The following is a 55,991-nucleotide window of genomic DNA, read 5'->3' as shown; positions in this document are numbered from 1 at the left end:
CACCGACAGGCCATCAGCGTAGCTGGGCGGCAGCGTCGTGATCGCGCGCTCGTCGGCGGTCAGCGCGAGGCTGGCGGCGATCGCGCGCGCGTCGGCCTCGACCGCGCGCGCGGAGTGCCGCACCAGCTTGGTCGCGCCGGTCGAGCCGGAGGTCGACAGCAGCAGCGCCAGGTCGAGGTGCGTCGCGGGCGCGTCCGCCGGGTCGCGCAGCCGCTCCACCCCGCGCGCCGCCGACCAGCGCGCCGCCGGGCGGAAGGCGGCGATCAGCCGGTCGGCGCGCTCGCGGTCGGCGGTGGTCTCCCCGCCGGCGGTACCGATCGCTGGCAGCCCGCGCCGCAGCCCGCCGAGATAGGCGATCATCGCGGCGGGACGGTTGTCGAGCGCGAGCAGCACCGGGGTGCCGCGCGGCAGGTCGAACACCGCGTCGGCGGCGCGCGCCAGCGCGGTATAGTCGAGCACGTCGCCGTCCGCGGAGACGAAGGCGAGGCGCCGGACGTGCCGCTCCAGATCCTGCCAGAAGCTCATCGATCCCCCACGCGCGACTTGCAGATGGCCGCGGGCAGGGGGCGGCGTGGCGGGGCGACTCTTTGCTCGTCCGGGATCCGCGCGATGGCGGGGCGGGCTCACGGCAGCACGGTCGCCACCCGCTGCGACTGGGCCGAGCAGGTGCAGCGCTTCCTCGACCCCGCGGTCGCGCACGGCCGCACCTCGATCGAGCACGCGGGCGGACCGCGCCAGACCAGCCTCGGTCGCGCCCAGCTTGTCCGTGATCCGACGGCAACAACCTGTCTCCGGTGAGCCGGCGTTGACGACCTATGGGGGCTGCTCCCTGCGCTCAGCGTCGGCGGCACGGGCACGCGGGCGATGGCGGACCTTCGGTGGCTGTGCGCGCTCTACCAACCCAACATCCGCGCGGTACGCCGGCGCGAGCCTGGCTTCGGACTCAACATTCGCACCATTGGCGCCTCTTCCAAGCCCGGGGTACAGCCGCTACAGGCCCGCCATGGAGCATCCCGACAGCATCCTCATCGTCGATTTCGGCAGCCAGGTGACCCAGTTGATCGCGCGCCGCGTGCGCGAGGCGGGGGTCTACAGCGAGATCGCGCCGTTCCAGTCCGCCGGCGACGCGTTCGCGCGGATGCGCCCCAGGGGCGTGATCCTCTCGGGCGGCCCCGCCTCGGTGGTGGACGAGGGCAGCCCGCGCGCGCCCCAGGCGGTGTTCGACTCGGGCGTGCCGGTGCTCGGCATCTGCTACGGCCAGCAGGTCATGAACGAGCAGCTCGGCGGCAAGGTCGAGAAGGGCAATGCCGGCGAGTTCGGCGAGGCCTATGTCGAGGTCGACGCCGCCTGCGGGCTGTTCGACGGGCTGTGGCAGTCGGGTGAGCGCCACCAGGTGTGGATGAGCCACGGCGACCATGTCGCCGCGCTGGCGCCGGGATTCGCCCCGGTCGCCTCGTCGCGGGGCGCGCCCTTCGCACTCACCGCGGACGAGACGCGCCGTTACTACGGCATGCAGTTCCACCCCGAGGTGGTCCACACGCCGGACGGCGGCAAGCTGATCGCCAATTTCGCGCGCCACGTCTGCGGGCTCGCGGGCGACTGGACGATGGCCGAGTTCCGCGCCACCAAGATCGCGGAGATTCGCGCGCAGGTCGGCAGCGGACGCGTGATCTGCGGCCTGTCGGGCGGGGTCGACTCCGCGGTGGCGGCGGTGCTGATCCACGAGGCGATCGGCGACCAGCTCACCTGCGTCTTCGTCGATCACGGCCTGCTGCGCGCGGGCGAGGCCGACCAGGTCGTCGGGCTTTTCCGCAATCATTACAACATCCCGCTGGTCCATGTGAACGCCGAGCCCCTGTTCCTCGGCGGTCTCGCCGGGGTCACCGATCCCGAGGCCAAGCGCAAATTCATCGGCAAGACCTTCATCGACGTGTTCGAGGACGAGGCGCGCAAGATCGGCGGCGCCGAGTTCCTGGCGCAGGGCACGCTCTATCCCGACGTGATCGAGAGCGTGAGCTTCACCGGCGGTCCGTCGGTGACGATCAAGAGCCACCACAATGTCGGCGGCCTGCCCGAGCGGATGAACATGAAATTGGTCGAGCCGCTGCGCGAATTGTTCAAGGACGAGGTGCGCGAGCTCGGCCGCGAGCTGGGGCTGCCCGACGCCTTCGTCGGCCGCCACCCCTTCCCCGGGCCGGGCCTCGCGATCCGCATCCCCGGCGAGGTCAGCAAGGAGCGCTGCGATATCCTGCGCAAGGCCGATGCGATCTACCTCGAGGAGATCCGCGCGGCGGGGCTGTACGACACGATCTGGCAGGCCTTCGCGGTGCTGCTGCCAGTGCGCTCGGTCGGCGTGATGGGCGACGGGCGAACCTATGACTCGGTGCTGGCACTGCGCGCGGTGACCTCGACCGACGGGATGACGGCGCAGGCGTTCCAGTTCCCGGGCGACTTCCTGCCGCGCGTGGCGACCCGGATCATCAACGAGGTGAAGGGCATCAACCGGGTGACCTACGACTACACCTCCAAGCCCCCGGGCACGATCGAGTGGGAATGACGCGGGAAGAGCGAGCAGCCGGGGGCTGCTCGCCCGCGTCATTCGGCGGCGCGAGCCGCCGCGGCGCGCGGGAAGAGCGAGCAGCCGGGGGCTGCTCGCCCGCGTCATTCGGCGGCGCGAGCCGCCGCGCGATGGGCCGGTCGCTGGGGAGCGACCCGGTCGAGCGGGACCGTGCTCCGGCGAACGCCGGCGCCCAGGGCCACATGCGGCGTGCGCGTGATCCTGGGCTTCTCCGTGCGCAGGAGCACGCGGTCGTCCCGAACGACAGGCATCGGACCTCGGCGGAGAGAAGGCTTACGGCGCGGATCGTGCCCGCTCTCACGTTCCTCGCCGCCGCCGCGCTCACCGTGCCGGCCACGCCCGCCGCTGCCGCGAGCGGTGACCCACCCGAGTGGACCCAGCCGCGCCCGCCGCTGCACCTGATCGGTCCGATCACCTATGTCGGCACGCGCGGGCTCGGCGCCTACCTGATCCGGACCAGCGCCGGCGCGATCCTGGTCGACGCGACCATGGCCGAGAACGTGCCCGCGATCGAGCGCAACATCCGCTCGCTCGGGCTGCGGCTCAGCGACGTCAAGCTCATCCTCGTCAGCCACGCGCATTTCGACCATGTCGGCGGGCTCGAGCGGATGCGGCGCGACACCGGCGCGCGCGTGCTCGCGGGCAGCGGCGACGTCGCCGCGCTGCGCAGCGGCACGCCGCCCGGCGAGACGAGCTACGGTGTCCATCGCTTCCCCGCGGTGGCGCGAGTCACCCCGGTAGCGGACGGCGAGCGCGTCACGCTCGGCGATGTCACGCTGCGCGCGGTGGCGACGCCGGGGCACACGCCCGGCTGCACCAGCTGGGCCTTTCGCGTGGACGATCACGGCCGCGCGCGCGAGGTGGTCTTCGCCGGCAGCATCACCGTCGCGGGCAATCGCCTGGTCGGCAACCGCCGCTATCCAGCGATCGTGCGCGATTATCGCGCCAGCTTCGACCGGATCGAGCGGCTCCGCGCCGACGTGGTGCTGCCGATGCACCCGGAGGCCGCCGACGTGTTCGGTCGCGCGCGCTCGGGCACGCTGGTGGCGCCGCGGCTGCTCGGCGAGATGGCGCGCGCGGCGCGGGTCGATTTCGAGCGCACACTGCGCGAGGAGACGCGCTGAGCGGCGTTGCGCCGGGCGGGCGCATGCGCTTGAGTGCGCGCGGGTCGCACCGGCGTCGCCCGACGATCGGTCGGCGCGGTCGAGAAGGAGAGACATGATGCGAAATCTGACCAAGGCCGGGCTGGCCGCGCTCGCTTTGGCGCTACCGGCGGCGCCGAGCGTGGCACAGCGCGGCGCAACCGCGCCCAACACGCTCAGCGCCCGGGAGCGCGCCGCCGGCTGGACCCTGCTGTTCAACGGCCGCGACCTGACCGGCTGGCGCTCGTTCAAGGGCGGCGCGCCGACCCCGTCCTGGGTGGTGCGCGACGGCGCGCTCGAGCTCACCGCCTCCGGCGGTCACATGAGCGGCGCCGATCTCGCCACCGCGGAGAGCTACGGCCCGTTCGAGCTCACGCTCGACTGGAAGGTGGAGAAGGGCGGCAATAGCGGCGTGATCTATCTCGCGCGCAACGTGCCCGAGACGACGCAGAGCTATGAGACCGGCCTCGAGATGCAGGTGCTCGACGACCAGGGTCATCCGGACGGCAAGATCCCGTCGCACCGCGCCGGCTCGCTCTACGACATCACCGTGCCGCCCGCGGGCGTGTCGCGCCCGGCGGGCAGCTGGAACCACGCGCGGCTGCTGGTCGAGCCCGGCCGCATCCGCCAGTGGCTCAACGGCGTGCCGACCGCGGACGTCTCCTATGGCGACGCGGCGTGGAAGGCGCGCGTCGCCAAATCCAAGTTCGCCAAGATGCCGCTGTACGGCACCTTCACCAGCGGCGTGATCGCGCTGCAGGACCATGGCGAGCCGGTCGCCTTCCGCAACATCAAGTTGCGGCGGATCGGCGCGGCGCGCTAAATTGTCTTCGGGGCAGCGGCGGTCGAGCCGCTGCCCCGAATCAGTCTCCGGAACGATCGCCGTGCGCCACGGCTTGTGAGTGCTATGGCTTTGTTTTACTTTCAGTTCGGCGGTCGTGACCGCGACATGACCGGCGTCGAGTGCCTCGACGTGGCCGAGGCGCGGAATCAGGCGGTGCGCCAGCTCGGCGGCTATCTCTCCGAGAACCCCGGCTATGCCGAGGAGGGCCATTGGCGCGTGACGGTGGAAGACGCGAACCGCCGCGCACTGCTCAACGTCATCGTCGCGACCGTCCCGGTGCGCGGTGCGCCAGACGAGTGACCCGACGTATACTGTTGTACGAACTAATCCTTAAGTACCAGTGACGTAGAGCAAAGCGACGAGGTCGTAGACCCGCGTCGCTCACAGCTCCACGAACGGGGAGGGGCGGCTGTCTTCCCCACCCGCCGCGCGCGAGATCGCCGCGTCGGCCCGACGCGGTCGCATGCGTATGACAAGCTTCTCCTGGTTGGCCCGCCTGGCCCGCGACCGCGGCGCGAACGTCGCCGCGATGATGGCGGTCGCGATGATCCCGCTAGCCGCGCTCGCCGGCTCGGCGCTCGACGTGTCGCGCATGTACGTGGTCAAGTCGCGCTTGCAGCAGGCCTGCGACGCCGGCGTGCTGGCGGGGCGGCGTTTCATGAACAGCGATGGCAACGCGACGCTCGACGCCAACGCCGCGGCGCAGGCCAAGACGTTCTTCACCAACAACTTCGGCAGCGGCTTCTTCGGCGCGACGGGCGCCAGCTTCACTCCCACCAAGACGAGTGACCAGCAGGTCGCGGGCACCGCGTCGGTGCAGGTGCCGATGACGGTCATGAAGATGTTCTCGGTGGCGACGTCCAACCTGACCGTGACGTGCAAGGCACGCTTCGACATCGCAGACACCGACATCGTCTTCGTGCTCGACACCACGGGCTCGATGGCGTGCCGGCCGGAGGACACCGACACGCAGTGCAACAGCTATGTCAGCGGCACCACGGTCCAGTCCTACGCGCGCCCTGGGAGCGACCCGGATGCGACCGCGGGCTATGTCGGCTCGACCGGCTACGCCGTCCCCGAGACGACCGCCGGCAACGGATCGCGGATCAAGGCGCTTCGCCAAGCGGTGAAGGACTTCTCCGCGGTGATCGCCTCATCGGTCGATAGCAGTACGCGGGTTCGCTACGGGTTCGTCACTTACACCTCGACGGTCAACGCCGGCAAGGCGCTCTACCAGGCGTCGCCTTCCTATCTGATCGGCGGCGTCAACGGCGAGACCGTGGCGTATCAGACGCGCTGGCCGTGGAAGGACTATGAGATCAGCTGGACGGGGACGGCCAACGCCAAGACCTCGACGGACTGTGTCACGATCGACGGCACGCGCTCGCCCGCGGTCACTGCCCCGCTCACCTACAACACCAGCAGCGGAACGGCGACGTGGAGTGGCGGGCAGCGTTGGAATAGCAGTGACGGGAAATGCTACGGCAATCTGACGCGCACCGTCGGACCGCAGTACCAATATCAGCAATATAGCTGGAACGTGTCCAAGTTCCTCGCGGGCAACACGGTGACCGACCCGACCAAGGTGAAGGGCGAGACCACCGCCTGGGATGGCTGCGTCGAGGAGCGCGAGACCGAGGCGGGAGCGACGAGCTTCACCTCGGCCTCGTACGACCTCGACCCCGACCTGATCCCGACGACCGACGCGCGGACGCGGTGGCGCCCGATGTGGCCCGACGTGGAATATTTCCGCCAGGCGTCGCCGACGGACACGACCAATGGCGACGATACGACCTACCGTCCGAGCTACAATCTCGCGTCGATGCGCAAGTCAGGCTATTATTCGTGCGGCAAGCCGATCCACCGACTGTCGACGATGAGCACGTCCGACATCTCGGCCTATGTCGACGCCGCTGACTTCAGACCTCTGGGGGGTACGTACCACGACACCGGCATGATCTGGGGCACGCGGCTGTTGTCGAGTGCGGGCGTCTTCGCGTCCGACAACACCGGCCGCACCGGTCAGCCCTTGCCGCGCAAGGTCATCGTCTTCCTGACCGACGGCGACATGTCGCCGAGTGAGGTCATCTACGGCATGTACGGGGTGGAACGGTTCGACCGCCGCGTCAGCAACGGCAATACCGGCAACCTTACCAACTATCACAACGCGCGCTTCCTGTACGAGTGCGGCCGCGCGCGCCAGCTCGGCATCGACGTGTGGACGGTGGCGATCGACACCAGCTCGAGCGACCAGCTGACGCAATGCGCGCGCAACAGCTCGCAGGCGCTGTACACCACCACCGGCAGCGGGCTCTCCACGATCTTCCAGAAGATCGCCAAGCAGGTCGCCATGCTGCGGCTCGACCAGTGAGCGCGCGCGCGGGGCTCGCCCGCGACCGCCGCGGCGTCAGCACGATCGAGTTCGCGCTGCTCGCGCCGGTGCTGTTCATGGTGGTGCTCGGCCTCTTCGACCTGATGTACGGCGTCTATGTCCGATCGGTGCTGGAAGGCGCGGTGGTCAAGGCGGGGCGCGACAGCGCGCTGGAGAACAACGCCGCCGACCAGAGCGCGATCGACAACAAGGTGCGCAACATGCTGGCGTCGCTCGGCGGCGGCATGACGATCACCACCTCGCGCAAGAGCTACGCCAGCTTCTCGCTCGTCAAGCCGGAGGCGTTCAACGACCAGAATCGGAACGGCGTGCGCGACAGCGGCGAGTGTTTCGACGACGTCAACGGCAACGGCGTGTGGGACGCCGATCCCGGCGTCGGCGGCCAGGGCGGCGCCAACGACGTTACCAAGTACACCGTGACGCTGACCTACAATCGCATCTTCCCGATGGCGGCGCTCGTCGGCTGGCCCAGCACGCAGTCGCTGTCGGCGAGCACGTTGCTCAAGAACCAGCCATACAAGACCCAGACGAGCACCGTGGTGAAGTCGATATGCACCTGAGCCTCGCCCCGCTCGCCGCCCGGCTGCGGCGCGACCGCTCGGGCGTGTCGATGATCGAGTTCGCGCTCACCTTGCCCGTGGTGCTCACGCTCGGCTGCTACGGCATCGAGACGAGCAACCTCGCGCTGACCTCGCTCCAGGTCAGCCAGCTCGCGCTCAACCTTGCCGACAACGCCTCGCGCGTCGGCAGCATGCAGAGCGACAACTCGACTCAGCTGCGCGAGGTCGACATCAACGACGTGCTCACCGCGGCGCGGCTGCAGGGCGCCAAGCTGGGGCTCACCACGCGGGGGCGTATCATCGTCTCCTCGCTCGAGGAGAGCGGCGGCAAACAATATATCCACTGGCAGCGCTGCCTGGGTACGCAGAGCGGCGCGGCCTATGACTCGCACTATGGCACCACGCCGACCGATGCCGGCACGCAGACCGGCAGCGGCTATGCGGGGACGGTGGTAACCGGGATGGGAAACCCCGGCGCGCAGGTCACCGCGCCGCCGGGTACTGGGGTGATGTTCGTCGAGGTCAACTACCTCTACAGTCCGATCATCAGCAGCCGCTGGCTCAGTACCGGGGTGCAGCAGATGCGCTACACCGCCTCTTTCATCGTGCGCGACCGCCGCACCTTCGACATGGTCTACAATCCCGCGCCGGCGGCGCAGCGTTACACCTGCGACCGCTACACTGCCTCCTGAGCCGAGGTGACCGCGTAGCGCAGGTGCAGCGCGCCGTGGCCGAGCTGGTCGACGCCGATCAGCTTGAGCTGGACCTTGCCCTTCAGCCCCGCGTCGCCCGCCTCGACGATCGCGCGGCTGGCGCCGCCGTCCAGCGCGGGGGCGAGCACGAGGTCGAACTGCTCCACCAGTCCGGCGGCGAGGAAGCCGCCGTTCACCCCGCCGCCGCCCTCGAGCAATAGGTGGCGCGCACCGAAGCGCTTGCCCAGCACGTCCAGCGCGGCGGCCAGGTCGAGCCCGCCGTCGTGATCGGCGCAGACGATGTACGATACCCCGTCGCCGGCCAGCTCGGCGAGATGCGAGTCGGGGACGGCCGCGCCGAGCAGCACCACGACATGGTCGCCGTGCAGCTCCCCCGCGACGAAGTGGAGCTTGCCGCCGGGGTCGAGCGCGATCGCATAGGGCCCGCGATCGCGCGCGACGTGAAGCGGGCGCGTCGGCGTGGCGGCCTCGGCCGGTGGGTGCGGCTCGCCCTTGGCCATCTCCGCCATGGTCACGCGGCCGACGATCCAGCCGTCCGCGTCATAGCGGTCGTGGAGCGTCTCATAGGCGCCGGTCCAGTCCGCCGCCGAGCCGTCGGGGCTCTCGGTCCAGCGGCTCGAGTGTAGCCGGCCGTCAAGCGACCCCGCCATCAGGCAGGTGAGCCGCGGGCGGGTCATGCCGCGACCTCGCCGCGATAGTCGGCATCGCTGACGGGTTCGAGCCAGGTGACCGCGCTTCCCTGCTTCTTCTCGGCGATGGCGATATGCGTCATCGCGCTATCGGGTGCGGCGCCGTGCCAGTGGCGCTCGTCCGGCGCGACATAGACGATGTCGCCCGGGGCGATCTCCTCGATCGCGCCGCCCGCGCGCTGCACCCGTCCGCGCCCGAAGGTAACGAGCAGCGTCTGGCCGAGCGGGTGCGTGTGCCAGTGGGTGCGCGCGCCGGGTTCGAACGTGACGGTGGCGCCGGCGAGCCCGCCGCTGCCCTCGAACGGCATGTCGAGCCGGACATGACCGGTGAAATAGTCTGCCGGGCCGCGCGAGGATGCCTCGCCGCCACTACGCGTGATCTTCATGATCGTCTCTCCGCGAGGATGGTTCGCGCACAACGCGACTCGCGCGCACCGTCTCCCTCGTGTCGCGACGAGCCGGCCGCGACGGCGCGCTGCGCCGCGCGCGTCAGCGTGCCGCGCCGGCGTCCGCCGCGGCGTTCAGCCCCGCCTGCGCGAGGTAGCGCGGCGCGACCCGCGCGCGCGAGCGCTGCTCATAGGCATAGCCCGCGCCGAGCACCGCCCGGTCGCCGCCGCGGGTGGCGATGAAGGAGAGGCCGACCGGCATGCCGTCGACCAGCCCCATCGGCACGGTGAGATGCGGGTAGCCGGCGATCGCGGGCAGCTGCGACGCCGACGGGCCGCCATATTGATCGCCGTAGACCCGATCGCTCGGCCAGGCAGCGTCGTAGGTCGGCTGGACCAGCAGCGTCGCGCGCGCCTGGCGCAGCATCGCGTCGATCCCCTGTGCGCCGGCGAGCCGCAGCGAGGTCGCGCGCGCGGCGCGATAGGCCGGGTCGTCGAGCCCCTTGGTCTTCTCCGCCCCCTCGAAGAACTCCTGGCCGAAATAGGGCATCTCGACGGCGGTATGGGCGCGGTCGAAGGCGATCACGTCGGCGAGCGTGCGCGTCGCGACGCTCGCGGGCGTGGTGGCGAGATAGGCGTTGAGATCGGCCTTGAGCTCGGTCGAGAGCACCAGCTGCTCGGCCTCGCCGAGCCCGTCGAGCTTGGGCGGCGTGACCTCGACCAACTCGGCGCCGGCGGCGCGCAGCACCGCCAGCGCGGCCTCGTAGCGCGCGGAGAGGGCGGGGCGCAGCTCGGATGGCCGGATCACCGCGACGCGCGCGCCGCTCAGCGCGCTGGTGGAGAGCGCGGCGGCATAGTCGGTCGTGCCGCCGGTCATCGCGCCGAGCAGCAGCGCGGCGTCGCGCACGCTGCGCGCCATCGGGCCGGGCGTGTCCTGGCTGTGGCTGATCGGCACGACGCGCTCGGCGCTCACCAGCCCCAGTGTCGGCTTGAGTCCGACCAGTCCGTTGATCGACGAGGGGCAGGTGACCGAGCCGTCGGTCTCGGTGCCCACCGCCGCGGCGGCGAGACTGGCAGCGATCGCGGCGCCCGAGCCGGACGAGGAGCCACAGGCGGTGCGATCGAGCGCATAGGGATTGCGCACCAGCCCACCGACCGCGCTCCAGCCGCTCATCGAACGGGTCGAGCGGATGTTGGCCCATTCGGACAGGTTGGTCTTCCCGAGGATCACCGCGCCCGCCGCGCGCAGCCGCGCCACCATGGGGGCGTCGCGGCGCGTCACGTTGCCCGCGAGCGCGAGGCTGCCCGCGGTGGTGGCGATCGGGTCGGCGGTCTCGATATTGTCCTTGAGCAGGATCGGCACGCCATGGAGCGGCCCGCGACTATGGCCGGCGGCGCGCTCCGCGTCGAGCGCGCGCGCCTGGGCGAGGGCGTCGGGGTTGAGCGCGATCACGCTGCGCAGCGTCGGGCCCTTGCGGTCGATCTGGGCGATGCGGGTGAGATAGGCGCGGGTGAGCGCGACGCTGCTGGTCTTGCCGGCGGCGAGCTGCGCGCTCAGCTGCTCGAGCGACACCTCCTCCACCTGCGGCGCCGCGGACGCGGGCAGCGCCAGCAGGGTCGCCGCGAGAATCATCGTCGTCATCGTCGCGCGCATCGGCTGCTCCTCATCGTTCGCGGCTATCCTCGCGCGTTCACAGGGACTTGAGCAAGGGTGCGAAACGCCGGTGTAGACTTCCTCCCCGCACCGGCTACGAACCCGCGACGAGCGCGCGTCGGCGCGCCGTCTCTCCCGCCGCAGCGGAGCCGCGCATGAACGACGATCTTCGGGCCCTGATCCGCACTATTCCCGACTTCCCCAAACCCGGCATCCAGTTCCGCGACATCACCACGCTGCTGCTCAACCCCGCCGGCGTGGCCGCCTGCGTCGAGCGGATGGTGGCGGCGACCGTGGGGCCGATCGACCTGGTCGCGGGGATCGAGGCGCGCGGCTTCCTCTTCGCCGCGGCGCTGGCGGTGCCGCTGCGCGCCGGCGTGCTGCTGATCCGCAAGGACGGCAAGCTGCCCGGCGCGACCATCGCGGAGGACTATGCGCTCGAGTACGGCAGCGACCGGATCGCGATCCACGCCGACGCCTGTGCGCCAGGCGCGCGCGTGCTGCTCGTCGACGACCTGATCGCCACCGGCGGCACCGCGCGCGCCGCGGTGCGGCTGCTGCGCAAGGCCGGCGCCGAGGTGCGCCAGGCGCAGTTCGTCATCGATCTCCCCGACCTGGGCGGTGCCGAGCGACTGCGCGCCGAGGATCTCGCGGTCAGCGCGCTGGTGGCGTTCGAGGGACACTGAGCGCCCGCGGAACCGTCGCCGGCCCAGCGCCGTTGGCTCCGCATTGGCGGCGCGTATCAGCCGCTTCCTCCGGGGTATGGAGAGTTCCGATGAGATGGACCCACATCGTCGCCGCTGGCCTGCTCGGCGGGCTGGCGATCATGACTTCTGCCTGCTCGACCGGCTATGGCTACAGCGGGGTCGGCTTCGGTGTCGGCGGCGGTGGCTATTACGACGACCCCTACGGCGGTTACGGCTACGGCGGCTACGGCTATGCGCCGAGCTATTACGGCTGGAACGACGGCTTCTATTACCCGGGGACCGGCGTCTACGTGTACGACCAGTACCGCCGTCCGTATCGCTGGAACGGCAACCAGCAGCGCTACTGGCAGCAGCGCCGCGGCGGCTACGCCGGCCGCGACGTGCGCGACAATTGGCAGGGTTTCCGCCGCGACGTCGGGCGCGAGCGGCGCGACTATCGCGGCGACCTCCGCGCCAACCGCGACGCGTACCGCGATGGCACGATCACGCGCGATCAGTTCCGCGAGGGGCGGCGCGACGCGCGGCAGGAATATCGCGGCGACGGGCGGCGCGAGTATCGCGAGATGCGGCGCGAGAACCGCGCCGAGGGCTATCGCACGCCGCGCTCGGACCGATCCGATCGTGGGCCGGGGCCGCGGCGCGGGGAGCGTCCGCGCTGACGGGTCAGCCGTGCTTCTTCAGGCCGCGCACGCGGTGCCAGACGTAGAACGCGATCGCCGCGACCAGCACCACGCCGATCGCCGCGTCGGCGCGGTGGAAGAACGCCTTCAGCCGCGGGTCGCTGTTCCACTTGTCGCCCAGCGTCATGCCGACCCAGGCGAGCAGCAGGCAGAACGGCCAGGAGCCCAGGAAGGTGTAGAGGTGGAACGGGATCAGCTTCATCCGCGCGACCCCGGCGGGGAAGGCGATGAAGGTCCGCACCACCGGCAGCATGCGCCCGATCAGGATAGCCCAGGCGCCCCAGCGGTTGAAGAAGCGGTCGGCGAGGTCGAGCTCGCCCGGGCCGACCAGCACGTAGCGGCCGAACTTCTCCGCCATGGGCCGCCCGCCGCGCCGGCCGATCTCGTAGGCGACCACCGAGCCGATGTTGCACCCGATCGCCCCCGCGGTCGCGGCGAGGAACAGGTTGAGCTCGCCGGTGGAGACGAGATAGCCCGCGAAGGGCATGATGATCTCGGACGGGAGCGGGATGCACGCGCTCTCGATCGCCATCAGCAGCGCGATGCCCCAATAGCCGCCGGCGGAGATCACGGCGATGGCGAAGCCGGCGAGCGCGGCAAGGATCTTCTCGACCATGGTGCTGCGCTTGCGTCACGCGGGTGGGAAAGGGAAGCCGCAAAGTGGAACCGCGCTGTTCAGCAACGGTTCGACGCGCATGACCGATCTCACGCTCAACGACGGCCGCCTGATGCCCCAGCTCGGGCTCGGCACCTATCAGATCCCGGATTCGCAGGTGGCGTCGGTGGTGCGCGCCGGCCTAGACCTCGGCTTCCGCCTCGTCGACACGGCCGCGCTCTATCACAATGAGCGCGGCGTCGGTGAGGGGCTGGCGCATGACGAGGTGTGGCTCACCACCAAATTGTGGCACGACCAGCACGGCGACGCCGAGGCGGCGCTCGACGCCAGCCTCGCGCTGCTCGGGCGCGACCAGGTCGACCTGTACCTGATCCACTGGCCGCACCCCGCGGGCGAGCGCTACGTCGAGGCCTGGCAGACGTTGGTGTCGCTGCGCGACATGGGCAAGGCGCGCTCGATCGGCGTGTCGAACTTCCTGCCCGAGCATCTCGACGCGATCATCGACGCCACCGGCGTCGTGCCCGCGGTCAACCAGATCGAGCTACACCCAACCTTCCAGCAGCGCGAGGTGCAGGCGTATAATCGTGAGCGCGGCATCGTCACGCAGAGCTGGTCGCCGCTGGGGCAGGGCGAGACGCTGCGCGACGAGCGCGTGGTCGCGATCGCCGAGCGGCTCGACGCCACGCCCGCGCAGGTGCTGATCGCCTGGCATCTCGCCAAAGGGTTGGCTGCGATCCCCAAGGCGGGCAACCCCGAGCATCTCGCGAGCAACTGGCAGGCGATCGAGCTGAGCCTGAGCGACGACGATGTCGCCGCGATCGATGCGATGGACGATCCCGACGGCCGGATGGGGCCGGACCCGCGCGAGCTGTAAAGGTTGAGCTGAGATCCTCCCCGTGCCGGGGAGGACCTGCTCATCGCCTCACCCCGCCGCGGCGTGCGCCATCCGCAGGTCCTCGACGAAGCGCTCATACTCGCTCGCCTTCGCCGCCTCATCGGGGAGCCGCAGCAGGTAGCTCGGGTGCACTGTGATCCAGGCCGCGCCGCCGTCCGGCAGGCGCAGCTCGCGACCGCGCTCGCGGCCGATCGTCATCACCTTGCCGAACAGGCTGCGCGCCGCGGTCGCGCCCAGCGCCACCGTGACCTTCGGGCGCAGCAGCATCTGCTCCTGCTCGATCCACCATCGGCACGCCTCGATCTCGCCCGCGTCGGGCTTGGCGTGGATCCGCCGCTTCCCCCTCGGCTCGAACTTGAAGTGCTTGACCGCGTTGGTGACATAGGTCTCGGCGCGGGTGATCCCCGCCGCCGCGAGCGCGCGGTCGAACACCTGTCCCGCGGGGCCGACGAACGGATGGCCGGCGAGATCCTCCTGGTCGCCGGGCTGCTCGCCGACGAACATCATCGTCGCGTCGACCGGCCCCTCGCCGAACACCGTCTGCGTGGCGGGCCTGTAGAGGTGACAGCGCGTGCACGCCGACGCCTCGTCGCGCAGCGCCTCCCACGCCGCCCGCGCATTGTCGCCGACCGCGCTCTCCCGCGCGCGCGCCTTGTCGATCATCCCGCTCTCCCGTGCCTGCGCGGTCGCCAGCAGCTGCGGCACCAGCGCGGTCTCCGGCATGTTCTTCCAGTATTTCCGCGGCATCTCGCGGAGCATCGTGCCGACTTTCACGCGCGCCGGATTGAAGATGCTGGCGTAATAGGTCTTCCACACTTCCTCGATCGGGTCGCCCTCCGGGGCGTCGCCGCGCTCCGCTGCGGGCCCTTCCTGGAGCGCCGCGCCATCCCAGTGGAGCGATACCTCAGGTGTCAGGATCGACCAGCGCATGCTGGCGAAGCGGTTGACGAAGAAGGCGGCGTTCGCGCGCACGATGTGGTGCTCGGGTTCGAACCAGGCGACGTAGCGCTCGCCGGCGTCGTCGCTGACCGAGCGGAAGCGGACGAAGGCGCGCATCTTGTGGATGTCGCGCCGCACCGACTTGGCGAGCGTCTCGATCCGGCGGACGAGCGGATCGGCATGGTCATCGGTCAGCCGCGGCGTCTCGCGCAGCCGCCAGAGCATCGCGTAGAGCAGCGCGAATCGCTCGGGATCGTGGTGGAGCGCGGCGCTGTTCGCGAGATCGAGGAAGGCGCGCGGTACGCGCGGCGCCGGCGCAGTGGCGTCATGACGCGGGGCGGGAGACGGTTCGGTGGCGGCCGCGGCGAAGAGGTCGGTGGCCGCGGTGCCGACCTGCCACACGACAGCGTCGGGTGCGACATGCTCGGCGAGCAGCCCGCGCGCGGCGTCGCGCCAGCCATCGACGTCATCGGGCGCGGAGAGGGTGACGACGCGCAAGGTCAGCCTATGTTCAAGCCCGAGCCCTTCAGGGGAGGGATCGGGGTGGGGAGCTCCCGCAGACGAAACGCTGGCGGCGACGTGCCACCCCCACCACCTCCCCAGAAGGGAAGGGGAGAGGTATGCGTCCCCGCTAGGCCACGTCGAACCATCATTCCGCCACAGCGCGCCACGGCGGTAAAGCGTTTCACCCGCGAGTCACTCTCACGCGGCGAAAAGCTCGAGCTGCTGCGACTTTACCCTGGGCGCGACGAGCGGCCTGAGCTCGGCGCGGTCGGCGAGCACCACCGGCCGCCAGTCCTCACAGACGATGAACGGCCGCACCCGCGCGATCGACACCGTCAGCCGCGCGACGTCGTCCAGCCGCAGCCGTCGCCAACGCCGCGCCGCCAGGATGCTCTTCACCGCCTTGGTGCCGAGCCCCGGCACGCGCCACAGCAGCTCGCGCGGCGCGCGGTTGACATCGACGGGGAAGCGATCACGGAACTTGAGCGCCCAGGCGAGCTTGGGATCGATATCGAGCGGCAGCATGCCCGTGCCCTCGTCCGCGGCGGCGACGACCTCGTCCGTCGAGAAGCCGTAGAAGCGCATCAGCCAGTCCGACTGGTACAGCCGATGCTCGCGCATCAGCGGCGGCCGCTGCAGCGGCAGCACCGCGGAGGCGTCGGGGATCGGACTGAACGCCGAGTAATAGACCCGCCGCAGCCCGAAGCGATCGTACAGCGTCGATGCCTTGCGGACGATGTCGCCGTCGGTCGCGGCATCGGCGCCGACGATCATCTGGGTCGACTGGCCCGCCGGCGCGAAGCGCGGTGCCGACTTGTAGCGGGTGCGCGCGTCCGCCGTATCGGTGATCGCCGCCTTCATCTCGCCCATCGCCCCCTCGATCCGCGCGCCGTCCTTCTCGGGCGCGAGCCGGCGCAGCCCACCCACGGTGGGGAGCTCGACGTTGATCGACACGCGATCGGCGTAGAGGCCGGCCTGGTGGACCAGCTCGGGATCGGCGTCCGGGATCGTCTTCAGGTGGATATAACCGCGGAAATGATGGTCCTCGCGCAAGGAGCGCGCGACCTCGACCAGCTGCTCCATCGTATAGTTGGACGATTTGATGATACCGGACGAGAGGAACAGTCCCTCGATATAATTGCGCCGATAGAAGGAGAGGGTGAGGTTCACCACCTCCTGCGCGCTGAAGCGGGCGCGGCGCACGTTCGAGCTCTTCCGGTTGATGCAATAATGGCAGTCGAACACGCAGCTGTTGGTCAGCAGGATCTTGAGCAGCGAGATGCAGCGGCCGTCGGGCGCATAAGCGTGGCAGATGCCCATCCCCTCGGTCGAGCCCAGCCCCTTGCCGTCGGCCGAGGTGCGTTTGGACGTGCCCGACGACGCGCACGACGCGTCATACTTCGCCGCGTCGGCGAGGATTTCCAGTTTCTGCCGGACGTCGAGCTGCGCCATATGTTCGATCTATGTTCACTTGCCCGCCTTGTCGAGGGCGAAGCGACCTGCCATGAATCAATCCCGTGCGCAGGATCATCGATCGGCTTGGGCCCGACGGCCCCTATCTCGCGCTGGCGCTGACCTGCCTGCTCGGCTGGGGCTTCAAGGCGCATTGCGGCGCGGCGTGGAGCGGCAGCGAGCAATATGTCACCGGCTGCTACAGCGACGCGGTGCCCTTCTGGGGGCAGCGTGGGCTCGCCACCGGACAGGTGCCCTACTTCCAGGCGCGGATGGAATATCCCGTGCTCACCGGCGGGCTGATCTGGCTCGAGGCGCTGCTCGCGCGCGTGGTGGCGGGAACGCGCGCCGACGCGGCCGACTTCCTCAACGCGGTGACCCTGGGCAACGCCCTGCTCGCCTATGTCGTGCTGGAGCTAATTCGCGGCACCGGCGCGAGCCTGCGGCGGCAATATGCCTGGGCGCTGGCGCCGCCGCTGGTGCTCTACCTCGGCCACAATTGGGACCTGCTCGCCGCCAGCTTCGCGGTCGCGGCGGTGCGTGCGGCGTCGCGCGACCAGGCGCCGCGGGCGGCCGCGCTCGCCGCGCTGGGCGGTGCGGCCAAGCTGTTCCCGGTGCTGCTGCTGCCGCTCCTGGGGCTCGGCGCCCTGTTCGGACGGGGCGACCCGCCCGCCCGCGGGCGGCGCACGGCGCGGCTGGTCGTCGTCGCGCTGGGCTGCTGGGGCGCGGTGAACCTGCCGGTGGCGTGGTTCGCCTACGACCATTGGCGCGAGTTCTACGCTTTCTCGAGCGAGCGCGGCGGCACCGCGGCGAGCGCGTGGGAGCTGCTGGCACAGTTCGGCTGGTGGCGGACCGACGTGGCGACGCGCAACCTGTGGTCGCTGTTGCTTTTCCTCGGCGGCGCAGGGACGATCGTGGCGGTCGGTTGGCGCCAACACGGCGCGCGGCCATGGCTGCTGTTCACCCCGGTGCTCGCCTGGTTCCTGCTGACCAACAAGGTCTACTCGCCGCAGTTCGACCTGTGGCTGTGGCCGCTGCTGGTGCTCACCGGCAGCCGAGCCCGCCCGCTCGCGCTGTTCCTGCTCGGCGACCTCGCGGCGTATTTCGCCGAGTTCTGGTTGTTCGCCGGCTGGGAGGGGGCGAATGTCTCGGCGACGCAGGCCGATGTGCTCGTCGCCGCGAGCGTCCGCGCCGTGGCGCTGCTGTGGCTGATCCACGCCGCGGTACGCGATCCCGCGCCCGGGTGGGTGAGCGGGCAGGGGGCGGGCGGACAAGGGTTGGACGACGCGGGAGTGAGGCCGGGGCGGGTCGGAGCGCGCACCCCGTTCCCCGAAGCCGTCATCCCCGCGGAGGCGGGGATCCAGACGCGCTGACGTCGCGCTTCTCGCACCGGCCTCAGCGTGTCTGGATTCCTGCCTGCGCAGGAATGACGAAGGGGAAGGCGTCGAAGGACAGCGGCGGAGGTGCAGGCCGGGCGCTGGGGCAATCCCACGCGCTCTCCCCGCCGCGCTCATCACCGCGGCACGTCGCCCCGCTCGTGCCGGTCGCGATAGAATTGCTGCACCACCGCCCAGCCCTCGGCCGCGCTCTCGACGTAGCGGAAGATGCCGAGGTCGCGCTCCGATACCACGCCTTCCTCCACCAGCGCGTCGAAGTTGATGACGCGCTCCCAGAACTCGCGCCCGAACAGCAGCACGGGGATCGGCTCGACCTTGCCCGTCTGGATCAGCGTCAGCAGCTCGAACAATTCGTCGAACGTGCCGAACCCGCCCGGGAACGCCGCCAGCGCGCGCGCGTGAAGCAGGAAGTGCATCTTGCGCAGCGCGAAATAGTGGAACTGCGTGCTCAGCGCGGGCGTGACATAGGGGTTGGGCGCCTGCTCGTGCGGCAGCACGATGTTGAGCCCGATCGATTCGGCGTGGACGTCCGCCGCGCCGCGGTTGGCCGCCTCCATGATCGACGGGCCGCCACCCGAGCAGACCACGAAATGGCGCTTGCCCGCCTCGTCGCGCGGGAAGTTGGAGCAGAGCTGCGCCAGCTCTCGCGCCATGTCGTAATATTTGCTCTTGGCGACCAGTCGCTCGGCGACGCGGCGGCTCTTCTCGTCGGTGGCCAGGTCGAGCAAAGCCTGTGCCTTGGCGGGCTCGGGGATGCGCGCAGAGCCGTAGAAGACGAAGGTCGAGCCGATATGCGCTTCCTCGAAGATCAGCTGGGTCTTGAGCAGCTCGAGCTGGAAGCGGACCGGGCGCAGGTCCTCGCGCAGCAGGAACTCCATGTCCTGGAAGGCGAGCTTGTAGGCGGGGCTCTCGGTCTGCGGAGTGGAGACGTTGGTCTTGGCGACCTCGGCATCCTGCGAGGCGCGCGGGAAGACGCGGCTGGGTACGCGGGTATCTGTCATCGCGGATCGATAGGACGGGATGATGACGGTCGCAAGAACATGGGGTGCGTCAGCGGCAGAAGCGCGCCCCGTCGTCCTCGAGATGCAGGTGATCGCGGTGCGCCGCGTTGTAATCGGGCGACAACACCGTGCCGAAGCGGCGGCAGGCCGAGGCGTGGACGGTGCGCAGGAACAGCTGCACCGCCGGGTCGGGCGAGCGCCAGTCGTTCAGGACCGAGATGCGGCGGCCGTCTTTGAGCTCGAACGCGGCGATGTCGATCGCGTTGGCCAGCGCGTGCCCCGAGCGCCGCGCCGGCCCCTTCGTGCCGATGGTGTTGCGGCAGGCGTAGCTGCCCATGCTGACGATGCGCGACAGCTCGGAGCCGAGGATCTGATAGGCCGCGGGCGCGACGCCGTTGCGCGCCCAGGCGGCATAGGTGCGCGCCTCGCCGCAGCGCACCGCGCCGAGGTTGGCGGTAGGCACACCGATGTCGAGCAGCTTGACGGTGCCGATCAGCGCGCAGCCGCCACCATATTGCTTGTCGGGCAGCGGCTGGAAGTCGACCCCGAGCGCGCGCAGGTCGGCGAAGCACTGGCGCGTCTCGCGCAGGCTGGGCCCCTCCACCTCGCCGCGCGCGCTCGGCGGGGCAGGGCGCTCGTTTCGCCCGCAGCCGGCGAGCAGCAGTGCCACGAGAAGGATACAGGAACGGTGGTTACGCCACGGCGTCATCGGCTCCGTGTAGCGTCGAGTGGCGGCGAGCTAAAGACGTCGTTCGTGGCCGAACCTACACCGCTGACCTAGGCGCCTTTCAGACGATCATGCGGCTTGCCACCGATCCCGCGCGCCTGTAGCGCGATCGACGGGCCACGCGGTCCCAACGCCGCGCGTGCTCTCTGTGAGGAGAGTCAGACATGACTGATACGATTGCCGCCGACGCCACCCTCGTGCCCGCGAAGCCCGCCACCCGGCCGGCCCGCCCGCATTTCTCGTCCGGCCCCTGCGCCAAGCCGCCCGGCTATGATCCCGCCAAGCTCGCCACCGACGTTCTCGGACGCTCGCACCGCTCGAAGCTCGGCAAGCAGCGGCTGCAACATAGCATCGACCTGATGCGCGAGCTGCTCGACCTGCCCGACACGCACCGGATCGGCATCGTCCCCGGCTCCGACACCGGCGCGTATGAGATGGCGATGTGGACCATGCTGGGCGCGCGCCCGGTCACCGCGCTCGCCTGGGAGAGCTTCGGCGAGGGCTGGGTGACCGACGCGGTCAAGCAGCTCAAGATCGATCCCAGCGTCATTCGCGCTGACTATGGCCAGTTGCCCGACCTCGCGCAGGTGGACTGGAGCAACGACGTGCTGTTCACCTGGAACGGCACCACGAGCGGCGTGCGCGTGCCGAACGGCGACTGGATCCCCGGCGACCGCGAGGGATTGAGCTTCGCCGACGCCACCAGCGGCGTGTTCGCCTACGACCTGCCGTGGGACAAGATCGACGTCGCCACCTTCTCCTGGCAGAAGGTGCTGGGCGGCGAGGGCGCGCACGGCGTGCTGATCCTCGGCCCGCGCGCGGTCGAGCGGCTGGAGAGCTACACCCCCGCCTGGCCGCTGCCCAAGGTGTTCCGCCTGGTCTCCAAGGGCAAGCTGACCGAAGGCGTGTTCAAGGGCGAGACGATCAACACGCCTTCGATGCTGGCGGTGGAGGACGCGATCTGGTCGCTCGAATGGGCCAGGTCGCTCGGCAAGGGCGGGCTGATCGCGCGGTCGGACGCCAACGCCGCCGCGCTCGACAAGATCGTCGCCGAGCGCGACTGGCTCGGGCACCTCGCCGCGGACCCGGCGTCGCGGTCGAAGACCAGCGTCTGTCTCACGGTCGACGCCGACGAGTCGGTCATCAAGAAGATGGTGTCGCTGCTCGAGGCGGAGCACGCCGCCTATGACGTCGGCGGCTATCGCGACGCGCCCCCGGGCCTGCGCATCTGGTGCGGCGCGACCGTCGACACCGCCGACATCGAGGCGCTCGGCCCGTGGCTCGACTGGGCCTACGCCACCGCGAAGAGCGCGGCAGCCTAACACACTCCTCGTCATCCCCGCGAAGGCGGGGATCCAGACACGCAGGTCGTCGCAGGAGCCGCATCGTCAGCGGCTCTGGACCCCGCTTCCGCGGGGATGACGACCGAAATCGAAAGGCACCTGAATGCCCAAGGTACTCATTTCCGACAAGATGGACCCGCGCGCCGCGCAGATCTTCCGCGAGCGCGGCGTCGAGGTGGACGAGATCACCGGCAAGACCCCGGACGAGCTCAAGGCGATCATCGGCCAGTATGACGGCCTCGCCATCCGCAGCTCGACCAAGGTGACCAAGGACATCCTCGAGCACGCGACCAACCTCAAGGTGGTCGGCCGCGCCGGTATCGGCGTCGACAACGTCGACATTCCCGCCGCTTCGGCCAAGGGCGTGGTGGTGATGAACACACCGTTCGGCAACTCGATCACCACCGCCGAGCACGCCATCGCGCTGATGTTCGCGCTCGCGCGCCAGCTGCCCGAGGCGGACGCCTCGACCCAGGCGGGCAAGTGGGAGAAGAACCGCTTCATGGGCGTCGAGGTCACCGGCAAGACGCTCGGGCTGATCGGCGCGGGCAATATCGGCTCGATCGTCGCCGACCGCGCGCTCGGGCTGAAGATGAAGGTCGTGGCGTTCGACCCGTTCCTCACCGAGGAGCGCGCGGTCGAGCTGGGCGTGACCAAGGTGACGCTCGACGAGCTGCTCGCGCGCGCCGACTTCATCACGCTGCACACGCCGCTGACCGACCAGACGCGCAACATCCTCTCGGCCGAGAATCTCGCCAAGACCAGGAAGGGCGTGCGTATCGTCAACTGCGCGCGCGGCGGACTGATCGACGAGGCGGCGCTCAAGGCGGGGCTCGACTCGGGCCATATCGCGGGCGCCGCGCTCGACGTGTTCGTGGCCGAGCCCGCCAAGGACAGCCCGCTGTTCGGCACGCCCAATTTCGTCTCGACCCCGCATCTCGGCGCCTCGACCACGGAGGCGCAGGTCAACGTCGCCATCCAGGTCGCCGAGCAGATGGCGGACTATCTCGTCTCGGGCGGCGTGACCAACGCGCTCAACGTGCCCAGCCTCTCGGCCGAGGAGGCGCCAAAGCTGCGCCCGTACATGGGGCTGGCGGAGAAGCTCGGCTCGCTCGTCGGCCAGCTCGCCACCGGCGCGATCGACCGCGTGTCGATCCACCGCGAGGGCGCCGCGGCGGACCTCAACCCCAAGCCGCTGACCAGCGCGGTGCTCACCGGCTTCCTGCGCCAGCAGACCGACACGGTGAACATGGTCAACGCGCCGGTGCTGGCGCGCGACCGCGGCATGGAGGTGCGCGAGATCCGCACCGAGCGCGAGGGCGACTATCACACGCTGCTGCGCGTCGCGGTGCGCACCGCCGACGGCGAGCGCTCGGTCGCGGGCACCTTGTTCGGTGACTCGGCGCCGCGGTTGGTCGAGCTGTTCGGGATCAAGGTCGAGGCCGATCTCACCGGCGCGATGCTCTACGTCGTCAACGAGGACGCGCCGGGCTTCATCGGCCGCATCGGCACGCTGCTGGGCGAGGCGGGTGTCAACATCGGCACCTTCCACCTCGGCCGGCGCCAGGCGGGCGGCGAGGCGGTGCTGCTGCTCTCGGTCGACCAGCCGGTCGACGCCGAGCTGCTCGCGCGCGTCAAGGCGCTGCCGGGCGTGAAGACCGCGATGGGGCTGGCGTTCTGAGGAGGCGCCGCCGCTACGGGATAAGCGGCTGATCGAGCGGAGTGGAGACTTAGATCCTCCCTGGGGCCCAGGGAGGAGTTAGCTTAACACTTGGCACTCCCTCCCCTTGAGGGAAGGGCCGGGGTGGGGCGCTTCCTTGAGCGTCTCGCGTGCGGTGACGCTCCACCCCCGACCGGTCCCCCGAAGAGGAGGGGAGAGCACCTCACCGGTTCGTGCGGATCCGCAGCGCCACCGACTGCGCGTGCGCCGGCAGCCCCTCCGCGCGCGCCAGCGCGATCGTCGCCGGGCCCAGCTCGTTGAGCGCGCTCTCGTCGAGCTGGAGGAAGCTCGTGCGCTTCATGAAGTCGGTCACGCCCAGCCCGCTGGCGAAGCGCGCGCGCCGCCCCGTCGGCAGCACGTGGTTCGGCCCCGCGACATAGTCGCCGATCGCCTCGGGCGTGTGCCGCCCGAGGAAGGCCGAGCCGGCGTGGCGCAGCCGGTCGAACAGCATCTGGGGGTCGTCGCACGCCAGCTCGACATGCTCGGGCGCGAGCCGGTCCACCAGCGGCATCGCCTCGGCCAGCGTGGGCACCACCACGATCGCGCCATTGTCCTCCCACGCGACGCGCGCCACCGCCTCGGTCGGCAGCGCGGTGAGCTGGCGGTCGACCGCCGCGGCGACGCGCTCGGCGAAGGAGGCGTCGTCGGTGAACAGGATCGACTGCGTGGTGGTGTCGTGCTCGGCCTGGCTGAGCAGGTCGGCGGCGATCCACCCGGGGTCGTTGGCGCCGTCGGCGACGACCACGATCTCGCTCGGCCCCGCCACCATGTCGATACCGACCACGCCATAGACCTGACGCTTGGCCTCGGCGACCCAGGCGTTGCCCGGCCCGGTGACGACGTCGACCCGCGCGATCCGCTCGGTGCCGTAGGCGAGCGCGGCGATCGCCTGCGCGCCGCCGACGCGCCATACCTCGTCCGCGCCGGCGAGATGCGCGGCGGCGAGCACCAGCGGGTTGATCACGCCGTCGGGGGTCGGCGTCACCACCACCAGCCGCTCGACCCCGGCGACCTTGGCCGGAATCGCGTTCATCAGCAGCGTCGAGGGGTAAGCGGCGCGCCCGCCCGGCACGTACACGCCCGCGGCGTCGACCGCGCGCCAGCGCGCGCCGAGCCGCACGCCGGCGGCGTCGGTGAAGTCGGTATCAGTTGGCCGCTGCTTCTCGTGATAAGCGCGGATGCGCGCCGCGGCGAGCTCGAGCGCGACCCGCAACTCCGGCTCCACCGCGTCGAACGCCGCGGCGCAGGCGGCGCGGTCGACACGCCAGCCGGTCTGGTCGAGGTCATGGCGATCAAGCTTCTGCGTGAAGGCGTGGAGCGCGGCATCGCCCTCGTCGCGCACGCTGCGCACGATCGTGGCGACATCGCGCGCAACGTCGGTCGCGGCCTCGCGGCGCGCGTCGACCAGCGCGTCGAAGCGGGTGGCGAAATCGGCGTCGCTTGTGTCGAGCCAGATCATGCCGCCTTCTTCCCCACCGCCGCGCGGAACGCCTCCACCAGCGGGAAGACGTGCGCGCGCGTTTTCATCGCGGCGCGATTCACCACCAGCCGCGCCGACACCGCCATGATCGGCTCGACCTCGACCAGGCCGTTCTCCTGGAGCGTCCGCCCCGAGGAGACGAGGTCGACGATCCGCGCGGCGAGGCCGAGCGTCGGTGCCAGCTCCATCGCGCCGTTGAGCTTGATACACTCAGCCTGCACGCCGCGGCGGGCGAAATGCTGCGCGGTGACGTGCGGATATTTGGTCGCGACGCGGACGTGGCTCCAGCCGCGGGGGTCGTCACGCGCGGCCAGCTCGGCGGGCTCGGCGACCGAGAGGCGGCAGTGGCCGATGTCGAGATCGACCGGCGCGTACAGCTCGGGATAGGCGAACTCGGCGAGCACGTCCGAGCCGACGATGCCGAGCTGCGCGGCGCCGTGCGCGACGAAGGTGGCGACGTCGAAGGCGCGGACGCGGATCAGCTCTATACTGGGATCGGCGGTGCGGAAGCGCAGCGCGCGGCTGCTCTCGTCGCCGAAGGCGGGCTCGGGCACGATCCCGGCGCGCGCGAGCAGCGGCAGCGCCTCGCCGAGGATGCGCCCCTTGGGCACCGCGATGACGATCGGCTCGGAAGGGGCAGAGTGTTCGGGCATGGCGGGGCTTTACGGCGGCGCCTGAGCGGGAGCAACGGGCAGGGAAGGAGGAAGCGACGATGAGCGAAGCAGCGGTGCGGGAAGCGTTCCGGATCCAGGCCTTCTACTGCGCGCGCATGGACGCGCCGATCTACGCGCGGCTGTGCGAGGCGATCGCCGACCGGCTCGGGCGCGACGGCGAGGTGGCGCGGCGCGTGCTCGACTGGCGCGGCGAGCCGACCCGCGACGCGCTGCCGCTGCGGCTGATCGGCGGGCTGCACGCGCTGGTTCTCGACCGCGCCGACGACACGCTCGCGGCGGTCTTCTCCGGCGCGGTGAGCGAGCCCGACGCGGTCGCCGGGGTGCTCGCCGCGGCGCTGGAGCGTCATGCCGCCCGACTGCTGCCGTACCTCGACGGGCCGCCGCAGACCAACGAGCCCGGCCGCGCGGCGGCGCTGATGGTCGGGTTGCTCGCGGTGGCGCGACGCCTCGGGCCGCGGCTGGAGACGCTGGAGATCGGCGCGAGCGCGGGGCTCAACCTGCTGATCGATCGCTATCGCATCGATCTCGGCGGGACGATGATCGGCCCCCCCGGCGCGCCGCTGACGCTCCGTCCGACATGGCGCGGGGAACCTCCCGCGCCGGTGGCGCTCGCCATCGTCGCGACACGCGGCTGCGACGTCGCCCCGCTCGACGCGCGCGACCCGGCGCAGGCGCGGCGGCTGGAGTCCTACGTATGGCCGGAGGCGCCCGAGCGGCTCGAGCGGCTGCGCGCGGCGGTGGCGATGGTGCGCGCGCACGGCGTCGCGCTCGACCGCGCCGACGCCGCCGACTGGCTCGAGGCGCGATTGGCCGAGCCGCAGGCGGACGGCGTGACCCGCGTGCTGCTCCACTCGGTGGTGTGGCAGTATCTGCCCGGGGCGACCGCCGACCGCGTCCGCGCTGCGATGGCCGCGGCGGGCCCGCGCGCGACGCGCGAGCGCCCGCTCGCCTGGGTGATGATGGAACCCGACCGCGCGAGCGCGCGTCAGCTGGTGCGCGTGCGCACCTGGCCCGACGATCGCGGCTGGGAGACGGTGGCGAGCGCGCACGCCCATGCGGCGTGGATCGCGCCGGGTGCGCCGGCGGAGGGGGGGCCGGGCATCACGCTGCCCGAGGCGGCGGTGAGCGAGCCGTGATGAGCGGAGGTCTTCCCCCAGCCAAGCGAAGTTGATCCCTAGCGCAGCCGTCGCGGGTCGATCGCGACGTGGCGGATGCGCTCGCGGTTCCAGGTGTAGGTCACGTGCACGAGGCCGTCGCGCGACTGGATCACCGCCGGATAGGCATAGCCCTCCGGTCGCGGCTCACTCTCCAGCGTCAGCACCTTGTGCCAGCGCACCCCGTCGTCGGACAGCGCCACCGCCAGCGGCCAGCGCGGCCCGGTGTCGCTGCCGGGGCGGTTGGTGCTGTCGTTGTAGACCAGCAGCTGGCGCCCGTCGGCCAGCGTCACCGCGTCGGTCCCGGCGTTCGGGTTGGGCAGTGCGAGCGCGGTCAGCGGCGACCAGTGCCGCCCCGAGTCGCGCGACCAGCTCGCCGCGAGCACGCCCTGCCGCGTGCGGGCGACCGCCAGCAGCCGCCCGTCGCGAAGGGTCAGCAGGCTCGGCTGGATCACCTCGAGCCCGCGCGGGGAGGCGATCGCGGGCAGCGCTCGCCACGTCCGCCCGCGGTCGGTGGAACGCTCGACCAGCGCGTACCAGCGGTTGTGCGCGGCGCTGCCGACCTCGCGGCTCGACGGCGCCAGCCACGCGCCGTCGCGCGCCACGATCGGCTTGTTCTTGATCGGCCCGAGCACGCCGGCGGGCAGCCGCCGCGGCGCGCCCCAGTGTCGCCCGCCGTCATGCGACTCGATCACCATGCCCCACCAGTCGCGCGGGTTCGGCCCGACCTTGTAGTAGAGCTGGAGCGGCGCGCCCGCGGGCTGGAACAGCACCGGGTTCCACGTCGGCTGCCCGTCGCCGGCCGCGACGGCGCGCGGCTTCTGCCAAACGGCGGCGGTGCGGCGCGCGAACCAGATGCGGACATCCGCGCCTCCCTCGCCGCTGCCGCCGAACCAGGCCGCGGCGAGCGTGCCATCGGCGAGCTGGACGATCGTCGAGGCATGCGCCTGCGGGTAGGGCGGGGCAGGGTCGACGAACGCGCTGGCGACGATCGCGGAGGGCGCCGTCGCGGCGAGCGTGGGAGCGGTGACGAGCGCGAGCGCGAGTGCGCGGGAGAGAGTCATGACGGCGCCTCGGTGAGGGAGGCGCTGCGTGTAGGCGGCAAAGAATGGCGCGTCATGGAGAACGTGCGCGTCCACCACTGTTCCCCGGCCAAGACCAAGGCCCAGTTGGGGAACGGCAGTGGACTTACGATAGCCTTCCCAACTGGGCCCAGGCCTGCGCCGGGGAACAGCTTACGCGAAGAGCGACGAGAGCCCCACCGCCGTCACATCCCGCATCACCGCCGTCGCGGCCCGCGCGCGGCGGTCGCGCCGCCGTTCGGCCGGCGTTGCGGCACCCGCGCCGCACGTGGTGGCGCGGCGCCTTCCATCTGCTCGATGCGCACGCCGTTCTCGTCCTCGCCGTCGCTGTTGGCCGACGCACGCACCGCCGCGGCGAAGCGCGCTGCCAGCGCGCGCGGCACCTGGAACTGCGTCTCCATCGGCCCGATCCGGATCGCGCCGATCTCGCTCTTCGTCACGTGACCGCGACGGCACAGCAGCGGCAGCACCCAGCGCGGGTCGGCGTTCTGGCGACGGCCGACGTTCATGCGGAACCACACCACGTCGTCGAAGCCGTCGCGATGCCCCTTCTGCCCGCCTTCGCTCGGCGCCTGGCCGGTCAGCTCCTCGGGCGCGGGCAAGGCGGCACGCTGCGCCGCCACCAGCGCGGCGGCGATGTCCTCGGGCGAGCGCTGCGCCAGCAGCTCGGCGGCGAGCGCGCGGTCGTCGTCGTCGACCTCGACCGGCGCGAGCAAGGTCTCGAGCAGCCGCTCGCGGTCCTTGGCGCGGATCTCCTCGGCGCTCGGCACCTCGCCCCACTCGGTCGCGATGCGCGCGCCGCGCAGCATCATCTCGACCCGCCGACGACGCGGATAGGGCACGATCAGCACCGCGGTGCCCTTCTTGCCCGCGCGCCCGGTGCGGCCCGAGCGGTGCTGGAGCACCTCGGCGTCGCGCGGCATCTCGACGTGAATGACGAGGCTGAGCGACGGCAGGTCGATCCCGCGCGCGGCCACGTCGGTCGCGACGCAGACGCGCGCGCGCCGGTCGCGCAGCGCCTGGAGCGCCTGGTTGCGCTCGTTCTGCGAATGCTCGCCCGACAGCGCCACCGCGGCGAAGCCGCGCTCGACCAGACCGGCGTGGAGATGGCGGACGTTGTCGCGCGTGGCGCAGAACAGCATCGCGGTCTCCGCCTCGTAGAAGCGCAGCAGGTTGATCACCGCATGCTCGATGTCGGCGGGCGAGACGGTGACCGCGCGATAGGCGATATCGCCGTGGCCGCGCTGCTCGCTGACGGTGGAGATGCGCAGCGCGTCGCGCTGATAGGTCTTGGCGAGCTGGACGATCGGGCGCGGCAGCGTCGCCGAGAAGAGCAGGGTGCGGCGCTCGGTCGGGGTCTGGTCGAGCAGCGCCTCGAGATCGTCGCGGAAGCCCATGTCGAGCATCTCGTCGGCCTCGTCGAGGATCGCGACGCGGAGCTGACCGAGCTTGAGCGCGCCGCGCTCGGCGTGATCGCGCAGACGGCCCGGCGTGCCGACGACGATATGCGCGCCGTGGTTGAGCGCGCGGCGCTCGCGGCTGGCATCCATGCCGCCGACGCAGGTGGCGATGCGCGCGTCGGCGTAGAGCCAGGCCAGCTCCTTGGCGACCTGGAGCGCGAGCTCGCGCGTCGGCGCGATCGCCAGGGCCAGCGGTGCCGCGGCGGGCGGCAACGCGCCGTCCTCGCTGAGCAGCTGCTCGGCCATGGCGAGGCCGAAGGCGACGGTCTTGCCCGAGCCGGTCTGCGCGGAGACGAGGAGGTCGCGGCCGTGTGCGGCCTCGGCCGTCACCTCGGACTGGACGGGAGTGAGCGCGGTATAGCCACGCGCGGCGAGCGCGCTGCCCAGCGCGGCAGGAAGATTCGGAAAGTCCATGAGGACAGCGCACATGGGCGCGATCGGCCGAAAATGCCAGTGGGAACGGCGCGACGGCGCGGGACGTTCGGCGCTTTTCTCCTGATCACGGTAGGATAGACGCGACATGGCGCTCGTCAACGACCCCGTCTGGTTCATCACCGGCTGCTCCACCGGCTTCGGGCGCGAGCTCGCGCGGCTGGTGCTGGAGCGCGGCTGGCGCGCCATCGTCACCGCGCGCGACTCGGGCCGGGTCGCCGATCTGGTCGAGCAATTCGGCGACCGCGCGCTGGCGCTGTCGCTCGACGTGGTCGATCAGGCGCAGATCGACGCCGCCGTGACCGCCGCAACCGAGCGCTTCGGCCGCATCGACGTACTCATCAACAACGCGGGCTACGGCTATCAGTCGAGCATCGAGGAGGGCGAGGATCACGAGATCCGCGCGCAGTTCGACGCCAACGTCTTCGGTCTGTTCGCGCTCACCCGCGCGGTGCTGCCCGGGATGCGCGAGCGCCGCGCCGGCACGATCGTCAACATGACCTCGGTCGCGGGCCTCGTCGGTTTCCCGTCCTCGGGTTATTACGCCGCCTCCAAGCACGCGGTGGAGGGTTTCTCCGACTCGCTCGCCGCTGAGGTGGCGCCGCTCGGGATCGCGGTCACCTGCGTCGAGCCGGGGCCGTTTCGCACCGACTGGGCGGGGCGCTCGCTGCGCCAGACGCCGAGCGCGATCGCCGATTATGCCGAGACGGCCGGGGCGCGCATGGAGTCGACGAAGGGTTATTCGGGTAACCAGCCCGGCGACCCGGTACGCGCGGCGGAGGCGATGATCGAAGCGGTCGAGCGCGCCAGCCCGCCGCGGCACCTGGTGCTCGGGAAGTGGGGCTATGACGCGGTCACCGAGCGGCTGCGCGGGCGCGTCGCCGAGATCGAGTCGCAGCGCGACGCCGCGCTCGGCGCCGACTTCCCGGCCGACGCTACCAGCGGTAGTTGAAGCTGACGGAGACGCGCTCCTCCTTGGCGGCGCTGGGCATTACCTCGTGGCGCAGCCAGCTCTCCCACAGGAAGAGCGTGCCCGGTGCGGGTTCGGCATAGACGAAGGTGCCGTCGCGCGGCGGCGCCGCCATCAGCATCGCCAGCCGCGGGTCCTCCAACTTGAGCGCGCCCGAGCCGGGCGGCACTGCGACGTAGAAGGTGCCCGACACCGCGCTGTACGGGTGGAGATGGCCCGAGTGCGTGCCGCCGGGCTTCATCACGTTGACCCACAGGCTGTCGAGCTTGAGCCTGCGCCCGCCGAGATCGAACCCGGCCTCGGCGGCGAAGGTCGCGACATGGCGGTCGAGCAGCCGCTTGAGGTCGGCGAAGGCGGGGTCGCGCTGCGGCAGGTCGTTGAGCGAGGCATAGCTGGTGTAGCCGCGATAGCCGTGCGCCTTGGACCAGCGCGTGCCGGCGACGTCCTCGGCGGCGAGCGCGCGGCAGGAGTCGGCCAGCTCGTCGAGCAGCGCGGGCTGGTCGAGCCGCACCTCGTAGAAATGCGTGGGGAAGAGCTGGCGCGTCGGCATAATGGGTCCTTGTTGTCGCGCAGGGTTTAGCCTGGGTCGGTGCAAAATCCTTCCCGGCACAGGGAGGGGGATCTGCTCACGCTCCGAGCCGCAGCGCCACGTCGTTCATGAAGCGTACGTCGTCACCCTTGGCGAGCCAGCCCGCCTCGGCCGCGACCGCGCCGAGCAGGTCGCTGAGCGGGTCGATCTCGCTCTTGGCATAATTGCCGAGGACGTGGCCGGTGACGCGATCCTTGTGGCCGGGATGGCCGATGCCGATCCGCACGCGCCGGAAGTCCGGCCCGAGATGCTGGTCGATCGAGCGGAGCCCGTTGTGCCCGGCCGTGCCGCCGCCCTGCTTCACCTTGACCTTCATCGGCGCGAGGTCGAGCTCGTCGTGGAACACGGTGAGTGCCTCGGCGCCGAGCTTGTAGAAGCGCAGCGCCTCGCCGACCGAGCGGCCGCTATCGTTCATGAAGGTCGCCGGCTTGAGCAGCAGCACCTTCACGCCGTCGACGCGCCCCTCCTGGAGCCAGCCCTGGAACTTCTTGGCGGGCGACGCGAAGCCGTGCACCTCGGCGATCGAGTCGACCGCCATGAAGCCGACATTGTGCCGGTGCATCGCATATTGCGCGCCAGGGTTACCCAGGCCGACCCAGAGTTGCACGATGGTGGTCTCCTGATGGGGTGCACGAGCGGCACGTCCGCTTGTCGGTCATCCTGGCCCCGTCGACGCCGCCTGCGACGGCGCTCAGGACAGGCTTGAGCCCGGGATCCATCTCGCCGCAAGCGCCCCACGAAAGCGAAGGGGCAGGGGAGCGTCGCCGCCACCCTGCCCCCGATATGGCTCACGCGGAGCGCGGCGCTCAGGCCTCGCTCGCACCCTCGGCCGCGGCGGCGTCCTCGGCCTCGTCGGCCGCGCCTTCCGATCGCAGCGCCGACGGCGCGACCAGCGTCGCCACGGTGAAGTCGCGGTCCTCGATCGCGGGGGTCGCGCCCTGCGGCAGCGTCACCTCGCTGATGTGGATCGTGTCGCCCACGTCCTTGCCCGCGACCGACACGGTGATCTCGGTCGGAATGTTGCTGGCGTCGACCACCAGCTCGAGCTCGTGGCGCACGACGTTGAGCACGCCGCCCTTCTTGAGGCCGGGCGACTCTTCCTCGTCGGCGAACACCACCGGCACCGCGACGGTGACGGTCGCGTCGGCGGCGATGCGGAAGAAGTCGACGTGGGTCGGGCGGTCGGTCACCGGGTGGAAGGCGACGTCCTTGGCCAGCGTGCGCTGCCCGTCGACCATGATCACCGAGTTCATGAAGTGGCCGGTCATCAATGCCTTGACCAGCGCCTTCTCCTCGAGGTGGATCGCCGACGGCTCCTTGTTCTGGCCGTAGATCACGGCGGGGACACGGCCTTCGCGACGCAGCGAGCGGGAGGCTCCCTTGCCAACCCGGTCACGCGTCTCGGCCGCGAGCGTGATGGTATCGCTCATGTTGGTGCTCCGAAACGTAAGATGACTGATATGCTCCCGCCACGCCTCCAGGGATGACCATGGCGGAAGTGCGCGCGCTTAGCCGCGACGCGCCCGAAACGCAATCAGTAGTTCACCCGCACCGCCCTCAGCCGGTACGCGCCGAGCTGCGCCTGGACGCTCTGCGCGCCGGCGAGATGCCCCGCGCCGACCGCGACGAAGACGGTGCCCGGCCGCTTCATCCGCTCGGCGATCCACGCCGCCCAGCGCCTGTTGCGATCCACCAGCAGCGCCTTGGCGACCTCGGGCGAGTCCTTGAGCGAGTCGTTCATCTCGCTCGCCACGCCGTCGGGATCGCCCTTTGACCAGGCGGTGACGAGCCGGTCGAAGGTGCGCTCGGCGGTGGGCAGCTCGTCGAGCGTGCTCTCGAGCAGCTGGAGCTGCGCGGGCTGCGACAGCGTGTCGAAGATGCCGAGCTGGCCCTCGAACGTCTCCAGCCCGACGACCTGCTTGCCCGCCGCGCGCGCCGCCTCGGTCAGCACCTTCTCGGGGCCGTTGGCGGCCTGGTAGCCGAGCTTCTGCACCGGCAGCAGCGACAGCGTCACCGCGGCGAACCACGGCCGCATCCTGTCATAGGCCTGGGCGGTGACGCCGCCCTCGCCCATCGCCTTGGCGAAGGCGGGGCGATAATTGGGCGGCAGCTGAGTCGTCAGCGTGCTGCCCGTCGGGGCGAAGGCCTTGGCCGCGACGATTTTCTGCGCGGTCTGCGAATCGGGCTCGACCATCTCGAGCACCAGGGTCTGCGAGCGGTCGAACGCCGACTTCACGCCCTCGTCGAACCAGGACAGGCCGGGCTTGAGCACGTGGATCGTGCCGAACAGGTAGATCGTCGTGTCCTTGTCCTTCACCACCCACAAAGCGGGATCGGCGTCGGCCGGCGTCGCGGGGGCGGGTGCCTGCTGCGCGCAGGCGGGGAGCGCGAGCAGCAGCGCGAGCGCGGAGAGAGCGGTCTTCATGGCAGCGTTCATGCGGCGGCGTCCCGGCGAAGGAAAGGGTGCGCTATCGGCGCGCGCGCCGCGCCGGGCAAGCGCGGCGCGCGCGGCATCAGCGGTGGCAGAGCTGCGCCGCGATCGACTCGAGCGTGCGGTTCGCCTCGGCGCGGGTGGCGACCGGGAGGCGCACCTTGCCCGCGACGCGCTGCCGCACCTGGTCGGCCTGCTGCCACAGCGCGTCGGCCTGCGGCGGCGTCAGCGTGCGCGCCTTTCGCGCGGTGGCGATGTCGGCCTGGAGCATGTTGCCACGCGTCGCCAGCACCGAGGTCGCCGGCACGACCCCGGGGGCAAGCCCGAGCGGGCGACACGCCGGGCGGGTACGCAGCGCGCGCTCGGCGGCCACGGGCGAGGTGGAGGGCGACGGTGCGGACGTCGCGTCGAGCAGAAGCGCCGTGAGAAGAAAGGTATAGGGCAAGAGGATCGCTCCTTTCGTTGATCTGGCGATGGGAGCGGTAGCAACGGCGGGCTGAACCGCGGCCGACTGGACTTGCTCGTCGCGCGCGGCGCCGCTCCAGCGCTTGCGCGGGCAAGCAGCATGTTGCGCTACCATTATCATAGACTTGGCCGCATCGAGTGGGAGAGTGTGTCACCGCCGCCTCGCGCCACTCGCTTGATTCCCCGCCGGGCTTCCGCCACAGCGCCGGGGGTGACCGACACCAGCGCCAACCGCCCGCTCAGCTTCCAGGCGATGATCCTGCGGCTCCACCATTATTGGTCGGAGCGCGGCTGCGTGATCCTCCAGCCCTATGACATGGAGATGGGCGCGGGCACCTTTCACCCCGCCACCACGCTGCGCGCGCTCGGGCCGGACACGTGGAACGCCGCCTTCGTCCAGCCGTGCCGCCGCCCCACCGACGGCCGCTACGGCGAGAACCCCAATCGGCTCCAGCATTACTACCAATATCAGGTGATCCTGAAGCCGAGCCCGAGCGACCTGCAGGAGCTGTATCTCGGCAGCCTCGCCGCGATCGGGGTCGACATGGGCGTCCATGACATCCGCTTCGTCGAGGACGATTGGGAGAGCCCGACGCTCGGCGCCTGGGGGCTCGGCTGGGAGGTCTGGTGCGACGGGATGGAGGTGACCCAGTTCACCTATTTCCAGCAGATGGGCGGCTTCGACATGAAGCCGGTGGCGGGCGAGCTGACCTACGGGCTGGAGCGGCTGGCGATGTACATTCAGGACGTCGACAACGTCTACGACCTGCGCTTCAACGACGCGGGGGTGAGCTACGGCGACGTCTTCCTCGAGAACGAGCGCCAGATGAGCGCGTGGAACTTCGAGGTGGCGGACACCGAGGCGCTGTTCGACGCCTTCCGCAAGGCCGCGGCCGAGTGCGAGAACAGCCTCGCCGCTGGGCTGCCGATCCCGGCGTACGAGCAGGCGATCAAGGCGAGCCACACGTTCAACCTGCTCCAGGCGCGCGGCGTGATCTCGGTGGCGGAGCGCCAGGCCTATATCGGCCGCGTGCGCGACCTCGCGAAGGGCGCATGCGGGGCGTGGATGGAGAAGAACGGGTGGGCGGCGTGAGCGCCCTGGGGGACGGCAGGGGGGATCCGGCGGACGTCGCTTCCGCGGAGAGCCCCATCCACCCGGCTGCGCCGGGCGGTCCCCCTCCCCGCGCCGGGGAGGATCGGTGTGTCACCGCGAGAGCGACCGACAAGATCCTGCCCGCTCGCGGGGAGGGGGACCGTCGCGCGCGGCGTCGTGGTGGAGGGGGATCGCCGCGAGCGCTCCGCCCCGAGTCGGCCACCGCCCGTCGCCTCCGCCGCGAGATGTCGCTGCCCGAGGTGCTGCTGGGGCAGCGCGTCAGAGGTGCCGCGGCGGGCGTGAAGTTCCGTCGCCAGCACCCGGTCGGGCCGTACGTCGCCGATTTCTACTGCGCCGCTACCCATACGGTCGAGGAAGTGGACGGTAAGGCCCATGGCCGCGGCGAGCGGCCCGAGCGCGATGTCAGCCGCGACGCTTTCCTCCGAGGCCACGGCTATCGCGTCCTCCACGTCCCCGCGGCCGAGATCCTCCGCGACGCCGACGCCGCGGCCGACGCGATCGCTGCGTTCGCGGCCACCCCCCTCCACCGTCCGGCTGCGCCGGGCGGTCCCCCTCCCCGTGCCGGGGAGGATTGAGAGCCTTATGACCGATTTCCTGCTCGAACTCCGCTCGGAGGAGATCCCCGCCCGCATGCAGGCCAGGGCGCGCGAGGATCTCGCCCGCCTGTTCGCCGCCGAGCTGGCGCGGGCCGGGCTCGCCGCGACGGAGACCGTCACCTACGCCACGCCGCGCCGGCTCGCGCTGATCGCGCGCGGTCTGCCCGAGGCGACCGCCGCCGTCTCGGAGGAGATCAAGGGCCCGCGCGCGTCCGCCCCGCCGCAGGCGCTCGAGGGCTTCCTGCGCAAGACCGGACTCACCCGGGAACAGCTGACCGAGCGCGACGGCGTGCTCTATGCGGTCAGCGAGAGGGCCGGCCGCGCCACTCCCGAGGTGCTGGCCGAGGCGGTGGCCGCGGTGATCCGCGCCTTCCCGTGGCCCAAGTCGATGCGCTGGGGTGCGGAGTCGCGCTCGACCGAGAGCCTGCGCTGGGTCCGACCGCTCCACGGCATCCTCGCTTTGTTCGGCGAGCAGGTCGTGCCGGTGGCGGTCGCGGGCGTCGAGAGCGGCGCGGCGACGCTCGGCCACCGCTTCCACCATCCCGGCGCGATCACGATCGGCTCGGCGGCGGATTACGTGGAGAAGCTGCGCGCCTGCCACGTCGTCGTCGACCAGGACGAGCGCGCCGCGCTGATCCGCGGCCGCGCCGCCGCGCTGGCTGCCGAGGCGGGGCTGGTGCTGGTGGAGGACGAGGGGCTGGTGGCCGAGAATGCCGGGCTGACCGAGTGGCCGGTGCCGCTGCTCGGCCGCTTCGACCCCGCCTTCCTCGACGTGCCGCCCGAGGTGATCCAGCTCACCGCGCGCGTGAACCAGAAGTATTTCGTGTGTCGCGACGCTGACGGGCGACTGGCGAACGCGTTCGTGTGCACCGCCAACATCGCCGCGAGCGATGGCGGCGCGCGGATCGTCGACGGCAACCGCAAGGTGCTGGCGGCCCGGCTGAGCGACGCGCGCTTCTTCTACGAGACCGACCTCAAGGTGCCGCTCGAGCAGCAGGCGGAGAGGCTCGGCAAGATCGTGTTCCACGAGAAGCTCGGCACGGTGGCCGACAAGGTGGAGCGCGTCGCTAGGCTGGCACATTGGCTGGTGGAAGAGGGTGTGATCCTCCCCGCTCGCGGGGAGGATCTAGCGTCGCTCGCCGACATGGCGGAGCGTGCGGCACGGCTCGCCAAGGCCGACCTCGTTACCGGCATGGTCGGCGAGTTCCCCGAGCTCCAGGGGCTGATAGGCGGCTATTACGCCGCGGCGCAGGGCGAGCCCGTCGCGGTCGCCGAGGCGGTGCGCGACCATTACAAGCCGGTCGGGCAGGGCGACGAGGTGCCGACCGCGCCGGTCACGGTGGCGGTGAGCCTCGCCGACAAGCTGGATAGCATCACGCAGTTCTTCGCCGCCGACCTGCGCCCGAGCGGCTCAAAGGACCCGTTCGCGCTGCGTCGTTCGGCTCTCGGCGTGATCGCGCTCATCCTCGACAACGGCCTGCGCTTCCCGCTCGGCGAGGTCGTGTCGCGTGACGTGCTCGACTTCTTCGCCGACCGCCTCAAGGTCCAGCAGCGCGAGGCCGGCGTGCGCCACGACCTGATCGACGCGGTGTTCGCGGCCGAACGACAAAGGGGCGTCGGCGAGGACGATCTCGTCCGGCTGCTCGCGCGGGTGCGCGCGCTCCAGTCGTTCGTCGGCACCGAGGACGGCGCCAATCTGCTCGCCGGATACAAACGCGCCGCCAACATCCTCAAGAAGGAGGGCGTCATCGACCGTGCTCCTGCGCACGCAGGAGCCCAGGATGGCGAGGCGCACGGTGGCTCTGGCCTCCTGCGTGCGCGGGAGCACAGGCCCGCGCACGAGCACGTGCCCGCACCACAGCACTTGCCCCTGTCCTACACGCCGGAAAAGGACGAAGCCGCGCTGATCGCCGCGCTCGACTCCGCCGAGCCCGCCGCCGCCGAGGCGGTCGCGCGCGAGGACTTCGAGGGGGCGATGGCCGCGCTCGCGACTCTCCGCGCCCCGATCGACGCGTTCTTTGACACTGTGACCGTCAACGATCCCGATCCGGCGAAGCGCGCGGCGCGGCTGGCGCTGCTCGCGCGCGTCCGCGCCGCGGTCCACACGGTCGCCGATTTCGGCCGGATCGAAGGTTGAGTCACACCGCGCCAGCGACTCAACTTACTCAACATTCGCGCGTCCGCCCTCGCCGAAACAAGGACTTGGAAGCATGACCGAGCAGTACGTCTATCGCTTCGGCGGCGGGGTGTCGGAGGGCAAGACGGGTGACCGGACACTGCTCGGCGGCAAGGGCGCCAACCTCGCCGAGATGGCCTCGATCGGCCTGCCGGTGCCGCCGGGCTTCACCATCTCCACCGCGATGTGCGCGCGTTACTATGAGGAGGGCGAGCTTTTCCCCGAATCGCTGCGCGCCGAGGTGGCCGCGGGGATCGCGCATATCGAGGGTGTCACCGGCAGAAGGTTCGGCGACGCGGGAGACCCGCTGCTCGTGTCGGTCCGCTCGGGCGCGCGCGTGTCGATGCCGGGAATGATGGACACCGTCCTCAACCTCGGGCTCAACGACGCCACGGTCGAGGGGTTGGCGGCGGCGAGCGGCGACGCGCGCTTCGCCTGGGACAGCTACCGCCGCTTCATCCAGATGTACGCCGACGTGGTGCTCGAACTCGACCACGGCGCCTTCGAGGAAGCGCTCGAGGTCGCCAAGGAAGACCGCGGCTATACGCTCGACACCGAGCTGTCGGCCGACGACCTGCGCGGGCTGGTCGCCGAGTATAAGCAGCTGGTCGAGCAGCTCTGGGGCAAGGCCTTCCCGCAGGACGTCCACGATCAATTGTGGGGCGCGGTGGGCGCGGTGTTCGGCTCGTGGCAGTCGGACCGCGCCAAGGTGTACCGCCGGCTCAACCACATCCCGGGCGACTGGGGCACCGCGGTGAATGTCCAGGCGATGGTGTTCGGCAACATGGGCGACACCAGCGCCACCGGCGTCGCCTTCACCCGCGATCCCTCGACCGGCGAGCGCGCTTATTACGGCGAGTTCCTCATCAACGCGCAGGGCGAGGACGTCGTCGCGGGCATCCGCACGCCGCAATATCTGACGCGCGCGGCGCGGGAGCGGGCGGGGGCCAAGCCGCTGTCGATGGAGGAGGCGCTGCCCGAGGTGTACGCCGAGCTCGCGCGCGTGTTCGACACGCTCGAGACGCACTATCGCGACATGCAGGACATCGAGTTCACGGTGCAGCAGGGCGTGCTGTGGATGCTCCAGACGCGCTCGGGCAAGCGCACCGCCAAGGCCGCGCTCAAGACCGCTGTCGACATGGCGGAGGAGGGGCTGATCACGCGCGAGGAGGCGATCGCGCGCGTCGACCCGTCCGCGCTCGACCAGTTGCTCCATCCGACGCTCGATCCCGCCGCGGTGCGCGACGTGCTGACCAAGGGACTGCCCGCCTCGCCCGGCGCCGCCTCGGGCGCGGCGGTGTTCGACGCCGACACCGCCGAGCGCTGGGCGGCGGACGGGCGTGCGGTGATCCTGCTGCGCACCGAGACCAGCCCCGAGGACATTCACGGGATGCACGCGGCCACGGGCATCCTCACCGCGCGCGGCGGGATGACCAGCCACGCCGCGGTGGTGGCGCGCGGCATGGGGCGGCCATGCGTCTCGGGCGCTGGCGCGCTCTCGATCGACGCGCGCGCCAAGACGGCGCGGGTCGGCGGGCGCGAGCTGCGCGAGGGCGACGTGCTGACGATCGACGGCGCCACCGGCGAGGTGATGGCAGGCGCGGTGGCGACGATCCAGCCCGAGCTCGCCGGCGACTTCGGTACGCTGATGGAATGGGCGGACGCGGCGCGCCGCCTGAGGGTGCGCGCCAACGCCGAGACGCCCGCGGACTGCCGCGTGGCGCGCGACTTCGGTGCGGAGGGCGTCGGCCTCTGCCGCACCGAGCATATGTTCTTCGAGGGCGACCGCATCACCGCGGTGCGCCAGATGATCCTGGCGACCGACGAGCGCGGCCGGCGCGCCGCGCTGGAGAAATTGCTGCCCGCGCAGCGCGCCGACTTCACCGCGATCTTCGAGGTGATGGCGGGGCTGCCGGTGACGGTGCGGTTGCTCGACCCGCCGCTCCACGAGTTCCTGCCGCACGAGGAGAAGGAGTTCGCCGAGGTCGCCGAGGCGGCGGGGGTGGCCGTGGACGTGCTCCGCCGCCGCGCCGCCGAGCTCCACGAGTTCAACCCGATGCTCGGGCATCGCGGCTGCCGGCTCGGCGTGACCTATCCGGAGATCTACGAGACCCAGGCGCGCGCGATCTTCGAGGCCGCGCTCGACGTGGCGGAGCGGAGCGGGGAGGCGCCCATCCCCGAGGTGATGATCCCGCTGGTCGCGACCAAGCGCGAGCTGGACCTGATGAAGGCGGTGGTCGAGCGCGCCGCCGAGGCGGTGTTCGCCGAGCGCGGGCGGCGCCTGGACTATCTGGTCGGCACGATGATCGAGCTGCCGCGCGCCGCGCTCAAGGCCGGCGAGATCGCCGAGAGCGGCGAGTTCTTCTCGTTCGGGACCAACGACCTGACGCAGACGACCCTGGGGGTGAGCCGCGACGACGCGGCGCGCTTCCTCGGCGCCTATGTCGAGCAGGGCATCTACGCGCGCGACCCGTTCGTCAGCCTCGACGTCGAGGGCGTCGGCGAGCTGGTGGCGCTGGCCGTGAAACGCGGGCGCGCGACGCGGCCGGCGATCAAGCTCGGCATCTGCGGCGAGCACGGCGGCGACCCGGCGTCGATCGCCTTCTGCGAGCAGGTCGGATTGGATTACGTCTCTGCCTCGCCGTATCGCGTGCCGATCGCGCGGCTGGCCGCGGCGCAGGCGGCACTGGCGGCGAAGTAGATCCGTCCTCTGCGAGGGGGCTGCGCGCAAAGAGCGTCGTAGAGGGGCGTCGCGATCGGTCAGGTCGTCGATACCCACCGCTGGCGACACCCCTCCCTCAGCGCTCCGCGCTGCCACCTCCGCTGAGCGGGAAGAATGGGGATGTCAGATGATGCGGCGATCCGTCGGGTGCGCCGGCGCTGCGGAGGAGCGCGGCACGACGGCCTCGTCGCGGAAGGCGCGCTCGTCGCGCACCACGCGCTCATCGAAAGTCGGCCGATCGCCGAGGATCGGCCGCTCGTCGCGCACCACGCGCTCGTCCATCGCGGGCGGCGCCGCGCGTAGCCGCTCATTCTCGCGCTCCAGCTCGGCGACGCGCGCATTCTCGCGCTCCAGATCGCCGATCCGCGCGTTGTCGCGCTCCAGTTCGGCGAGGCGAGCGTGATCGCGCTCCAGCTCGGCGACGCGCTTGGCGGTGGCCGCGTGCGCGTCGCGCTCGGCCGCGTAGCGCGTCTTCCACTTGCCCCCGCCGGGATGGCTCGCCAGCCCGAACAGCCAGCCCGCGATCAGGGCCACCGCTAGCGCGATATATTGCGTCGACGTCGTGAACAGCATGGCATCCTCCCTGCCGCCAGAGACGCCCGCGGCGCCTCCATAACGTCATAGCAACGACCGGTGCCGACGCGGTGTTCCGGCGCGACGCATCGCACCGGAACGCCGCCGCGCGTCACTTGGCGTTGATGAAGGAGTCGTTGAGCGAGCAGGCCGCCGGACCGAGGATGACGACGAACAGCACGGGCAGGATGAAGAGGATCAGCGGCACCGTCATGATCGCGGGCAGGCGCGCGGCTTTCTCCTCGGCGCGCATCATCCGCTCGTTGCGGAACTCGGCCGAGAGCACGCGCAAGGCGCTGGCCAGCGGCGTGCCGTATTTCTCGGTCTGGATCATCGTCGTCACCACGCCGCGCACCGCGTCGAGATGGACGCGCATCGCGAGATTCTCGAACGCCTGGCGACGGTCGGTGAGGAAGCCCAGCTCGATCGCGGTGAGCGCGAACTCCTCGCCCAGCTCGGGATAGGCCTTGCCGAGCTCGCGCGAGACGCGTTGGAACGCGGCGTCGACGGTGAGGCCCGCCTCGGCGCAGATCACCAGTAGGTCGAGCGCGTCGGGTAGCCCCTTGCGGATCGCGTCGCTTCGCTTGTTGATCTTGTTCTTCAGGAACAAGTCGGGCGCCTTGTAGGCGAGCACCAGCGTGGAGGCGACCAGGCCGTAGCGCTTCAGCGCGCTCCAGTCGGGGAAGGAGTCGAGCAGGTAGACGTAGATCATCATCAGGCCGCCGAAGACGATCGGCAGTACCAGCCGGCCGAAGATGACCGCGACCGCCCATTCCTTCTTGCGGATGCCGGCCTGCATCAATTTGTGCTGTGCGACCTTGAGCTGCTCGTCCTGGAGCACGCGCAGCGACGACAGGAAAGCGCGCAGCCGGTCGGCGGTCTCGTTCTTCTGGACGAGCTTGGCGCGGCGCTTGCTCGTCGAAGCGGTGATGCCGGCCTTGAGCTGCTCGCGCCGGTCGTTGAGCGCGCGGACGCGCTTGCTCATCGGGTCACGCACGCCGAGCGCGGCGTAGATCGCGACGAACACCGCCGCGGCGGCGATGCCGGAGAGCAAGGTCGCGGCCCAGACCACGTCGATGCCGAAGAAGGTGGCGTGCGCAGGTTCCATATCAGATCTCGAAGCTCACCATCTTGGCCATGATGAAGGCGCCGATCCCCATCCAGATCAGCCCGCCGCCGCCCGCTACCATCAGCCGCGGGTCGGCGAAGAAGTTGAGCATGTAGGGAGCGTTAATCGCGTAGATGACGCCAAAGACGATGAAGGGCAGCGAGCCGACGATATAGGCCGAGGCCTTGGACTCGGACGACATCGCCTTGATCTTCAGCTTCATCTGCCCGCGCTGGCGCAGCACCGTGGCGAGGTTCTGCAACGTCTCGGCGAGGTTGCCGCCGGTCTCGCGCTGGATCGCGATGGTAATGACGAAGAACTGGAACTCGGGCGTGCCGAGCCGATCGGCGGTCTCCTGCAACGCGACGTCCATGCCACGGCCGATCTTCATCTTATCGGAGACCGAGCGGAACTCGTCGCCGACCGGGCCTGGCACCTCGGCGCCGACCACCTGCATCGTCTCCGAGATCGGCAGGCCCGAGCGCAGGCCGCGCACCAGCAACTCGATCGCGTCGGGGAATTTGGCGGTGAAGGCGGCGATGCGGCGCTTGATCAACCTGCCCACCGCGAGATGCGGCACCAGTCCACCCAGACCGACACCGAGGAACAGCGCCAGCAGCGGCGGCATGCCCTTGAGCAGCAGCAGCACCGCCACCACGACCGCGACTCCGACCGTCGCGCCGCCGTAATGGCCCACGGTCCAGCTCTTCCCCGTCATCGACAGCCGCTTCTGCAGCTGCGCCACGTTGGGCAGCAGCCGCATCGCGGCGAGATCGGCGCGGGTCGCGCTCTTGCCCGTGATGCGGCGCATCTGCGCCTCGATCGCGTTGGTCGGCGAGGCGGTATGACGCTCGCGCATAGCGGCGAGGCGGCGGGTCGTCGCCTTGCTCGTCGACGGCCCGGCGAGCGCGGTGACGAGCAGCAGCAGCGTCAGCGCGGCACCGGCGAAAAGCAGGATCAGCGGCAGGATCGGCATGGCGGCTCCGGGACGATCGAGCGGGCGGTCACTTCGGTTTGGCCGTCTTCTTGGGGATCAGTCCCTTGAGGTCGGCGAACTTGGACAGCAACGAGCCGCCGCGCGACGCGCGCGCGGGCACCTCGCCGTCGTCTGCGCGGCGCAGCAGCTGCTCGGCGAAGTCGGCGAGCGGCGCGATCGTCTTGCTCGCCTTGCCTGCCTCCGCCAGCGGCTTGCCCAGCTTGGCCGCCTGCGCCGCCAGCTTCTGGTCGAACGGCAGGATCACATCGATCTTGCGCTCGATCGAGCCCTCGAAATCCTTGCGCGAGATCTCGGGCTGCGCGCCGGCGTGGACGCGGTTGGCCAGCACCGTCACCTGCACCTGCGGCGCGTTGCTACGCAGGTACGATAGCAGCCGGATCGAGTCGCGCGCCGAGGCGAGCGTCAATTCGGTGACCAGCACCACGGCGTTGACATCGGCGAGCAGGTGCGGGTGTTGCACCAGCATCGCGCGCGGCAGGTCGATCACGGTCGCCTCGAAGGCGGCGCGCATCTCTTCCTGCAGCTGGTAGAAAGCCGCGCCGTCGGTGATCACCGGCGCGCTGATCGGCGCCTCGGCCGAGAGGACCGAGAGCTTGTCCGACGCGCGCACCATCGCGCGCTCGATGAACAGGCCGTCGATCCGGCTGGGATTCTCGATGGCGTCGGTGAGGCCACGGCCGGGCTCGAGGTCGAGCGCGAGCGCGCCGGTGCCGAAATGCACGTCGAGGTCGAGCAGAGCGGTGGCGCGCTTGCCGTGCTCGCTGATCAGCCACGCCAGCGAGGTGGCGATGCTGGACGCGCCCGCGCCGCCGCGGCTGCCGATCACCGCCACCGAACAGTGCGGGCGATCGAGCGAGAGCTCGACCGGCTTGGGCGCGTTGAGCATCGCCTGCGCCTGGCCGAGCGCGTCGCGCACGGCGTCGGCATGGAGCGGCTTGAGCAGATAGTCCTGGAGACCGCTGGCGAGCAGGTCGCGGTACAGCCGGACGTCGTTGACCTGGCCGGCCGCGATCACGATCGTGCCGGGCTCGCACACTTCGGCGAGGCCGTTGATGTCGCCGAGCGGGTCGCTCGATTCGGCGAGGTCGACGAACAGCACGTGCGGGCTGGACGTCACCGAGAGCGTCTGCACCGCGTTGCGCAAACCGCCCTTGTAGATGTTCTCGGTCGGCCAGCCCAGCTCGGCCGCGATCGGGCGCAGCGCCTCGACCGAGCCGTCGTCGCAGGCGAAGGCGAGAAAGGGCGCGCGGCTGCCGGCGACGCCGGGCTTCCAGGGTGCGTTCATCTCACTTGCCTCCCGTCGACTCGGATTTCACTGCTGCGCCACCGCCGCCCGTGGGCGCGGCGCGGCGGCGGGCGGCGACCGCCTTGCTGCCGGTCATATTGTCATAGCCGTCCGTGTCGGCGACGCCGCGCACCAGGTCGGTCGGGTTGGCCACCATGGCGGCTAGGTTGCCGTTGACCGCGCAGCCATAATTGCCGCTGGTGTGCGAGTCGAAGTTGAGGATGCCGCGGTTGCTCTGCGGCGTGCAGCTCGTCACTGCCGCGGTGGTGCGGCTCACCGTGACGCGGGCGGTGCCCGGCGCGATCGCGGCGCCGGCGATCGGCGCCGCCTCGGCGAGACGCAGGCCGTAGCGACCGGCGATCGCGGCGACGTCGGCGCGCGCGCCGCCGTTCTCGGCGCTGCCCTGATCGAGCGCGACGGTGTCGCCATAGGACAGGCGCAGCGCGTCGAGCCAGCCGCGCAGCCGCTCCGGCTCACCCGGGGCGAGGCCGACGGCGGTGGTCTGCACGTCGAGCGCATAGTCGCTGCGCGACACCACCGGCTGGTGGATCGACTCCACGCCGCGGTAGCTGTTGCAGCCGGCGAGCGGCGCCGCGAGCGCGAGAGCGGTGAGGAGGAGCGGGCGGTTAGGCATCGTCTGGGACCTCAGTTGATCGAGAAGCCGGGCGCGGGCGCCGCGGCCTTGCGGTTCGACGGCTTGACCGCCTTGCGATCGGCGGGCGCCTCGAGCGGCGCCGCCGGGTTCGGCGTCACCTGGGCGGGGGCGACCGCGCCCGCCGTCGGAGCGGCAGCAGGGGTGGGCGCCTGCATCACCGGCTTGGGACGTTCCGCCGCCCGGTTGCCGCCCTCCAGCGAGCCGACGAACACGCGCTCGAGATCGCTGGGCGCGCGATAGCTGTCGGTCGGCAACTTGATGTCGTTGCCGTTGACGGGCCTCACCAGATACGGCGTGATCACGATTACCAGCTCGGTCTCGTTGCGCTGGAAGCCGTTCGACTTGAACAGCGCGCCGATCACCGGCAGGTCCGCGACGCCCGGCGTCTTGTCGTACGTGTTGTTGTGCGTGTTCTGCATCAGGCCAGCGATCATGAAGCTCTGGCCCGAACCGAGCTCCACCGTCGTCTCGGCGCGTCGCGTGGTGAGCGCGGGCACGCGGCCGCTGCCCACCGTCACGGCATTGGCATAGTCGAGCTGCGACACCTCGGGGCGAACTCGCAGCGAGATGCGCCCGTCGGACATGACCGTCGGCGTGTAGGCGAGGCTGACGCCGAACTGCTTATACTCGATCGTGGTGGTGCCGAGCGCCTGACTGACCGGGATCGGGATCTCGCCGCCGGCGAGGAAGGTGCCGGTCTCGCCCGAGAGCGCGGTGAGGTTCGGGTTGGCGAGTGTGGTCACCTGACCCATCGTCTCACCGAGGTCGATCGCGGAGAGCACGTCCATGCCGAGCAGCCGCCCGGCGAGGCTGAGCGTGCTGCGCGTGCCGCTGGTATCCTTGGTGAAGGAGTATTGCGTTCCAGGTCGGGTGACGAACTGGCGCGTCGCCGGATCGAACGGCAGCGAGATCGAGCCCGCGGGCAGGCCGTACAACGACGAGGCGTCGAGCGACGGCAGCTTCGAGACGTCGACGTCGCCGATCGCGCCGGGGCTACGACCCGAGCCGAGACCGAAAAGGAAGCCGCCACTATTGTCGCGGTTGATGATGTTGTTGCCGAAGTTCTTGAGGAAGGAGCGGCTCACCTCGGCGAACTTGACCTGGAGATTGACCTGCAACGGCGTCGCGGTCCGCAGCCTGTTGACCACGGTGACTTTCAGCACCGCGTTGTCGGCGCTGGTGTCGAGCCCGGGGTTGAGCAGCGACAGCACCAGCCGCTGCGCCTGCTCCGCGTCGGCGGGCGAGTCGACGGTCCCGTTCAACACGGCGATCTGGCCGACCTGGGTGATGCGGATGTCCGCTCCTGGCATCGCCGCTTTCATCATGCGGTCGATCGAGGTCGAGTTCTGCGCGACATGGACGCTCGCGGCGAACACCACCGCGCCGCTGCGATCGGTCGCGAACACGGTCGACTCGCCGGAGGCCTTGCCGAACAGGTGGATCTGCCGCGGGTTGGCGACATAGACGTCGGCCGTCTCGGGGTTGGAGGTCCACACTTCGCTGACGGTCGAGGGCAACGTGATCAGCTCGCCCTCGCCGATCGAGAACCACTTCTCGACCGTCGGCTTGGTGATGCCGGCGGGGGGAAGGCCGGCGCGGGCCGGCCGACCGGTCGCGGCCACGCTGGCCGAGACGTTGCGGCGGGTCGCGGGAGCGGCGCCCGCCGGGGGCAGCGCGACGCCGGCCATGGCGGCCAACGCGACACCGCGCGCGAGGAGGGAGTGGAGGCGCATCTCAGTTCTTCCCTGCGACGGAGACTTCGGTGACGTTGTTGCCGCGCGCGATCCGCACCATCGGGGTGGCGGGCGACGGCGTGGCGCCGGCGACGATCGGGGCACCGGGCACGGCTGGTCCGGCGGTCGCGGCCGACTTGGCGGGCACGGTGCGGCGCTGGAAGCGCGATACGTCGGCGCCGACCGCATAGGTGGTGTCGCCCGCCTGGGGCGTGTTGGCGAGGCGGCTGAGCATCGCCTCTTCGGCCTTCGGATCCTTGGCGTCGCCGGGGCTGATCGCGCCCGAGGCGATCGCCTGGTCGAGCTCGGAGGCATTGTCCGCGATCGAGCGCAGTGACAGCGACAGCGTGCCGATCGTCTGCGCCACCGCGATCTGCTCGGCGATCTTCGGGGTCGCCTCGACCGTCACGTTCGAGAAGGTCTGCACGATCGTGTTGCCGTTCGCGTCCTTCTGGTCGCCGGTGCGCTGGTCCGTGGCGAGCACGCGCAGGTTGCGGATCACCGTCTCGCTCGCCTTGAGCGGCGGGCCGTCACCGCCGCCGTCGACCGACTGGGTGAGGATGAGATCGATGTGATCGCCCGGGAAGACGAAGCCCGCCACCGAGGTCTGCGCCGAGACCGGCACGGTGACCGCGCGCATGCCGGCGCCGAGCGCCGCGGCGAGGAAGCCGCGGTCGCCGGGCTTGACCAGCTGGCCCTGGGTCACTGGCTGGCCGGCGGTGACCGGAAGGCGCACAACGGTGCCGATCAGTTTGGCCAGATCAGTCTGGTCCTTCTGGTAATAGGCATTCTCGACCAGCTCCTTGGGCCAGGGCTGGAACTTCAGTGCGGTGACGTCGAGGATGGTGCCGACGGGTAGGGCGCGCGTGGCGACGAGCACCTCCGGGCCATCGACCACGGAAGCGGCCGGTGCGGTGATCGCGGCCGCCGCGGGCGCCGCGGCGCCGGCGACCAGCGTCCGCGCGGCGACCGCGGTCACCACCGCGACCACCAGCGCGCCGACCAGCATGATGAGCTTGCGACTGTCCATCGGGGAGAGCATCCTCTGCGTGCGCCAACCGGCGCCAACTTCACGTAGATTATGGGCGGAATTGGTTAACAAGCGGTTCGGCTAACGTGATCAGCCCGGCCACCGCGATCGCGACGCCATAGGGGACCTCGACCGCTGCCTCGCTCGGCTTCCAGCGCCGCTCGATCACGAACAGGAGCGTGAGCACGCCGCCCAGCACCGACATGACCAGCAATGTGTCGAGCAGCCGCATCGGCGGCAGCCACAAGGCCAGCGCGCCGATCAGCTTGACGTCGCCGCCGCCCATCTGCCCGATCGCGAAGGCGCCGATGAACAGCGCGAACACCACGAGCGCGACGCCGAGTTGCAGCGCCATCTCGGGCCAGGGCGAGAGCCCGATCGCGCACCACCAGACCGGCGCGAGCAGCGCGATCGCAGCGTTCTTCCAATTGGCGATCTCGCGCACGCGCGCGTCCTCCACGCCGGCGGAGAGCAGCAGCGCTCCCATGATCGCGGGGAGCAGCCAGGCGAGGAGAGATTGACCCATAGCGGCGGTGCTAGACGACAGGGTTTGAGAAACCGTAACCATGATCGGGATGATGTTGGACCCCGTGAACCGCCGCCTGATCCCCGCCGAGGCGCGAGTCGCCACCGCGCGCGCCGAGGATGGTTGGCCGCTGCGCCGTTTCGAGTGGGCAGGGGAGGGACGTGGCACGATCCTGTTTCAGACCGGGCGTGCCGACGCGTTCGAGAAATATCTCGAGTCGTTCGCGCACTGGCACGCTCGGGGGTGGAGCGTCGCGGCGTTCGATTGGCGCGGCCAAGGCGGCTCGGGGCGGCTGTGTGTCGACGCGCAGGTCGGCCATTGCGACGATTTCGCGCCCTGGTTGAACGATCTGGCCGAACAATGGCGCAGCTGGGTCGGGACGATGCCCGGGCCGCACGTGATCATCGGCCATTCGATGGGCGGTTACCTGGCGTTGCGCGCCTTGCTAGACGGCGCGATCCGGCCACGCGCTGCGGTGCTGGTCGCGCCGATGCTCGGGCTCGCCTCGCCGGTAGGCGCTTGGCTCGGCGGCCGGGTCGCGCACCTGTTGCGGCGGCGCGGCGACCCCGCTCGCCCGGCGTGGAAGAGCGAGCGCCCTGGCGTCGCCGAGCGCCAGCGGCTGCTCACCGGCGATGCGGCGCGCTACGCCGACGAGGCCTGGTGGTATCAGCACGACCCGACGCTGCGGCTCGGGCCGCCGAGCTGGGCGTGGCTCGACGAGGCGTTCGCCGCGACCGCCCGGCTGCGACGCGACCCCGCACTGGCGAAGCTCGACGTGCCGGTGCTGCTGCTGGTGGCCGACGGTGACCGGCTGGTCGACTCGCGCGCGGCGCGACGGGTGGCAGCGCGGCTCCGGCGCGCCACGCTGGTCCGCTTCGGCGACGGCGCGGCGCACGAGCTGCTACGCGAGCGCGATTCGGTGCGCGACCGTGCGCTCGCCGCGATCGACTCCTTTCTCGCCGAGCATGCCGCGTGAGCGCTGACCTTCTCACCGCCGACATCGCCATCGTCGGAGCCGGGATCGCTGGGGCGAGCCTCGCCGCGGCGATCGGCGGCCGGGCGCGGGTCCTGCTGCTCGAGGGCGAGGAGCAGCCCGGCTACCACGCCACCGGCCGCTCCGCCGCTTTCTGGTCCGAGACGTACGGCGGCCCAGCGATCCAGCCGCTCACCACCGCGTCGCAGGAGGCGCTGCACGCGGGCGGTTACCTCGATCCGCTCGGCGCGGTCCATGTCGGGCGCGCCGGGGACGCGCGGGCGATCGACGCTCTGCTCGCCGAGTTCGCCGGCAGCAGCGTGGAGCTGAGCGCGGTTGACCCGCGCCCTCTGGTGCCGGGACTGCGCGACGATTGGTCGCTTGGGGTACGCGAGCCGAGCTGCGCCTATATCGACGTCGCGCGGCTCCACGGCGACTGTCTCGGCGCGGCGCGGCGCGCGGGCACGACGCTGCGGACTTCGGCGCGGCTAGCCGCGGCGGAGCGGCTCGGCAGCGGCTGGCGGCTGACGCTGACCGACCGACGCGAGATCCGCGCGGCGGTGCTGGTCGATGCCGCGGGCGCTTGGGCCGACTCGGTCGCCGCGCTCGCTGGAGTGCGCCCGCTCGGTATTCGACCCTATCGTCGCACCGTCGCGCAGCTCGCCATCGACCCGCCCGTGCCCGCGGCGACGCCGTTCGTGATCCACGCCGGTGGGGGCTTCTACTTCAAGCCCGAGGCGGGCGGTCGCCTATGGCTGAGTCCGCACGACGAGCATCCGGTGGTGCCGCACGATGTCGCGGCGGAGGAGCTCGACGTGGCGGTGGCGATCGACCGCCTGGAGGCGGCGGTCGACTGGCGCGTGCGCCGCGTCGAGCGCAGCTGGGCGGGGTTGCGCTCGTTCGCGCCCGACCGGTTGCCGGTCTACGGCTTCGCCGAGCCCGGCTTCTTCTGGTTCGCGGGGCAGGGCGGGTTCGGCATCCAGACCGCGCCCGCGGCGGCAGCGGTCGGCGCCGCGCTGCTGCTCGGTGACACGCCGCCGCGCACGATCGATGCGGCGCGCTACGCGCCGGAGCGGTTCACGCGGTGACCGGGGCGATCACGATCAGCTGTGCCTGCCCCGGGCGCGAGCAGGCACGAGTGATCGCCACCGCGCCGGTCGACCGCCGCCTCGCCGCCTGCGTCCAGCTCAGCGCGGTGGAGAGCGTCTACCGCTGGCAGGGCCAGAGGCAGCGCGACGACGAGGTCCTGCTCACCGCCAAGACGTTGGCGCGCCGCTTCGACGCGGTCGCGGCGTGCATCCGCGAGCTGCACAGCTACACCGTGCCCGAGCTCCTCGCCCAGCCGATCAGAGCGGCGGGGTCGGACTATCTGGCGTGGCTGGAGGAGGAGGTGGGGTGAGGCGGCCGGTGGAGGTTGCCGACCCTTGAACAACCGGCGTCATCCTGAAGTCGTCTCAGGATGCACTGTCCCGGACATGCCGCCGCTGTCGAGCGCGTGGCACGGTGGATCCTGAAACAAGTCCAGGATGACGCCAGCGGCCGAAGAAGGCTGCCTACCCGTAAATTTCACCCCTCCGGGCAGGTGTCGCCCGCGCCGGGGTCGAGGTCGAGGCAGCGGCCGTCCAGCCCGCTCACCTTCAGGCCGATCGTCGCCGCCAGCGTCGGCGCGATATCGACCGTCTCCACCGACAGCGGCTGCTCGAACCCGGTCATGCCCTTCCGCCAGAAAAGGATCGGAACGCGGCGGTCATAGTCCCAGGGGCTGCCGTGAGTCTCGACATAGCCCGGTGCCGGTGCCGCGACGGTGGTGACGCGCGGGCGCAGCAGCACGATCAGATCGCCCGAGCGCTCCGGATCGAACGAGGCGCGCGCGCGCTCGATCAGCGTCCAGGTCTCGGGCGGCGTGGTCGCCATGCGGGTGGCGGCGAGCTCGTCGCGGGTGAAGGCGGCGGCGACCTGCGGCTGCGCGAGGAAGCGCTTCTTCGCCTCGGCGAGCACCTGCGCGCGCCGCGCCGCGGGCACGGAGTCGGCGAGATAGACGTCGGTCTCGGGCCCGAGCAGCACCGGACCGGCGATGCCCAGATCACGCCCGATCGCCGCGCCGATGGTTTTCGCGGTCGACGCTGGCGCGATATGCTGCTCCATCGGCATGGCGCGCTGCTGCTGCCGCTCGGTTATGTCGTGCGCGCCGTGGTCGGCGGTGAGCATCACCTCATAGTCGACGCCGGTTCGGTCGAGCTCGGCGAGGAAGCCCCCGATCGATTCGTCGAGCTGCGCCATCTGGATGCACATCTCCGATCCCTGGGTGCCGTTCGCGTGGCCGACGTAATCGGTCGCCGAGGCGCCGACCGCGATCAGGTCGGTGGCCGGGCCGCGGCCGAGCTTCATGTCCTCGATCATCGCCGCCGCGAGCGCGAACACCGCGCCGTCGAGCGCGGGGGAGGCGCGGAACGCCTTGGCGTCGCCCGCGGCACGCTCGAACCGCCCGGTGCCGAGCGTCTGGCTGCCGACCGCGATCGGGCGCGACTGCGTCTTGCAATAGCCCGGCAGCGGCAGCGCCTCCTGCGGCCGGGCGAGCAGCGCGCTCACCGCGGCGTTGGCGCGGGTGACCACCGCTGGTTCCTGCCGGCCCGCGAGCGAGATGAACTTCTCGCCTCCCCAGAACCAGATCTGGTCGGTGGTGTGCCCGCCCATCATGATCGCCGCGCGGTCCTTGCCCGCCACCGCGACGACGCGCGACCGGGGGTCGGCGCGCTTCATCATGTCGCCGAGCGTCGGCACCTTCAGGTGGAGGTCCGAGGGCGTGTAATGTTCATGATCGCCGCCGGCGCGCTCGTCCTCGGCGCAATAGACCGTCTTGTCGGCGCGGCCGACCTTCTGGTCCAGCCAGTTGTTGGCGATGATCCCGGTGTGCGCGGGGCGCATCCCGGTCAGGATGGTGGAATGGCCCGGGCAGGTCTCGGTCGCGGCGTGGCTCTGATAGCCCGAGGGGAACACGACGCCGTTCAGCAGCCGCGCCATGCCGTCACTGAAATGATTGCGATATTGCGCGAACAGGTCGGCGGAGAATTGGTCGACCGAGATCGCGACGATCAGCTTGGGCGGCGTGCGTGGCGCTGTTGCGGGGGCGACGGGAGGAGGCGTCGCGGTCTGCGCGGCGGCGGGAAGAGCGGTGGTGGTGGCGAGGAGGGCGAGGAGGAGCGATTTCATGGCCAACCTTGATGCATGCGGGAGCGACCGCGGCTATGGTCCGCGTCCAATGGTCAGGCAAGCTGTGCGCGCGGCGCTTTTCATCCTCGTGACACTACTGGCGGGAAGCGGTGCGCTCGCTCAGCCGGCGCGCCACGTCGCCCTGACGCTGGTGGCGGAGAGCGACCGCCCCGCCGCGGGCGGCGCGGTGGCGTTGGCGTTCCGCGCCGTGCCGCAGCCAGGCTGGCATGGCTATTGGCGCAACCCGGGCGACGCGGGCGTGCCGACTCGCGTCACCTGGACGCTGCCCGCCGGCGCGCGCGTCGGCGAGCTCGACTATCCCGTGCCGTCGCGGCTGCTGATCGCGGGGCTGATGAACTATGTCTACGAGAAGCCCTGGGCGCTGCTGACGACGTTGCGGGTGCCCGCGGGAACCGCATCGGGGACGCGGCTGCCGCTCGTCGCCAAGCTCGACTATCTCGTCTGCACCGCGGAGATCTGCGTCCCCGAGACGCAGACGCTGACGCTCGACCTCACCGTCGGCGACGGCGCGATCGATCCCGCGCGCCGTGCTACCTTCGACGGCTGGCGTCGCGCGCTGCCGCGCCCGCTCTCGACGCCGGCGACGTGGCAGCGCGCCGGCGACCGCTTCCGGCTGGCGGTACCGCTGCCGGCGGACGCGCCCGCGAGCGGCGCGTGGTTCTACCCGGCGGGCGGCGGCGCGATCGACTATGCCGCGCCGCAGACCGTCACGCGCGACGGCGACACGCTGACGGTGGAGACCAAGGCCGCGGCCCAGCCCTCGACGGGGGAGATCGCGGGCGTGCTCGCCACCGGTGGGGGCGGGGGGCTGTCGCTCACCGCGCGGCCTGGCACGGTCGCGGCGCCACGCGGCGGCGAGGGAATGCTGGCGACCGCGCTGGTCGCCTTCGCCGGCGCGGTGCTCGGCGGGCTGCTGCTCAACGTGATGCCCTGCGTCTTCCCGATCCTCAGCCTGAAGGCGCTGGGTCTGGCGCGCTCGGGCGAGAGCGCGGCGCACGCGCGGCGCGAGGCCCTGGCCTATACAGCGGGCGTGCTGCTGGTGTGCGTCGGGCTCGGCGCCGGGCTGCTGGCGCTGCGTGCGGCGGGGTCGAGCGCGGGCTGGGCGTTCCAGCTGCAGGACCCGCGCGTGATCGGCGCGCTGCTGCTGCTCGTCACCGCGATCGCGCTCAACCTCGCCGGTCTGTTCGAGCTCCCGACGCCCCAGTTCGCTGCCAAGAGCGGCACGGCGGGAGCGTTCGTTACCGGCGCGCTGGCGGCCTTCGTGGCGACGCCGTGCACGGGGCCGTTCATGGGAGCCGCGCTCGGCGCGGCGCTGGTGCTGCCAGTTGGGGCGGCACTCGGGGTGTTCGCCGGGCTGGGGCTCGGGATCGCGCTGCCCTTCCTGCTGATCGGCTTCGTGCCGGCGCTGCGCGCCCGGCTGCCGCGCCCTGGCGCGTGGATGACGCGGCTGCGGCGTATCCTGTCGCTGCCGATGTGGCTGACCGCGCTCGCGCTCGCCTGGGTGCTGGGGCGCCAGGCCGGGGTGGACGGCATGACGCTCGGCCTCGCCGCGACTCTGTTCGCAGCGGTGGGCCTGTGGTGGACCGGGCTGCGCCAGCACGCCGGTCGCGGCGCGGCCTGGTGGCCTGCCGGCGTCGCGCTCCTGGTGGCGCTGGGCGGAGTCGCGCTGGTGCGCCCCGCGGCAAGCGGGGCTGCCGCGGTCGCGGGGCTGCCCGGAGCGGAGCCGTTCAGCGAGGCGCGGCTCGCCGCGTTGCGCGCCGAGGGGCGGCCGGTGTTCGCCTATTTCACCGCGGACTGGTGCCTGACCTGCAAGGTCAATGAGAAGGCCGCGATCGAGACCGCGACCACCGCCGCGGCGTTCAAGCAGGGCAAGGTGGCAGTGCTGGTCGGCGACTGGACCGACGGCGACCCCGTGCTCGGGCGCTTCATCGAGGCGCACAACCGAGCGGGCGTGCCGCTCTACCTCTGGTACAAGCCCGGCGCCGCCGCGCCGCGCGTGCTGCCGCAGGTGCTCACGAGCGGGATGCTCACCGCGCTGCCGGCGGAGCGCTGAGCCAGCCACTCCCGTGTTCCTGCGGACGCGGGAACCCAGAACCACACGGGTCGTCGCTTGCGGCCCTGGATCCCCCGCGTTCGCAGGAGCTAGGCGCCCAAAATCGCTCCGCCGGCTTGTGCAGCGCAACCAACTTCGCCAGCATGGGTCAAAATCGTGGATCATGCGTTGACGGGGGTAGATGGGGAACAAGGCGTTCGACGAGATCATGGGGGCGGCCGATCGAGACGGCGCACGCCCCGAGTTGGCGGACCTGTGTCGCTGGCTCGACGAGACGCCGTCGGACGAGCTGCGACGGCGCCAGCGCTCCGCCGAGGTCACCTTCCGCCAGCTCGGCATCACCTTCGCGGTCTATGGCGAGAGCGAGGCGAGCGAGCGCATCATTCCTTTCGATATCGTGCCGCGCGTCTTCCTCGCCGACGAATGGACGCGCCTGTCCGAGGGGCTGGTGCAGCGTGTCGAGGCGATCAACGCCTTCTTGGTCGACATCTACGGCGAGCGCCGCATCCTCAACGAAGGCGTGCTCCCGGCCGACCTGATCCTCGGCAACCCGCAGTTCCGTCCCGAGATCGCGGGCATCCGCCCGCCGCATGACGTCTGGGCGCATATCTGCGGCATCGACCTGGTGCGGACCGGGCCCGATCAATTCTACGTGCTCGAGGACAATGCGCGCACGCCGTCGGGGGTGAGCTATATGCTCGAGAACCGCGAGGCGATGGTGCGGCTGTGCCCCGAGCTGTTCGCCAAATTCCGCGTCGCCGCGGTCGACAGCTATCCCGACATGCTGCTCGAGACGATGAAGTCGGTCGCGCCGCGCGGCAGCGGGCAGCATCCCAACTGCGTGCTGCTGACGCCCGGCCACTATAATTCGGCCTATTACGAGCACAGCTTCCTCGCCGATTCGATGGGGATCGAGCTGGTCGAGGCGGCCGACCTCGTCGTCGACGATGACCTCGTCTACATGCGCACCATCGCGGGGCGCGTGAAGGTCGACGTGATCTACCGCCGCGTCGACGACGATTTCCTCGATCCTCTGGTGTTCCGCCCCGAGTCGCTGCTCGGCGTGCCTGGGCTGATCGCGGCCTATGCCGCGGGCAATGTCGCGATCATCAACGCGCCCGGCAACGGCATCGCCGACGACAAGGCGATCTACAGCTACATGCCCGAGATCGTGCGTTTCTACTCGGGCGGCGACGCCAAGCTGCCGATCGTCGAGACGTGGCGCTGCCGCGAGCCCGAGGCGCTGCGCTACGTGCTCGACCATCTCGACGAGCTGGTGGTCAAGCTGGTCGACGGCTCGGGCGGCTACGGCATGCTGGTCGGGCCGACCGCTTCCAAGGCCGAGGTCGAGCGCTTCCGGGCGGCGCTGATCGCCGAGCCACACCGCTATATCGCTCAGCCGACGCTGGCGCTCTCGACCGTGCCGACGCTGGTGGAGCAGGGCGTCGCACCGCGCCACGTCGACTTCCGCCCCTTCGTGCTGAGCGGCGCGCGCGGGGTGCAGGTGGTGCCCGGCGGGCTCACCCGCGTCGCGCTGCGCGAG

General features: G+C 70.9%; 52 protein-coding genes (2 of these 52 cut by a window edge). 25 read left to right on the top strand and 27 right to left on the bottom strand.

Going from position 1 to position 55,991, the window contains the following annotated elements; translation table 11 throughout:
* Positions 1-525 carry the 5' portion of an AMP-binding protein gene (locus tag K7957_RS05720; protein ID WP_223010948.1) on the bottom strand. Its footprint begins 192 nt before the window's first position, so only the first 525 of its 717 coding nucleotides appear in the window; the start codon lies at positions 523-525; its stop codon lies off the left edge, out of view.
* An 84-nt stretch (positions 526-609) separates the two neighbouring features.
* Between K7957_RS05720 and K7957_RS05715 the strand changes: the two genes are divergently transcribed.
* From K7957_RS05715 to K7957_RS05680, 8 genes are all read left to right on the top strand, one after another.
* Complete coding sequence (locus K7957_RS05715; RefSeq protein WP_223010947.1) at positions 610-798, top strand: VOC family protein; 189 nt, start codon at positions 610-612, stop codon at positions 796-798.
* A 205-nt stretch (positions 799-1,003) separates the two neighbouring features.
* Positions 1,004-2,557, top strand: coding sequence for a glutamine-hydrolyzing GMP synthase (gene guaA, locus K7957_RS05710; protein ID WP_223010946.1), 1,554 nt, complete (start codon positions 1,004-1,006; stop codon positions 2,555-2,557).
* 308 nt (positions 2,558-2,865) lie between these two features.
* Positions 2,866-3,702, top strand: coding sequence for a subclass B3 metallo-beta-lactamase (gene bla / locus K7957_RS05705; RefSeq protein WP_343228312.1), 837 nt, complete (start codon positions 2,866-2,868; stop codon positions 3,700-3,702).
* A 97-nt stretch (positions 3,703-3,799) separates the two neighbouring features.
* Positions 3,800-4,543 (top strand): 3-keto-disaccharide hydrolase, encoded by a 744-nt coding sequence (locus K7957_RS05700; protein WP_223010945.1) that lies wholly within the window; start codon positions 3,800-3,802, stop codon positions 4,541-4,543.
* Between the two features lie 84 nt (positions 4,544-4,627).
* Positions 4,628-4,864, top strand: a complete 237-nt coding sequence (locus K7957_RS05695; RefSeq protein WP_223010944.1) for a DUF6894 family protein — start codon at positions 4,628-4,630, stop codon at positions 4,862-4,864.
* 187 nt (positions 4,865-5,051) lie between these two features.
* Positions 5,052-6,935: a Tad domain-containing protein gene (locus K7957_RS05690; protein WP_246616655.1), complete on the top strand. Its 1,884-nt coding sequence runs from the start codon at positions 5,052-5,054 to the stop codon at positions 6,933-6,935.
* Positions 6,932-7,516, top strand: coding sequence for a TadE/TadG family type IV pilus assembly protein (locus K7957_RS05685; protein ID WP_343228311.1), 585 nt, complete (start codon positions 6,932-6,934; stop codon positions 7,514-7,516). Before K7957_RS05690 ends, K7957_RS05685 begins: the two co-directional genes overlap by 4 nt.
* Complete coding sequence (locus tag K7957_RS05680; protein ID WP_223010941.1) at positions 7,507-8,208, top strand: TadE/TadG family type IV pilus assembly protein; 702 nt, start codon at positions 7,507-7,509, stop codon at positions 8,206-8,208. Before K7957_RS05685 ends, K7957_RS05680 begins: the two co-directional genes overlap by 10 nt.
* Here K7957_RS05680 and K7957_RS05675 read toward each other — a convergent pair.
* The 3 genes from K7957_RS05675 to K7957_RS05665 form a co-directional block, all read right to left on the bottom strand.
* On the bottom strand, positions 8,193-8,906 hold the full coding sequence (locus tag K7957_RS05675; RefSeq protein WP_223010940.1) for a dihydrofolate reductase family protein: 714 nt from the start codon (positions 8,904-8,906) through the stop codon (positions 8,193-8,195). The genes K7957_RS05680 and K7957_RS05675 overlap by 16 nt on opposite strands.
* The gene (locus tag K7957_RS05670; protein WP_223010939.1) at positions 8,903-9,304 is read right to left on the bottom strand and encodes a (R)-mandelonitrile lyase; all 402 of its coding nucleotides are present in this window, start codon (positions 9,302-9,304) and stop codon (positions 8,903-8,905) included. Before K7957_RS05670 ends, K7957_RS05675 begins: the two co-directional genes overlap by 4 nt.
* Before the next feature lie 103 nt (positions 9,305-9,407).
* Positions 9,408-10,958, bottom strand: a complete 1,551-nt coding sequence (locus K7957_RS05665; protein WP_223010938.1) for an amidase — start codon at positions 10,956-10,958, stop codon at positions 9,408-9,410.
* A 155-nt stretch (positions 10,959-11,113) separates the two neighbouring features.
* On the opposite strand from K7957_RS05665, the gene K7957_RS05660 reads away from it, so the two are divergent.
* Together K7957_RS05660 and K7957_RS05655 are read left to right on the top strand one after the other, a co-directional pair.
* On the top strand, positions 11,114-11,644 hold the full coding sequence (locus tag K7957_RS05660; protein WP_223010937.1) for an adenine phosphoribosyltransferase: 531 nt from the start codon (positions 11,114-11,116) through the stop codon (positions 11,642-11,644).
* Positions 11,645-11,733: 89 nt separating this feature from the next.
* Positions 11,734-12,324, top strand: coding sequence for a hypothetical protein (locus K7957_RS05655; protein ID WP_223010936.1), 591 nt, complete (start codon positions 11,734-11,736; stop codon positions 12,322-12,324).
* Between the two features lie 4 nt (positions 12,325-12,328).
* Here the strand turns inward: K7957_RS05655 and K7957_RS05650 are convergent, their stop codons facing one another.
* Positions 12,329-12,961: a DedA family protein gene (locus K7957_RS05650; protein WP_223010935.1), complete on the bottom strand. Its 633-nt coding sequence runs from the start codon at positions 12,959-12,961 to the stop codon at positions 12,329-12,331.
* Positions 12,962-13,040: 79 nt separating this feature from the next.
* Between K7957_RS05650 and K7957_RS05645 the strand changes: the two genes are divergently transcribed.
* Entirely contained in the window at positions 13,041-13,835 is a 795-nt protein-coding gene (locus K7957_RS05645) for an aldo/keto reductase (RefSeq protein WP_223010934.1), read from the top strand.
* 48 nt (positions 13,836-13,883) lie between these two features.
* Here the strand turns inward: K7957_RS05645 and K7957_RS05640 are convergent, their stop codons facing one another.
* Both K7957_RS05640 and K7957_RS05635 read right to left on the bottom strand, forming a co-directional pair.
* The gene (locus K7957_RS05640; protein ID WP_223010933.1) at positions 13,884-15,293 is read right to left on the bottom strand and encodes a UdgX family uracil-DNA binding protein; all 1,410 of its coding nucleotides are present in this window, start codon (positions 15,291-15,293) and stop codon (positions 13,884-13,886) included.
* A gap of 204 nt (positions 15,294-15,497) precedes the next feature.
* The gene (locus K7957_RS05635) at positions 15,498-16,751 is read right to left on the bottom strand and encodes a putative DNA modification/repair radical SAM protein (protein WP_223010932.1); all 1,254 of its coding nucleotides are present in this window, start codon (positions 16,749-16,751) and stop codon (positions 15,498-15,500) included.
* A gap of 65 nt (positions 16,752-16,816) precedes the next feature.
* Here K7957_RS05635 and K7957_RS05630 point away from each other — a divergent pair, with 65 nt between their 5' ends.
* Positions 16,817-18,124, top strand: coding sequence for a hypothetical protein (locus K7957_RS05630; protein WP_343228310.1), 1,308 nt, complete (start codon positions 16,817-16,819; stop codon positions 18,122-18,124).
* 140 nt (positions 18,125-18,264) lie between these two features.
* Here the strand turns inward: K7957_RS05630 and K7957_RS05625 are convergent, their stop codons facing one another.
* Entirely contained in the window at positions 18,265-19,149 is an 885-nt protein-coding gene (locus tag K7957_RS05625) for an LOG family protein (protein WP_223010931.1), read from the bottom strand.
* A gap of 49 nt (positions 19,150-19,198) precedes the next feature.
* Positions 19,199-19,858: an extensin family protein gene (locus K7957_RS05620; protein ID WP_223010930.1), complete on the bottom strand. Its 660-nt coding sequence runs from the start codon at positions 19,856-19,858 to the stop codon at positions 19,199-19,201.
* A gap of 182 nt (positions 19,859-20,040) precedes the next feature.
* On the opposite strand from K7957_RS05620, the gene K7957_RS05615 reads away from it, so the two are divergent.
* Together K7957_RS05615 and serA are read left to right on the top strand one after the other, a co-directional pair.
* On the top strand, positions 20,041-21,198 hold the full coding sequence (locus K7957_RS05615; protein ID WP_223010929.1) for a phosphoserine transaminase: 1,158 nt from the start codon (positions 20,041-20,043) through the stop codon (positions 21,196-21,198).
* 124 nt (positions 21,199-21,322) lie between these two features.
* Positions 21,323-22,900: a phosphoglycerate dehydrogenase gene (gene serA / locus K7957_RS05610; RefSeq protein WP_223010928.1), complete on the top strand. Its 1,578-nt coding sequence runs from the start codon at positions 21,323-21,325 to the stop codon at positions 22,898-22,900.
* A gap of 202 nt (positions 22,901-23,102) precedes the next feature.
* Here serA and hisD read toward each other — a convergent pair whose 3' ends face one another.
* Together hisD and hisG are read right to left on the bottom strand one after the other, a co-directional pair.
* A complete protein-coding gene (hisD, locus tag K7957_RS05605; protein ID WP_223010927.1) occupies positions 23,103-24,398 on the bottom strand; it encodes a histidinol dehydrogenase in 1,296 nt (431 codons plus the stop codon).
* Positions 24,395-25,072, bottom strand: a complete 678-nt coding sequence (gene hisG, locus K7957_RS05600; RefSeq protein WP_223010926.1) for an ATP phosphoribosyltransferase — start codon at positions 25,070-25,072, stop codon at positions 24,395-24,397. The genes hisD and hisG overlap by 4 nt, the downstream gene beginning before the upstream one ends.
* A 59-nt stretch (positions 25,073-25,131) precedes the next feature.
* Here hisG and K7957_RS05595 point away from each other — a divergent pair, with 59 nt between their 5' ends.
* Positions 25,132-26,229, top strand: coding sequence for a DUF2332 domain-containing protein (locus tag K7957_RS05595; protein ID WP_223010925.1), 1,098 nt, complete (start codon positions 25,132-25,134; stop codon positions 26,227-26,229).
* 38 nt (positions 26,230-26,267) lie between these two features.
* Here K7957_RS05595 and K7957_RS05590 read toward each other — a convergent pair whose 3' ends face one another.
* A complete protein-coding gene (locus tag K7957_RS05590; RefSeq protein ID WP_223010924.1) occupies positions 26,268-27,311 on the bottom strand; it encodes a sialidase family protein in 1,044 nt (347 codons plus the stop codon).
* Positions 27,312-27,526: 215 nt separating this feature from the next.
* Positions 27,527-29,203: a DEAD/DEAH box helicase gene (locus tag K7957_RS05585; RefSeq protein ID WP_223010923.1), complete on the bottom strand. Its 1,677-nt coding sequence runs from the start codon at positions 29,201-29,203 to the stop codon at positions 27,527-27,529.
* Positions 29,204-29,309: 106 nt separating this feature from the next.
* Between K7957_RS05585 and K7957_RS05580 the strand changes: the two genes are divergently transcribed.
* Positions 29,310-30,173 (top strand): oxidoreductase, encoded by an 864-nt coding sequence (locus K7957_RS05580; protein WP_223010922.1) that lies wholly within the window; start codon positions 29,310-29,312, stop codon positions 30,171-30,173.
* Here the strand turns inward: K7957_RS05580 and K7957_RS05575 are convergent.
* The 5 genes from K7957_RS05575 to K7957_RS05555 form a co-directional block, all read right to left on the bottom strand.
* A complete protein-coding gene (locus K7957_RS05575) occupies positions 30,157-30,741 on the bottom strand; it encodes a TIGR02466 family protein (RefSeq protein ID WP_223010921.1) in 585 nt (194 codons plus the stop codon). The two genes, K7957_RS05580 and K7957_RS05575, sit on opposite strands and share 17 nt — an antisense overlap.
* A gap of 76 nt (positions 30,742-30,817) precedes the next feature.
* Positions 30,818-31,387 (bottom strand): aminoacyl-tRNA hydrolase, encoded by a 570-nt coding sequence (gene pth, locus K7957_RS05570; RefSeq protein WP_223010920.1) that lies wholly within the window; start codon positions 31,385-31,387, stop codon positions 30,818-30,820.
* A 199-nt stretch (positions 31,388-31,586) separates the two neighbouring features.
* Positions 31,587-32,210 carry a 50S ribosomal protein L25/general stress protein Ctc gene (locus K7957_RS05565; RefSeq protein WP_223010919.1) on the bottom strand — a complete coding sequence of 208 codons (624 nt, stop codon included), beginning with the start codon at positions 32,208-32,210 and terminating at the stop codon, positions 31,587-31,589.
* Positions 32,211-32,314: 104 nt separating this feature from the next.
* A complete protein-coding gene (locus K7957_RS05560; protein WP_246616654.1) occupies positions 32,315-33,205 on the bottom strand; it encodes a TraB/GumN family protein in 891 nt (296 codons plus the stop codon).
* A gap of 88 nt (positions 33,206-33,293) precedes the next feature.
* Positions 33,294-33,656 (bottom strand): hypothetical protein, encoded by a 363-nt coding sequence (locus K7957_RS05555; protein ID WP_223010917.1) that lies wholly within the window; start codon positions 33,654-33,656, stop codon positions 33,294-33,296.
* A gap of 273 nt (positions 33,657-33,929) precedes the next feature.
* Between K7957_RS05555 and K7957_RS05550 the strand changes: the two genes are divergently transcribed.
* From K7957_RS05550 to ppdK, 4 genes are all read left to right on the top strand, one after another.
* Complete coding sequence (locus tag K7957_RS05550; RefSeq protein ID WP_223011140.1) at positions 33,930-34,769, top strand: glycine--tRNA ligase subunit alpha; 840 nt, start codon at positions 33,930-33,932, stop codon at positions 34,767-34,769.
* A 137-nt stretch (positions 34,770-34,906) separates the two neighbouring features.
* Complete coding sequence (locus K7957_RS20645; protein WP_425517171.1) at positions 34,907-35,365, top strand: endonuclease domain-containing protein; 459 nt, start codon at positions 34,907-34,909, stop codon at positions 35,363-35,365.
* Positions 35,366-35,372: 7 nt separating this feature from the next.
* Positions 35,373-37,523, top strand: a complete 2,151-nt coding sequence (gene glyS, locus K7957_RS05540) for a glycine--tRNA ligase subunit beta (protein ID WP_223010915.1) — start codon at positions 35,373-35,375, stop codon at positions 37,521-37,523.
* A gap of 73 nt (positions 37,524-37,596) precedes the next feature.
* Positions 37,597-40,263: a pyruvate, phosphate dikinase gene (ppdK, locus tag K7957_RS05535; protein ID WP_223010914.1), complete on the top strand. Its 2,667-nt coding sequence runs from the start codon at positions 37,597-37,599 to the stop codon at positions 40,261-40,263.
* 144 nt (positions 40,264-40,407) lie between these two features.
* On the opposite strand, the gene K7957_RS05530 is transcribed toward ppdK, so the two are convergent.
* The 8 genes from K7957_RS05530 to K7957_RS05495 all read right to left on the bottom strand — a co-directional run bounded on the left by K7957_RS05530 (position 40,408) and on the right by K7957_RS05495 (position 48,191).
* Entirely contained in the window at positions 40,408-40,857 is a 450-nt protein-coding gene (locus K7957_RS05530) for a hypothetical protein (RefSeq protein WP_223011152.1), read from the bottom strand.
* Between the two features lie 112 nt (positions 40,858-40,969).
* Complete coding sequence (locus K7957_RS05525) at positions 40,970-41,965, bottom strand: type II secretion system F family protein (RefSeq protein WP_223010913.1); 996 nt, start codon at positions 41,963-41,965, stop codon at positions 40,970-40,972.
* Between the two features lies 1 nt (position 41,966).
* The gene (locus K7957_RS05520) at positions 41,967-42,941 is read right to left on the bottom strand and encodes a type II secretion system F family protein (protein WP_223010912.1); all 975 of its coding nucleotides are present in this window, start codon (positions 42,939-42,941) and stop codon (positions 41,967-41,969) included.
* A gap of 28 nt (positions 42,942-42,969) precedes the next feature.
* Positions 42,970-44,247 carry a CpaE/TadZ family protein gene (locus K7957_RS05515; RefSeq protein WP_223010911.1) on the bottom strand — a complete coding sequence of 426 codons (1,278 nt, stop codon included), beginning with the start codon at positions 44,245-44,247 and terminating at the stop codon, positions 42,970-42,972.
* 1 nt (position 44,248) lies between these two features.
* Positions 44,249-44,881, bottom strand: a complete 633-nt coding sequence (locus tag K7957_RS05510; protein WP_223010910.1) for a CpaD family pilus assembly lipoprotein — start codon at positions 44,879-44,881, stop codon at positions 44,249-44,251.
* An 11-nt stretch (positions 44,882-44,892) separates the two neighbouring features.
* Positions 44,893-46,635 (bottom strand): type II and III secretion system protein family protein, encoded by a 1,743-nt coding sequence (locus K7957_RS05505; RefSeq protein ID WP_223010909.1) that lies wholly within the window; start codon positions 46,633-46,635, stop codon positions 44,893-44,895.
* Position 46,636: 1 nt separating this feature from the next.
* Complete coding sequence (gene cpaB / locus K7957_RS05500; RefSeq protein ID WP_223010908.1) at positions 46,637-47,665, bottom strand: Flp pilus assembly protein CpaB; 1,029 nt, start codon at positions 47,663-47,665, stop codon at positions 46,637-46,639.
* 49 nt (positions 47,666-47,714) lie between these two features.
* Entirely contained in the window at positions 47,715-48,191 is a 477-nt protein-coding gene (locus K7957_RS05495) for an A24 family peptidase (RefSeq protein ID WP_223010907.1), read from the bottom strand.
* A gap of 52 nt (positions 48,192-48,243) precedes the next feature.
* Between K7957_RS05495 and K7957_RS05490 the strand changes: the two genes are divergently transcribed.
* From K7957_RS05490 to cutA, 3 genes are read left to right on the top strand one after another with little or no spacing between them, the layout of a single operon-like run.
* Positions 48,244-49,167, top strand: a complete 924-nt coding sequence (locus K7957_RS05490; protein ID WP_425517155.1) for an alpha/beta fold hydrolase — start codon at positions 48,244-48,246, stop codon at positions 49,165-49,167.
* Positions 49,164-50,252 carry an NAD(P)/FAD-dependent oxidoreductase gene (locus K7957_RS05485; protein ID WP_223010905.1) on the top strand — a complete coding sequence of 363 codons (1,089 nt, stop codon included), beginning with the start codon at positions 49,164-49,166 and terminating at the stop codon, positions 50,250-50,252. The genes K7957_RS05490 and K7957_RS05485 overlap by 4 nt, the downstream gene beginning before the upstream one ends.
* Positions 50,249-50,563 carry a divalent-cation tolerance protein CutA gene (cutA, locus tag K7957_RS05480; RefSeq protein ID WP_343228308.1) on the top strand — a complete coding sequence of 105 codons (315 nt, stop codon included), beginning with the start codon at positions 50,249-50,251 and terminating at the stop codon, positions 50,561-50,563. Before K7957_RS05485 ends, cutA begins: the two co-directional genes overlap by 4 nt.
* A 167-nt stretch (positions 50,564-50,730) precedes the next feature.
* Here the strand turns inward: cutA and K7957_RS05475 are convergent, their stop codons facing one another.
* Complete coding sequence (locus K7957_RS05475; protein WP_223010904.1) at positions 50,731-52,374, bottom strand: alkaline phosphatase family protein; 1,644 nt, start codon at positions 52,372-52,374, stop codon at positions 50,731-50,733.
* Positions 52,375-52,423: 49 nt separating this feature from the next.
* Between K7957_RS05475 and K7957_RS05470 the strand changes: the two genes are divergently transcribed.
* The gene (locus K7957_RS05470; RefSeq protein ID WP_223010903.1) at positions 52,424-54,448 is read left to right on the top strand and encodes a protein-disulfide reductase DsbD family protein; all 2,025 of its coding nucleotides are present in this window, start codon (positions 52,424-52,426) and stop codon (positions 54,446-54,448) included.
* A gap of 181 nt (positions 54,449-54,629) precedes the next feature.
* Positions 54,630-55,991 carry the 5' portion of a circularly permuted type 2 ATP-grasp protein gene (locus K7957_RS05465; RefSeq protein ID WP_223010902.1) on the top strand. It continues 138 nt past the right edge of the window, so 1,362 of the gene's 1,500 nt are visible here — the first part of the coding sequence; it begins with the start codon at positions 54,630-54,632; its stop codon lies off the right edge, out of view.

It is taken from the genome of Sphingomonas yunnanensis (assembly GCF_019898765.1).
Classification (GTDB): domain Bacteria; phylum Pseudomonadota; class Alphaproteobacteria; order Sphingomonadales; family Sphingomonadaceae; genus Sphingomonas; species Sphingomonas yunnanensis.
This window is presented reverse-complemented; position numbering and strand designations above follow the sequence as displayed.

Bases quoted from the DNA above. Each gene is read 5' to 3' on its own strand.
- K7957_RS05715 (WP_223010947.1), top strand. From the start codon at position 610: ATGGCGGGGCGGGCTCACGGCAGCACGGTCGCCACCCGCTGCGACTGG.
- guaA (WP_223010946.1), top strand. From the start codon at position 1,004: ATGGAGCATCCCGACAGCATCCTCATCGTCGATTTCGGCAGCCAGGTG.
- K7957_RS05700 (WP_223010945.1), top strand. From the start codon at position 3,800: ATGCGAAATCTGACCAAGGCCGGGCTGGCCGCGCTCGCTTTGGCGCTA.
- K7957_RS05695 (WP_223010944.1), top strand. From the start codon at position 4,628: ATGGCTTTGTTTTACTTTCAGTTCGGCGGTCGTGACCGCGACATGACC.
- K7957_RS05680 (WP_223010941.1), top strand. From the start codon at position 7,507: ATGCACCTGAGCCTCGCCCCGCTCGCCGCCCGGCTGCGGCGCGACCGC.
- K7957_RS05675 (WP_223010940.1), bottom strand. From the start codon at position 8,906: ATGACCCGCCCGCGGCTCACCTGCCTGATGGCGGGGTCGCTTGACGGC.
- K7957_RS05670 (WP_223010939.1), bottom strand. From the start codon at position 9,304: ATGAAGATCACGCGTAGTGGCGGCGAGGCATCCTCGCGCGGCCCGGCA.
- K7957_RS05665 (WP_223010938.1), bottom strand. From the start codon at position 10,958: ATGCGCGCGACGATGACGACGATGATTCTCGCGGCGACCCTGCTGGCG.
- K7957_RS05660 (WP_223010937.1), top strand. From the start codon at position 11,114: ATGAACGACGATCTTCGGGCCCTGATCCGCACTATTCCCGACTTCCCC.
- K7957_RS05655 (WP_223010936.1), top strand. From the start codon at position 11,734: ATGAGATGGACCCACATCGTCGCCGCTGGCCTGCTCGGCGGGCTGGCG.
- K7957_RS05650 (WP_223010935.1), bottom strand. From the start codon at position 12,961: ATGGTCGAGAAGATCCTTGCCGCGCTCGCCGGCTTCGCCATCGCCGTG.
- K7957_RS05645 (WP_223010934.1), top strand. From the start codon at position 13,041: ATGACCGATCTCACGCTCAACGACGGCCGCCTGATGCCCCAGCTCGGG.
- K7957_RS05635 (WP_223010932.1), bottom strand. From the start codon at position 16,751: ATGGCGCAGCTCGACGTCCGGCAGAAACTGGAAATCCTCGCCGACGCG.
- K7957_RS05625 (WP_223010931.1), bottom strand. From the start codon at position 19,149: ATGACAGATACCCGCGTACCCAGCCGCGTCTTCCCGCGCGCCTCGCAG.
- K7957_RS05620 (WP_223010930.1), bottom strand. From the start codon at position 19,858: ATGACGCCGTGGCGTAACCACCGTTCCTGTATCCTTCTCGTGGCACTG.
- K7957_RS05615 (WP_223010929.1), top strand. From the start codon at position 20,041: ATGACTGATACGATTGCCGCCGACGCCACCCTCGTGCCCGCGAAGCCC.
- serA (WP_223010928.1), top strand. From the start codon at position 21,323: ATGCCCAAGGTACTCATTTCCGACAAGATGGACCCGCGCGCCGCGCAG.
- hisD (WP_223010927.1), bottom strand. From the start codon at position 24,398: ATGATCTGGCTCGACACAAGCGACGCCGATTTCGCCACCCGCTTCGAC.
- hisG (WP_223010926.1), bottom strand. From the start codon at position 25,072: ATGCCCGAACACTCTGCCCCTTCCGAGCCGATCGTCATCGCGGTGCCC.
- K7957_RS05595 (WP_223010925.1), top strand. From the start codon at position 25,132: ATGAGCGAAGCAGCGGTGCGGGAAGCGTTCCGGATCCAGGCCTTCTAC.
- K7957_RS05590 (WP_223010924.1), bottom strand. From the start codon at position 27,311: ATGACTCTCTCCCGCGCACTCGCGCTCGCGCTCGTCACCGCTCCCACG.
- K7957_RS05585 (WP_223010923.1), bottom strand. From the start codon at position 29,203: ATGGACTTTCCGAATCTTCCTGCCGCGCTGGGCAGCGCGCTCGCCGCG.
- K7957_RS05580 (WP_223010922.1), top strand. From the start codon at position 29,310: ATGGCGCTCGTCAACGACCCCGTCTGGTTCATCACCGGCTGCTCCACC.
- K7957_RS05575 (WP_223010921.1), bottom strand. From the start codon at position 30,741: ATGCCGACGCGCCAGCTCTTCCCCACGCATTTCTACGAGGTGCGGCTC.
- K7957_RS05565 (WP_223010919.1), bottom strand. From the start codon at position 32,210: ATGAGCGATACCATCACGCTCGCGGCCGAGACGCGTGACCGGGTTGGC.
- K7957_RS05560 (WP_246616654.1), bottom strand. From the start codon at position 33,205: ATGAAGACCGCTCTCTCCGCGCTCGCGCTGCTGCTCGCGCTCCCCGCC.
- K7957_RS05550 (WP_223011140.1), top strand. From the start codon at position 33,930: ATGATCCTGCGGCTCCACCATTATTGGTCGGAGCGCGGCTGCGTGATC.
- glyS (WP_223010915.1), top strand. From the start codon at position 35,373: ATGACCGATTTCCTGCTCGAACTCCGCTCGGAGGAGATCCCCGCCCGC.
- ppdK (WP_223010914.1), top strand. From the start codon at position 37,597: ATGACCGAGCAGTACGTCTATCGCTTCGGCGGCGGGGTGTCGGAGGGC.
- K7957_RS05530 (WP_223011152.1), bottom strand. From the start codon at position 40,857: ATGCTGTTCACGACGTCGACGCAATATATCGCGCTAGCGGTGGCCCTG.
- K7957_RS05525 (WP_223010913.1), bottom strand. From the start codon at position 41,965: ATGGAACCTGCGCACGCCACCTTCTTCGGCATCGACGTGGTCTGGGCC.
- K7957_RS05520 (WP_223010912.1), bottom strand. From the start codon at position 42,941: ATGCCGATCCTGCCGCTGATCCTGCTTTTCGCCGGTGCCGCGCTGACG.
- K7957_RS05515 (WP_223010911.1), bottom strand. From the start codon at position 44,247: ATGAACGCACCCTGGAAGCCCGGCGTCGCCGGCAGCCGCGCGCCCTTT.
- K7957_RS05510 (WP_223010910.1), bottom strand. From the start codon at position 44,881: ATGCCTAACCGCCCGCTCCTCCTCACCGCTCTCGCGCTCGCGGCGCCG.
- K7957_RS05505 (WP_223010909.1), bottom strand. From the start codon at position 46,635: ATGCGCCTCCACTCCCTCCTCGCGCGCGGTGTCGCGTTGGCCGCCATG.
- cpaB (WP_223010908.1), bottom strand. From the start codon at position 47,665: ATGGACAGTCGCAAGCTCATCATGCTGGTCGGCGCGCTGGTGGTCGCG.
- K7957_RS05495 (WP_223010907.1), bottom strand. From the start codon at position 48,191: ATGGGTCAATCTCTCCTCGCCTGGCTGCTCCCCGCGATCATGGGAGCG.
- K7957_RS05490 (WP_425517155.1), top strand. From the start codon at position 48,244: ATGTTGGACCCCGTGAACCGCCGCCTGATCCCCGCCGAGGCGCGAGTC.
- K7957_RS05475 (WP_223010904.1), bottom strand. From the start codon at position 52,374: ATGAAATCGCTCCTCCTCGCCCTCCTCGCCACCACCACCGCTCTTCCC.
- K7957_RS05470 (WP_223010903.1), top strand. From the start codon at position 52,424: ATGGTCAGGCAAGCTGTGCGCGCGGCGCTTTTCATCCTCGTGACACTA.